Here is a 56,952-nt window from a genome sequence, read left to right on the forward strand (position 1 = left end):
GCTACACGCTTGACGTCACCGGCGACCACCTGGTGTGGAAGGCCACCGGCGACGGTACCGGCCACTTCGTGGAGGCCGCCACGCTCAATCCCGGAGACCAGCTCGAATGGCACCGGCGCGAAGCGTTCGGCGAAGGCGAGATCGACTTCACCGAGGTGGCGGAGGCGGCCCTCGCCGGCTGGCTGCAGTCCGACGGCTTCGTCGGACAGGACGAGGGCACCGACAAGTCCCTCACCATCGAGGCGACGACCGTCAACGACGCCGAGCTCGCCTGGGTGACCCGAGCACTCGACGTCGTGTTCCCCGACGTGCACCGCAAGGAGCGCACGGTGGAGACGCAGGACACCTCGCTCGACTGCCGGCGCACCCGCCTCGACGGCAAGTCGCTGGAAGGCTTCGTGGACAAGTGGGACCTGCGTCGGCGCGGCGTCGACATGTCCGTCCCCGCCGGCCTCTTCACCGCTCCGCTGCCGGTGGTGGCCGCCTATCTCCGCAGCGTCTTCCAGGCCGAGGGCATCGTCTCTGCGAGGGAGAGCTCCACCGTCGTCGAGGTCGACATGATCTCCGAGGAGCTGATCCGCGGCATGCAGCGCCTGCTGCTGCGCTTCGGCATCTACGCCCGCGTCGGCGTCAAGAAGGACGCCCGCGACGACCGCGAGGGCTGCTGGACGCTGCGCATCCAGTCCGCCGGCGACCGGCGCACCTTCGCCGACGAGATCGGCTTCATCGACGAGACCAAGTCCGGCCAGCTCGAGACGAGCTTCGACCAGCCGGGACACCCGTCGAAGGCGACCAAGCGGCTGGAGATCGACCGGGTCGAGGACCTCGGGCCGATGGAGGTCTACGACATTCAGACCGAGAGTGGCGAATACCTCTCGGGCAACCTCCGGGTGCACAACTGCTTCATCCTCGCCGTGGACGACACGATGGAGTCGATCCTGGAGTGGTACAAGGAAGAGGGCGTGATCTTCAAGGGCGGCTCCGGGTCGGGCGTCAACCTGTCCCGCATCCGTTCGTCCAAGGAGCTGCTCTCCAGCGGCGGCACCGCCAGCGGGCCGGTGTCGTTCATGCGCGGCGCCGACGCCAGCGCCGGGACGATCAAGTCCGGGGGCGCCACCCGCCGGGCCGCCAAGATGGTGGTCCTCGACGTCGACCACCCCGACATCGAGGAGTTCATCGAGACCAAGGCGCGCGAGGAGGACAAGGTCCGCGCGCTGCGTGACGCCGGGTTCGACATGGACCTCGGCGGCAAGGACATCGTCTCGGTGCAGTACCAGAACGCCAACAACTCGGTGCGGGTCTCCGACGAGTTCATGCGCGCGGTGGAGAAGGGCGAGAAGTTCGGCCTGCGGGCCCGGCTCTCCGGCGAGGTGATCGAGACCGTCGACGCCCGCGACCTGTTCCGCAAGATGGCGAAGGCGGCGTGGGAGTGCGCCGACCCCGGCGTGCAGTACGACGACACGATCAACGACTGGCACACCACTCCCGAGACCGGGCGGATCACGGCCAGCAACCCCTGCTCCGAATACGTCCACCTGGACAACTCCTCCTGCAACCTGGCCAGCATCAACCTGCTGAAGTTCCTCAAGGATGACGGCGCCTTCGACGTGGCCGGCTTCGTCAAGCTGACCGAGCTGATCATCACGGCGATGGACATCTCGATCACGTTCGCCGACTTCCCGACGGAGAAGATCGGCGAGACGACCCGCGCCTACCGGCAGCTCGGCATCGGCTACGCCAACCTGGGCGCCCTGCTCATGGCGACCGGCCACGCGTACGACTCCGACGGCGGCCGGGCCGTGGCCGGGGCGATCACGTCGCTGATGACCGGCGTGTCCTACCGCCGCAGCGCCGAACTGGCCGGGGTGGTCGGCCCGTACGACGGATACGCGCGCAACGCCGAGCCGCACAAGCGGGTGATGCGCAAGCACGCGGCGGCCAACGACAGCCTGCGCACGATCGGCTCGATGGACGCCAAGATCCACGCCGAGGCGTCCCGGCAGTGGGCGGAGTGCCTCAAGCTGGGCGAGAAGGACGGCTACCGCAACGCCCAGGCCAGCCTGCTGGCCCCGACCGGGACCATCGGCCTGATGATGGACTGCGACACCACCGGCATCGAGCCCGACCTGGCGCTGGTCAAGTTCAAGAAGCTCGTCGGCGGCGGGTCGATGCAGATCGTCAACCAGACGGTGCCGCGGGCCCTGAGGAAGCTCGGCTACCAGGAGGAGCAGGTCGAGGCGATCGTCGAGTACATCGCCGAGCACGGGCACGTGGTCGACGCCCCCGGCCTGCGGCAGGAGCACTACGAGGTGTTCGACTGCGCGATGGGCGAGCGGGCGATCGCGCCGATGGGTCACGTGCGGATGATGGCGGCGACGCAGCCGTTCCTGTCCGGGGCCATCTCCAAGACCGTCAACCTGCCCGAGTCGGCCACGATCGACGACATCGAGCAGGTCTACAAGGAGGGCTGGGAGCTCGGCCTCAAGGCGCTGGCCGTCTACCGCGACAACTGCAAGGTGGGCCAGCCGCTGTCGGCCGGCGGCAAGAAGGAGGAGCCGAAGGCGGCCGAGCCGGAGGTCAAGGTCGTCGAGGTGGCGCGGCCGACCCGGCGGCGCATGCCCAACCAGCGGCCGAGCACCACGACCCGGTTCACGGTCGGCGGCGCCAAGGGCTACATGACCGCCTCCTCCTACCCCGACGACGGGCTGGGCGAGGTCTTCCTCAAGATGTCCAAGCAGGGCTCGACGCTGGCCGGTGTCATGGACGCCTTCTCGGTGGCGATCTCGATCGGGCTCCAGTATGGGGTTCCGCTGGAGACGTACATGAGCAAGTTCGTCAACATGCGGTTCGAGCCGGCGGGCATGACCGACGACCCGGACATCCGGATGGCGACGTCGGTGATGGACTACATCTTCCGGCGGCTGGCGCTCGACCACCTGCCCTACGAGGAGCGGGCGGCGCTCGGCATCTTCTCGGCGGCCGAGCGGGCGGCGCAGCAGCGCGGGGAGGACCCGGCGGCGCTGCAGGAGACGGTGGAGGCGCTGGCCCAGTCGGCGCCGATCGAGCCCGCGCCGAAGGAGGAGCGGCGTGAGGCCGAGCCCGGCAAGGAGATGACGCTGGAGAGTCACCAGCGCTTCACCGCCGACGCGCCGCTCTGCATGACGTGCGGCACGAAGATGCGCCCGGCGGGCAGCTGCTACGTCTGCGAGGGCTGCGGCTCGACCAGCGGCTGCAGCTGATCGTGCGGCCATGGGCGGGGTGCCGGGTTCGTCCCGGCGCCCCGCCCGTGCCGTGCTCAGGCCCGGCGCGGGTCAGCCCGTCCCGAGCTGGCGCGACAGCGACGGGACGTCGGAGATGATCCAGTACTCGGCGAACCTGTCACCCTCGGCCCGCAGGAGGTCGTGGCCGCTGAAGGCGATCCGGGTGCCGGGCGCGGCGGTGGCGCCGGGCATGCCGCCCCGGTAGGCGCCGGCGAAGGTCCACCGGGCGGCCACGTGGTCGCCCTCGACGATCGGCCCGACGTCGAGGGTGACGGTGACGTTCTCGAACGGCTCGTGTCCCTGCCGCAGCGTCTCGATCAGCTGGTCGGGTCCCCGCACCTCCATGTCCGGCCAGTGGCCGACGAAGCCGGGGGTGACCAGTTCATGGGCGAGGGAGAAGTCGCCCTGCCACATGGTGAGCAGCCATCGTTCGTACAGTTTCGCCATCATGACGGTGATCTCTACCCACGGCCGCTGCTTGGATAGATTGCTTCCTCCGCGTCCCTGACGTCCCCCACGTCCCGCGCCCCCCGCGTCCGACGGCAAGCGGCCTGTAAGCGAGCGTCGATCACGGCGGGCCAAGCTGGGTGTCCATGGAAAGGAAGGGCCTGTCATGACGGTTCCCCCGCGATCCCCCGTGCTCGACCGGCGGCCCAGCAAGGCATTGATCATCGGTCTGGTGCTGTCCAGCCTGCTGGCGCTGGGGGTGCTGGCGGTGCTGCTGGCGAGCGGCGGGCCGATCGGCTTCGGCCTGTCGGCGCTGCTGGCGATCGCGCCATTGCCGGTGCTGCTGGCGGCGGTGCTCTCGCTCGACCGGCTGGAGCCGGAGCCGAAGCTGCACCTGGCGTTCTGCTTCGCCTGGGGGGCGGGGGTGGCGGTGGGCGTGGCCATCCTGCTGAGCCTGGTGGGGGTGGAGCTGTTCGCCCGCGCCGGATACGGGGAGCAGGCCGTGAGCCTCATCAGCACGGTGGTGCTCGCGCCGGTGATCGAGGAGGCGCTCAAGGGCGCGGCGCTGCTGCTGCTCCTGCGCCGGCGGCGGGAGATCGACGGTCTGACGGACGGCATCGTGTACGCGTCGATGGCCGGGCTGGGTTTCGCCGCGGTGGAGAACGTCGGCTACTACCTGATGGCCTACGGCGAGGAGGGGGCCGGCGCGGTCGTGCAGCTGTTCGTCATCCGCGGGCTGATCGACCCGCTGGGCCACCCGGTCTACACCGCGATGATCGGGGTGGGGGTGGCGTACGCGCTGACCCGCCGCAACGCCGTCCGGTTCGCGGCCGTCCCGCTGGGTTACCTGGCCGCGGTCCTCCTGCACGCCCTGTGGAACGGCGCGGCCTCCACCGGGTCGCTGGCGATGGTCGCGGGCGCGTATCTGGTGATCATGGTGGCCCTCATCGCGCTGATCGCCATCACGGTGGTGGAGCGCAGGCAGCTCGTCTCACGGATGGGCGCCTATCTGCCCGCGTACGCCTCCACCGGCCTGGTCAGTGAGCTGGACGTGCGGATGCTGACCACGATGCGGGCCCGCCGCGAGGCCCGCAAGTGGGCCAGGGGGATCGGGCTGGGCCGCCAGATGAGCGACTACCAGCAGGCCGCCACCGAGCTGACCATGCTCCATCTGCGCGCGGAGCGGGAGGGCGCGGATCCGGCCCGGTTCGAGGCCGAGCGCGATCTGCTGCTGGACGCGATGGCGCGGGCCCGCCGCTGGTGAGAGCTCACCCGCCCGGAAGCCGCATTCTTGGCATAATGTCCGGCGTCGACGAGAGGGGAGCACGGATGAGCTGGGTGGAGATCGAGTCCGAGGCCGAGCTGCGTGAGCTGCTGGGCGAGGTGATGCCCCGGGCGGCGACGAAGGAGCGGGCCCGCCTGCACGAGCGCGACCGGCAGTGGCTGGCGGCCTCGCCGTTCGTCCTGATCGCCACCGCCGACGCCGACGGCAACTGCGACGTCTCGCCCAAGGGAGACCCGGCCGGGTTCACCCACGTCATCGACGACACCACGATCGCCATCCCCGACCGGCCGGGCAACCGCAGGGCGGACGGGTTCCGCAACGTGCTGTCCAACCCGCACGTCGGCCTGATCTACCTGATCCCCGGCCGCAACGAGACGCTGCGCGTGAACGGCCGCGCCCGGCTGGTGCGGGAGGCGCCGTTCTTCGATGAGCTGATCGTCAAGGGCCACCGGCCCGCGCTCGCCCTGGTCGTGGAGATCGAGCAGATCTTCTTCCACTGCGCCAAGGCGTTCATGCGCAGCGCGCTGTGGCGGCCCGAGCGGTGGGGTCCCGACCTGCTCCCGTCGCACGCCACCCTGGTCAAGGAGGTGCAGGTGACGCCTGAGACGCTGGCGGAGCTGGAGACCTACTACTCCGAGGACAACTACGCCAAGAAGCTGTACGGGGTCTAGGCGGCCGGGGTGGGGCCGTCGGGGAACCGGATCACGTTGCGGCCCGTGTAGGCGCGCAGATCGACGACCTTGGGATCCGGGGCCGGCCGGTTGGGGTGTGCCACCGCCGATCGGATGTCGCGGATCTTGTGCCTGGCGATGCGCGGCGGCACCGTCACGAGCCGTCTCATCGTCCTCCCCCCGTGATGTTCCTGTTACCTATGTTAATAACAGAAACCCGCGTAAGGGCGCTGTAAGAGCGAAATTCAATAAGGCAATCGGCGGCCCGAGGGCGACCGCAGATCCAGGTCCCCGCCGCGGATCGGGCGTCGCCTGGTCGTCGTCCTGACGATTCGCACGCGTCTCATGGGTCTGCCCCCCATTGGTGTCGCCTGGCGAACAACGTAACCGGGCTCGCGCCGTACGCTCAACGCATTTGTACGCACAGGCAGGCGTCACGGCGGCGGCCGTGACGCCTGCCGGAGGAGTCAGGCGCCGGTGGCAGGAGGGATCCGGGTGGTGACCACGATCCGGTTCCACGCGTTGATCATCGCGATGGCCACGACGAGCGAGGCGAGCTCCTTCTCGTCGTAGTGCTCGGCCGCCTCCTGCCAGACCGCGTCGGACACCCCCCGCCCGTGGTCGGCGAGCCGGGTCGCCTCCTCCGTCAGCGCCAGCGCCGCCCGCTCGGCCGGGGTGTAGACGGTGGCCTCCCGCCAGGTGGCCACCGACCAGAGCCGCTCGTCGCTGCCGCCGTCCTTCTTGAGGTCGCGGCTGTGCATGTCCACGCAGAACGCGCAGCCGTTGATCTGGCTGGCGCGGATCTTCATGAGCAGGGCCGTGGCGTGCGGGATGCCGCAGCCGCGCAGATACGCCTCCACCGAAAGGAACGCCCGGTAGGGCTCGGGGGCGAGGTCCGCGACGTTGAGCCGCTGAGTCATGGTGAACCTCCAGGTCCGTTGAATGTCCGTCGGAACCGACACGACCTGGACGGGACACCCTCGCCCGGTGTGACAGCCCTCAGGAAACTCGCCGGAAACGGGGATGGCATAGGACGGCACCCTGGGGAAATGAGACCCCTGAACAGGACAGACAATCATCCGGGGGATTCACCATGGCCGTCTGTGAGACATGTGGCAACGACTACGACATGGCGTTCGAGGTCCGGGCCCAGGGCACGACCCACACCTTCGACTCCTTCCAGTGCGCGATCGACAAGATGGCGCCCATCTGCGAGCACTGCGGCACCAAGGTCATCGGCCATGGCGTCCAGTCGGGCGACCACTGGTACTGCTGCGCCCACTGCGCCCGCCAGGAGGGCTCCAGCGGCATCGTCGACCGCGTGACGGCGGGCGCCACGGCCTGAAACAGCCTGAAACGGCCTGAAACGGCCCGCCGCCGCGGCGTCGCGCGCTCTCTAGTCGTCGGCGGGGCGCCGGGACCGGGGAGCCGGCTTCTTGCGGCCCGCCACGAGCGTGTCGCCGGTGGCGGGGGAGGGCTCGACGGCCTGCGCCGGACGGGGGCGGGGAAGCGGCGCGGTGTCCTCGGGTCCCGGTCCCGCCTCCTGGTCCTTCTCGGTACGGGGACGCGCCGGTTTGCCGGCGGGCTCCTTCTTCTCCGGAGTCCCGGGCTTCTCCGGAGTCACGGCCTTGTCCGGAGTCCCGGGCGGTGGCGCCGGGTCGGCGGCGGGCCTGCTCTGCGCGGCCGGGCCGGTGGGCCTGTCGGGGTCGCGCAGGGCGGCGATGACCGCGTCGGCCTCGTTGTCGGCGGCGAACTCGTCGGCCGCGGCCGACTCCCGCCGTCTGATCACCACCATGTGGTCGACCGAGATCCGGCCCGCGCCCACCACGGCCAGCAGCAGCGAGGCCGCGCCCAGCAGGATCAGCTCGTTCAGCGTGATCGGGTTGAGCGGCGGCGCCACCCACAGCACCGCGACCGCCTCCGCGAACAGGACCAGCCCGATCACCGAGACCATCAGCCCGGCGATGAGCAGGGTGCCGCCGATCAGCTCGACCAGCATGGTGACCGTCGCCCAGGCGCGCGGCGCGGGGGCTCCCTGGGCCTGGAACTGCGCCCCGGTCTCGACGAGGCCTATCTCCAGCTTGCGCCAGCCGTTGGCGAAGAAGATGCCGCCCACGCCGAGGCGGGCGACGAGCGCGGCGAGATCACGGAGGGACTGTCTCACGGTTGTTGACTGCCCTAATCGGGACATGGCACACCTCAATCACGGCGAAGCAGCATGGCCACCGCGACGGCGGTCACGCTGAGCAGGACGACGCTCACGAACACGGTCGTGTGCAGGGCGTTGACGAAGGCCCAGCGGGCCGCGTGCAGCAGAGCGCCGCCGGCGTTGCCGCCGACCTCCTCGGCGACGTGGGCCGCGCCTGCGAGGGACTGCCTGGCCTGGTCCATCCCCGCGCTCGGGACGCCGCGCACGTCGGGGAGCCCCGGCGCGTACGCGATGGTGGTGATCGTGCCGAGCACGGCGACGCCGAGGCCGGCGCCGAGTTCGTACGCGGTGCCCTCGACGGCGGCGGCGCCGCCCGCGTGGGAGGCGGGCGCGGCGGACATGATCGTGTCGGAGGCGGCCAGCAGGGCCACCTGGACGCCGAAGCCGATGCCCACGAAGCAGCAGGCCAGCATCACGGGATGGCCCTCGACGCCCAAGGTCAGCGTGGGGGTGAGGGAGAAGGCGACGAGCGCCAGGCCGCCGCTCATGGTGGCGCGCATGCCGAGCCGGGGCAGGAGGTGCGCGGCGACGAGCCCGCCGGTGATGGCCGACAGCACCAGCGGGAGCATCCGGAACGCGGCGCGCACCGGGGAGTCGCCGAGCACCAGCTGCAGGTACTGGGCGAGCATGAGCTGCAGGCCCACCAGGGCGAACACGCCGAGCAGCACGCCCAGCACGCCGGTGGTGAAGTCCCGCCGCCTGAAGAGGGAGACGTCCAGCAGCGGCGTCTCCAGCCGGGTCTGCCGCCGGGCGAACCACACCAGCAGCGCCACGCCCGTCAGGAAGACCGCGGCGGCGGCCGGGAACGGCATCAGGCTGCCCGACCCGGCCTCTTTCAGCCCGAAGGCCAGGGCCAGGATGCCCAGCACGGACAGCGCGGCGCTGGTCACGTCCCACGGCCGCGGCTCGGGGTCGCGGTACTCGGGCAGCATGCGCAGGGCGGCGGGCAGCAGCACGAGCAGGATCGGCACGTTGATCAGGAAGACCGCGCCCCACCACAGGCCGACCAGCAGGCCGCCGATGAGCGGCCCCACGGCGGCGCCGGCCGCGGCGACCGCGCTCCACACGCCGAGCGCGATGGCGCGCTCGCGGCGGTCGGTGAACACCTGGCGGATCAGCGACAGCGTGGCCGGCATGATCATGGCGCCGCCGACGCCGAGCAACGCCCTGGCCGCGACCAGCGTCAGCGGCGTGGCGGCGAAGGCGGCTCCCGCCGAGGCCAGGCCGAACAGCACGAAGCCCGCGATGACCAGGCGTTTGCGCCCGTAACGGTCGCCGAGGGTGCCGAACACGATCAGCAGCGGGGCCACGATCAGCGAGTAGACGTCGATGATCCACAGCAGCTGGACCGCGGACGGCTCCAGGGCGGCGGTGAGCGCGGGGACCGCGATGTGCAGGACCGTCGCGTCGACCGTGATGAGCAGGAGGCTCACGCAGAGCAGCACCAGGATGGCCCAGCGGTTGTGCTGATGCTCTCGGCCGGCGCGGCGTGCGGGGGGCACGGCCTGGGTGACGGTCATGGGCCTCCTTGCAGGCCGATCCGTTCACAGCAGGGCCCGCACGAACTTGCGTGGCAGCTTAGGGCATGCCCCGCGGTGGGTGTAGCGGTATCAAGTGATCCAAGAACGGCCGTTCATCTCTTGACCGAAATGTCGCCGTTTAGCGGGATCGAAATCATGCTATCCGCACCCTGCCCGCCCGACTGTCCTCAGTCTAGAATCATGTTCTATGCGGATCCTGCGCACGCCGGACGACCGTTTCGCCGACCTGCCGAACTTCCCGTACGAGCCCCGCTACGCCGAGGTCGGCGACGGGCTGCGGATGGCCTACGTCGAGACCGGGCCCCCGGACGGCGAACCGGTGGTGCTCCTGCACGGCGAGCCCTCCTGGTCGTTCCTCTACCGCCACGTCATGCCCGAGCTGGGCGCGGCCGGCCTGCGCGCCGTCGCCCCCGACCTCGTCGGATTCGGCCGCTCCGACAAGCCCGCCGAGCCCGGCGACCACACCTACGCCCGCCACGTCGAGTGGACCCGCGCCCTGCTGTACGACGCGCTCGGCCTGACCGGCGTCACCCTCGTCGGCCAGGACTGGGGCGGGCTCATCGGGCTGCGTCTGGCCGCCGAGCATCCGGAACGGGTGGCCAGGATCGTCGCCGCCAACACCGGCTTGCCGACAGGTGACATTCCCATGCCCGAGGTCTGGCACCGCTTCAAGGACGCGGTGGCCACCGCGCCCACCCTGGACGTCGCCCGGTTCGTGCAGTCCGGCTGCGCCACCCGGCTCGCCCCCGAGGTGCGCGCCGCCTACGACGCCCCCTTCCCCGACGAGTCGTACAAGGCGGGCCCGCGCGCCCTGCCCGGTCTCGTCCCGCACACGCCCGGCGACCCGGCCGGACCGGCCAACCGCGCCGCCTGGCAGGCGCTCACCACGCTCGACCGGCCGTTCCTCGTCGCCTTCTCCGACGGGGACCCGATCACCGGCGGCATGGCGCCGATCCTGCGCTCCTCGATGGTGGGCGCCGCCGGGCTGGACCACCCGGTCGTCAAGGGCGCCGGACACTTCCTGCAAGAGGACGCCGGAGCCGAGCTCGGCCGCCACATAGCCGCTTTCGTGACCTCCACCTAGCGTGTCAGGTCCGCCCACACGGCGGTCCGGTGCGGTATAACCGGGGGCGGACCGGGGAGGCGTGATGCAGGAGTCCGGCAGGACCCAGGCCGCGGGACGAGCCGCGGTGCGGGATCTGTTCGAGAAGGTGCGGCTGCGCTATTTCCGGCTTCCCCCCGCCGTGCGCAGGGTCCTGTACGCGGCGATCCTCATCGGGGCGGTCGGCACGGGCGCGGCGCTGGGCTGGGACCTGCTCCAGACGTTCTTCACCACCGCGCTGATCCTCTGCTTCACCGCGCTGACCCTGCGCTTCCCGCCCGCCGCCGCCACCGTGCTCGTCGTCGCCGGCTGGGCGGCGCTGCTGCCGCTCTTCACCCTGCCGTTCCCCGCGCAGTCCATGGCGCCGACCCTGCTCATGGTGCTCGCCCTGCCCGTCGCCGTCGCCGCCCACCTGATCCGCTGGGTCACCCCGTGGGTCACCACGCTGGTGGCGCTCCTGCCCGCGGGCGCGCTGGCCGTCGTGCTCTCGCTCGTCTCGGAGAACCTCGCCGTCTGGGTCGCCTACGGCGCCGCCGCCTCCGTCCTCGGCTACCGGTTCCTGCTCGCCCGCCGGGCCAGGGCCGACGTGACCGCAGAGGAACGGATACGGGTGCGCGCCCGCGAGGGCAGGCCCGAGCCGCAGCAGGAGAAGGCCCAGGGGCTGCCGCAGATCTCGGTCGAGGAGGCGCTCGCCGAGCTCGACGCCATGATCGGCCTCACCCCGGTCAAGGAGCAGGTCCGCTCGATCGCCGCCTCCATCGAGGCCTCCCGGCTGCGCGCCGAGGCCGGCTACACCGCCGGCCGGCCGGTGCGCCACTTCGTCTTCCTCGGCCCGCCGGGCACCGGCAAGACCAGCGTCGCCCGTACGCTCGCCAAGATCTTCTACGCGTTCGGCCTGCTGGAGACCCCGTACGTGGTCGAGGCTCAGCGCGCAGACCTGGTCGGCGAGTATCTCGGCGCTACTGCCATCAAGACCAACGAGCTGGTCGACCGGGCGCTGGGCGGCGTGCTCTTCATCGACGAGGCGTACGGGCTGATCAACTCCTCCGACGGCCAGCCCGACCGGTTCGGCGCCGAGGCCGTGCAGACGCTGCTCAAACGCGCCGAGGACGACCGCGACCGGCTGATCATCATCCTGGCCGGCTACGAGCAGGAGATGACCTCGTTCCTGTCCAGCAACCCCGGGCTGGCCAGCCGGTTCGCCACCCGGGTGCGCTTCCCCACCTACTCCGCCGCCGAGCTGTCGGAGATCACCGAGCTGCTGCAGCGCCGGCGCGGCGACACCATGGGCGCCGAGGCCGGGGCCACCCTGCTCGGCCTGTACGCCGACGTCCACCGGCGCGGGCTCGTCGACGAGCTGGGCAACGCCAGGTTCGCGCGCAGCCTGGTCGAGGCCGCCGCCCAGGCCCGCGACGTGCGGGTGGTCGGCGCGGGCGGCACGCCCACCACCGAGGACCTGGTGACCACCACGACGGCCGACGTGACCAAGGCGTTCGACGAGCTGACCGCCCGCTTCCGCGGCTACGTGGCCACGCCCACGCTGGAGGAGGCGCTCGCCGACCTCGACCGGATGGCCGGGCTCGCGCCCGTCAAGCGGCAGGTGCACGCCATCGCCGCGCAGCTCCAGGTGGCCCGCATGCGGCAGGAGCGCGGGCTGCCCACGCCGCCGCAGATGCGCCACTTCGTGTTCGTCGGCCCGCCCGGCACCGGCAAGACCAGCGTGGCCAGGGTGCTGGGCCGCGTCTTCGCCGCCCTCGGCCTGCTCGCCCGGCCCGACGTGGTCGAGGCGCACCGGGCCGACCTGGTCGGCCAGCACCTCGGCGCGACCGCGATCAAGACCAACGAGCTGGTCGACCGGGCGCTGGGCGGCGTGCTCTTCATCGACGAGGCCTACAGCCTGGTCAACCCCGGTTACTCCGGCGGCGACGCGTTCGGCGCCGAGGCCGTGCAGACGCTGCTCAAGCGGGCCGAGGACGACCGCGACCGGCTGGTGGTCGTGCTGGCCGGCTACGAACGCGAGATGGACTCCTTCCTCACCACCAACCCCGGCCTGGCCAGCCGGTTCAACCAGCGGGTCGCCTTCCCGAGCTACGCGCCGCGCGAGCTGACCGAGATCGCCGTGCTCCTCGCCGAGCGGGCCGGCGACCGGTTCGACGACGACGCGCTGCACGACCTCGACGAGGTCTTCACCTGGGTGTGCGAGGAACGGCTGATCGACGGGCTGGGCAACGGCCGCTTCGCCAGGTCGCTGTTCGAGCGCGCCGCGATGCGCCGCGACGTGCGGCTGGCCGCCCGCGCCACGGCGGAGGAGCCGGCCACCGCCGCCGACCTGACCACGATCACCAGCGACGACGTGCGCACCGCCGTCGACGAGCTTTCCGGACGTTAATCAGACCCCTCTTTGGCACTCGCCTGCGCGGCGCCGGTCGCATCCTGTAGCAATATGGCTACGCAGCGTCCGGAGGAGGGGTGATGGCCGGGTTCCTGGCCCGCAAGCTGGTCAGCTCGGTCGTGCTGGTCGCCGTCGCCGCCTCCCTCGCCTACCTGCTCGCCGCCGCCTCGCTCGACCCGCGCTCCAACTACGCCGGCCGCACCCCGCAGCCGCCGGCCGCCGTCGTCGACGCGCAGCTCACCGCGCTCAACCTCAACGACCGCACGCCCCTGCTGGAGCGCTACCTCACCTGGGCGGGCGGGGTGCTGCGCGGCGACTTCGGCCGGACCGTCACCGGCGCGCCGGTCGGCGACGACCTCAAGCGGCGGGCCGGCGTGACGCTCCGGCTGGTCCTGCTCGGGCTGGTGTGCGGCAGCACGCTGGGGGTCGTGGCGGGCGCGCTCGCCGCCGCCCGGCAGTACGGCTGGTTCGACCGGCTGTCGACGGCCGCGTCCTTCCTGCTGCTCGCGGTGCCCGTGGTGGTGCTGGCCAACGTGCTGATCCTGGCCGGCACCTGGCTCAACGACCAGGTGTTCGGCGCCCGGGTGCTGCTGGTGGCGGGAGAGGCGACCGCCGGGCTGGAGGCCGGGTTCTGGGCGACCCTCCTCGACCGGGTCCAGCACCTCGTCCTGCCGACGGTCACGATCACGCTCGGCCTGGCCGCCGTGTTCAGCCGCTACCAGCGCAACATGATGCTCGACGTGCTCGGCGCCGACTATCTGCGCACCGCCATGGCCAAGGGCCTGACCAGGCGGCGGGCACTGATCCGCCACGGGCTGCGCACCGCGCTCATCCCGGTGGCGACCTACTTCGCCTTCACCTTCGGCGCCCTGCTGACCGGCGCCGTGTTCACCGAGAAGATCTTCGGCTGGCACGGGCTGGGGGAGCGGCTGATCAGCTCGGTGTTCACCAACGACGTCAACACCGTGGCCGCCATCTCCTGCCTGGCCGCCGTCGCCGTGCTGGCCGCCTCCCTGGTCGCCGGCCTGCTGCAGGCCGCGCTCGATCCCCGGGTGAGGGCCGGATGACGCTGTCGGAGGAGATCGCGGAGGAGGCGGCGGGCGACGACGCCGCACGGACGCCGCCGCCGTCCAGGGCCAGGGTGGTGGCCGGCCGGTTCCTCTCCTCCTGGCAGGGCCGGGCGGGCGCGCTGGTGCTGGGGCTGGTGTTCCTGCTGGCGTTCGCGGGGCCGCCGCTCAGCCCGTGGTCCCACACCGACAAGGATTTCGCGGCCTTCCTCAGTCCGCCGTCGGCCGCCCACTGGTTCGGCACGCTGCAGACCGGCGCCGACGTGTTCGCCGTCACGCTGCGCGGCCTGGGACGGTCGCTGGTCGTCGGGCTGCTGGCGGCCGTGGTCTGCACGGCCCTGGCCGCTCTCGCCGGGGCGTTCGCCGGCTACTTCCTCGGCTGGACCGACCGGGTCGTCACCTGGGTGACCGACCTGCTGCTGGTGCTGCCCGCGTTCCTCCTCCTGGCCGTGATGTCGCCGCTGTTCGGCTCCGGCCAGTGGCCGCTGTTCGTGCTCATGCTGGCGCTGCTGCTGTGGATGGTGACCGCCAAGATGGCCCGCGGGATGACGATCTCGCTGCGCGAGCGCGAGTTCGTACGGGCCGCCCGCTACCTGGGCGTGCGGCCGGCGCGGATCGTGTTCTCGCACATCCTGCCCAACCTGTCGTCGCTGCTGGTCGTCGACGCCACGCTGAACGTCAGCACCGCCATACTCACCGAGACCTCCCTGTCGTACTTCGGCTTCGGCATCCAGCCGCCCGACGTGTCGCTCGGCACGCTCATCGCCGACGGCTCCAGGACCGCCGTGTACGCGCCGTGGACGTTCTGGTTCGCGGCCGGGCTGCTCGTGGTCACCGTGCTCGCGGTCAACCTCGTGGGCGACGCGCTGCGCGACGCCTTCGACCCGGCGGCGAAGAGGCCGCGATGAGCCCGGTGCTGGAGGTCGACGACCTGCGGGTCGCGTTCGGCGGGACGCCCGTCGTGCGGGGGCTCGGCTACGCCGTGCGCAAGGGCGAGGTGCTCGGCCTCGTCGGCGAGTCCGGCTGCGGCAAGTCGGTGTCGGCGGCCGCGGTGATGGGACTGCTGCCGCCCGGCGCCCGGGTGACCGGCTCGATCCGGCTGCACGGCAGGGAGCTGCTCGGCCTGCGCGAGCGGGAGCTGGCCGCCGTCCGCGGCCGCGCCGTCTCGATGGTGTTCCAGGACCCGCTGTCCGCGCTCACCCCCGTCTACCGCGTCGGCGACCAGATCGCCGAAGCCGTGCGGACCCACCAGAAGGTCTCCAGGGAACGGGCCGCGGCGCGCGCCGTCGACCTGCTCGACCTGGTGGGCATCCCCGACCCGGCGCGGCGGGCGCGGGCGTTCCCGCACGAGTTCTCCGGCGGCATGCGCCAGCGGGTGCTGATCGCCATGGCCGTCGCCAACGACCCCGAGGTGATCATCTGCGACGAGCCGACCACCGCGCTCGACGTCACCGTCCAGGCCCAGGTGCTGGAGGTGCTCAAGACCGCGCAGCGGCAGACCGGCGCCGCCATCGTGATGATCACCCATGATCTCGGGGTGGTGGCCGGCTTCGCCGACCGCGTCCTGGTCATGTACGCGGGCCGCCCGGTCGAGTCGGGCGACGTGGACGACGTCTTCTACCACGCCCGCATGCCGTACACCGCCGGGCTGCTCGGCGCGGTGCCGCGCGTCGACGCGGCCGGCCGGGCCGCGCCGGCGGCGATCGGCGGCGCCCCGCCCGCGCCCGGCGACCTGCCGCCGGGCTGCCCGTTCGCGCCGCGCTGCGCGTTGCGGGTGGCGGCGTGCGACGAACGCGAGCCGCCGCTGTTCGAGGTGGGCGCCGGCCACCGGGCGGCGTGCCTGCGCTGGGACGAGGTGCGCCCGCCGCCGCCCGCGCCCGCGCCCCGGGCCGGTCCTGGTCCGCGCCGCCCGCGCACGGTCCTGGAGGTCGACGGCCTGGTCAAGCACTACCCGCTGGTCAAAGGAACGGTGTTCAGGAGGCGTGCCGGCACCGTCCACGCGGTCGCCGGCATCAGCTTCGACATCCGCGAGGGCGAGACGCTCGGCCTCGTCGGCGAGTCGGGTTCCGGCAAGACCACGGCGCTGACCGAGATCCTGGAGCTGACCCGCCCGCAGCGGGGCCGGATCACGGTGCTCGGCCGCGACACCGCCGCGCTCACCGGCGCCCAGCGGCTGGAGATCAGGCGTGACCTGCAGGTCGTCTTCCAGGACCCGCTCGCCTCCCTCGACCCCCGGATGACGGTCCACGACATCCTGGCCGAGCCGCTGCGCACCCACCGGCACGGCGCGCCCCGGCGACGGGTCGGCGAACTGCTCGCGCTCGTCGGGCTCGACCCGGCCCACGCCGCCCGCTACCCGGGAGACTTCTCCGGCGGCCAGCGGCAGCGCATCGCCATCGCCCGCGCGCTCGCGCTCGAACCGCGCCTGCTGGTGCTCGACGAGCCGGTGTCCGCGCTGGACGTGTCGGTCCAGGCCGGCGTGCTCGGCCTGCTCGGCGCGCTCAAGTCGGAGCTCGGGCTGTCCTACCTGCTGGTGGCGCACGACCTGGCCGTGGTGCGGCACATCGCCGACCGGGTGGCCGTCATGTACCTGGGCAGGATCGCCGAGATCGGCCACGCCGACGCCCTCTACACCGCGCCCGCCCACCCGTACACGCAGGCGCTGCTGTCGGCGATCCCGCTGCCCGACCCGGCGCGCGAGCGCGCCCGCGAGCGGATCCTGCTCACCGGCGAGCGGCCCGACCCGGCCGCGCCGCCGTCCGGCTGCCGGTTCCGCACCCGGTGCCCCACGTTCCGGTCGGTGCTGACCGAGGCGGAGCGCGGCCTGTGCGCCGGCGCCGAGCCGGAGATGCGCCCGCTGGGCCAGGACCAGTCGGCCGCCTGCCACTACGCCGAAAGGCTCGCCGTCGTCTGACCCCGCACCGCACGAGCAGGAGGAGAACCACCGATGAAAGCCCCGTTGACAGGCGCGCGGCTCGCCGTCGCCGCCGCCCTGGCGCTGTCCCCGGTCGGCTGCGGGGCGCGCGGCCCCGACACCGGCGCGGGCCAGGGCGACGACACCGTCAAGGTGTCCGACCTCAACCTCCAGCCGCGCGACAAGGTCGCCGAAGGCGGCACGCTGCGCTGGGGCATCAACGAGTTCCCCAGCCAGTGGAACCGCAACCACATCGACGGCAACCTCGCCGTGGCCGCCGTGGTCAGCAACGCGCTGCTGCCGTCCGTGTTCGCCTCCGACGGCCAGGCCAGGCTCTCGGTCAACCGCGACTACGTCCTCGACGCCCGGATCACCGACCGCAGGCCGCGCCAGGTCGTCACCTACGCCCTCAACCCCAAGGCCCGCTGGTCCGACGGCAAGCCCATCACCTGGGCGGACTACCGCGCCCAGTGGGAGGTCATGCGCGGGGGCGACTCCGCCTTCCGCATCGTCTCCGCCACCGGCTACCAGGACATCGCCGCGGTCGAACGGGGCGCGGGGGAGCACGAGGTGGTGGTGACGTTCGCGCGGCCGTTCGGCGACTGGCAGTCCCTGTTCAGCCCGCTGCTGCCGGCCGCCGTCAACGAGGACGCCAAGGCGTTCAACTCCGCCTGGCTGAACGCGATCCCGGTGACCGCGGGGCCGTTCAAGGTGGGCAGGCTCGACCACACCACCAAGACCATCACCCTCGTCCGCGACCCGGCCTGGTGGGGAGACCGGGCCAAGCTGGACCGGATCGTCTACCGGGCGGCCGACCAGGACTCGCTCACCGGCATGTTCGGCAACGGCGAGCTGGACGTGGCCGACATCGGGCCGTCCGCCCCCGACTACGCCAGGGCCAGGAGCGCCACGGGCGCCGAGGTGCGGCTCGCGGCCGGGCCCGACTTCCGCCACTTCACCTTCAACGGCTCCGGCGAGAAGCTGCGCGACGTACGCGTGCGGCAGGCGCTCCAGCTGGGCATCGACCGGGCGGCCATCGCCCGCTCCGACCTGCAGGGCCTCGACTGGCCCGCGGTTCCGCTCAACAACCACTTCTTCATGCCGGCCCAGGAGGGCTACCGCGACAACGCCGGCGCCTTCGGCGGGTACGACCCGCGGCGGGCCCAGCGGCTGCTGGACGAGGCCGGGTGGAAGCTCGAAGGGGACGTGCGCGTGAAGAACGGGCAGCCGCTCACCCTGCGGTTCGTGGTGCCGGCGGGATCGCAGCTCGGCAAGTCGGAGGGCGAGCTGGCGCAGAGCATGCTCGCCAAGATCGGGGTGAAGCTGGCCCTCCAGGCGGTGCCGACCGACGACTTCTTCACCAAGTACGTCATCCCCGGCAACTTCGACATCGCGCCGTTCGCGTACATCGGCACTCCGTTCCCTCTGTCGAGCAGCTATGGGGCGTACGTGAACAGTCCCGACGGCAAGACCTGGAACGCCAACCTGGGGCGGTCCGGCTCCGAGGCCGTCGACGCGGCCCTGAACCGCGCGGTGGCCGAGCTCGACCCCGTCCAGGCCCGCGCCGACCTCAACGCCGCCGACCGGCTCCTGTGGGAACAGGCCAGCGTGCTGCCCCTCTACCAGCGGCCACAGGTCGTGGCGGTCAAGGACACTCTGGCCAACGTCGGCGCACGGGGCTTCCACGACCTCCGCTACCAGGACATCGGGTTCCTGCGCTAGTTGTCGGCGGCGGCGTGTAGAAGTGGCCGGGTGAAGACTTCGGTGTCCTGGCCCCAGATCCTGGCGTGGCGGCTGCGCCGTCAGTTCGTGAGCGAGCCCGGGGGCGGGCCGGTGGAGATCGCCCGGCGGCTGTGCGGGGTGCAGGCGCAGGTGGCCTCCTCCGCCCGGCTCGCCGTCGCGCTGCGCGGCGACCGGCCCGACCCGGGCGCGATCGACCGCGCGCTGTGGGCCGAGCGCGCCCTCGCCAAGACCTGGGTCATGCGCGGCACCCTCCACCTGGTGCCCGCCGACACCCTGCCCGACCACTGTGCGGCCCTGAGCACGCTGCGCTTCTGGGAGAAGGGCGCCTGGCAGCGCGGCCACGGCGTCACCGCCGGCGAGATCGAGAAGATCGTCGACGCCGTCCCGCGCGTCCTCGGCGAGCGCCCGATGACCAGGGAGGAGCTGGTCGGCGCGGTCGTGGCCCACACCGGCGACGAGCACCTGCGCGAGGCGCTCGGCTCCGGCTGGGGAGCCCTGCTCAAGCCGCTCAGCCGGCTCGGAGAGCTCTGCTACGGCCCGCCCCGCGAGGGCCGCGCCACCTTCGTCGCCCCCAGGGCCTGGCTGCCGGGCTGGCCCCCGGCCCTGCCGCCGCAGGAGGAGGCCGGGGTGCGGGTGGTCCGCGCGTTCCTGGGCGCCCACGGCCCGGCGACGCCGGAGATGCTCGACACGTGGCTGTTCGGCGGCGTCGCCAGGAAGGCCGTGCTCAGGGGCTGGTTCCGCGACCTGGGCCCGGAGCTGGCGGAGGTCGAGACCGACGACGGCCGCGTCCTCCTGGCCCTCGCCGAGCACCTCGACGACCTGGCGGCCACCCGCCCCTCCGCGGAGGTCCATCTGCTGCCCGGCTTCGACCCGTACATCCTCGGCGCCCCGCGCTCCCTGGAGCCGCTCATCCCGGCCGCGGCCAGGCCGAAGGTGAGCCGCCAGGCGGGCTGGATCTCCCCGGTCGTGCTCCACGGCGGCCGGGTGGCCGGCGTCTGGAAGACCGAGGCGGGCCGGGTCGTGACCGACCTGTTCGAGGACGTCCCCGAGGGTCCGCTGCGCGCCGCGGTGTCCCGCGTCGAGGGTGTCGAGGCGCTGCCGGACGGCGAGTGACCACCGGGCGGCTCTGCCAGACTGATGGGCATGCTACGAGCCTTCCGCCAGGTCGACGTGTTCACCGAGGTCCCCTTCGGGGGCAACCCGCTCGCCGTCGTCCTCGACGGTGAGGGGCTGACCGACGAGGAGATGCTCCGCTTCGCCAACTGGACCAACCTGTCGGAGACCACGTTCCTGCTGCCGCCCACCACCGCCGGGGCCGACTACCTGGTGCGGATCTTCACGCCCTCCGCCGAGCTGCCGTTCGCCGGGCATCCGACGATCGGCAGCTGCCACGCCTGGCTGGAGACCGGGGGCATGCCGCGCGACCCCGGCGTGATCATCCAGGAGTGCGGCGCCGGCCTGGTGCGGATCCGCCGCGACGAGTCCGGGCTGGCCTTCGCCGCGCCGCCGCTGCTGCGTTCCGGGCCCGTCGAGGAGGACCTGCTCCGGCAGCTCGCCGCCGGGCTCGGCATCGGGCTGGACGAGATCGTCGACGCCGAGTGGGCCGACAACGGGCCCGGCTGGGTGGCGCTGCTGCTCCGCGACGCCGACGCGGTGCTCGCCCTGCGCCCCGGCCTTCTCCCGGTCGACACCGGGGTCGCCGGTCTATACCCGGACGGCTCTCCCGCCGCCTACGAGGTGCGCGCGTTCTGCCCGTACGCGGGCACCGTCACGGAGGACCCGGTGACCGGCAGCCTCAACGCCTCCGTCGCCCAGTGGCTGCTGCGCACCGGCCGGGTCAGCGCCCCGTACGTGGCGAGCCAGGGCACCGTCCTCGGCCGCACCGGCCGCGTCCGTATCTCCGCCGACGGCGCCGACGTCTGGGTGGGCGGCTCCACGATCAGCCGCGTGAGCGGCACGGTCGCCCTCTGACGGCTCGCCGGCCCGTCCCTGGACCGGCTCCCGCGTCGCGGCGGGCTCAGACGTGCGGCACGACCTTGAACCGGACCTCGTCGCCGGGGCGGAGCTGCGCGGCCACCGGCAGGTCCGCGTCCGCGACCACCGCGATCACCGGGTAGCCGCCGGTCGGCGGATGGTCGCTGAGGAACACGATCGGCTGGCCGCTCGGCGGCACCTGCACCGCCCCCGTCACCATGCCCTCGCTCGGCAGCTCGCCCTCCCGGGCCCGCGCCGGCTCCGCGCCGCGCAGCCGCACCCCCACCCGGTTGCTGTCCTGGCTCACCGCGTACGGCGCGGCGCACAGCGTCTCCAGCGCCCCGGGGGCGAACCAGTCGTCGCGCGGCCCAGGCAGCACCCGCAGCACCGCCGGCCGGGGCCCGGCGAGGGGGGCCAGGTCCACCGTGATCCCGGCCGGCCCCGCCGCCGGGCCCAGCGGCAGGATCGTGCCGGCCCGCAGCGGTGGCGGCCCCAGCCCCGACAGCGAGTCGGTCGAACGGCTGCCCAGCACCGGCTCCACCGCGATGCCGCCACGCACCGCGAGATAAGTGCGCAGCCCCCACTCCGGCGCCCCCAGCCGCACCTCGGCGCCCTTCGGCACCCAGAACGGCACCCCCATGCCGGCCCCGGTCGCGCCGCCGGACACCGGGCACGGCGCGCCCGCCAGCGCCACCCACGCCCCCTCCAGGAACCGCAGGGCGGCCAGCCCGAACGTCACCTCCACGCCCGCCAGCCGCTCCGGGTTGCCGACGAGCCGGTTGGCCAGCCGCAGGCTCCCCGCGTCGGCCGCGCCGGAGGACGGCACGCCCAGGTGCGCGTACCCGTGCCGGCCCAGGTCCTGCACGGTCGCGTACGGGCCCGGCGCCAGAACCTCGATCATGCGGCCTCGAACCGCACGCGGGTGCCGGGCCGGAACGGCGTCGGCGGCTCGGCCGACACGTCCCACACCCGCGCGTCCGTACGCCCGAGCAGCCGCCACCCGCCGGGCGACGCGGTGGGGTAGACGGCCGAGTACGGGCCCGCGATCGCCACCGACCCGGCCGGCACCGACGTGCGCGGCGTCGCCAGCCTGGGCACGTGCAGCACCGGGTCCAGGCCGATCAGGTAGGCGAAGCCGGGCGCGAACCCCAGCCAGCCGACGACCAGCTCCCGGCCGGTGTGCCTGGCCACCACCTCGTCCACCGAGATCCCGGCCGCCTCGGCCACGGACTCAAGGTCCGCACCGTCGTACGTCACGGGAATCGTCACCCTGCCCACGCCCTCGTACGACGGCGGACCCGAGCCCGCACCCGATCCGTCCGGCCCGTACGGCAGACCTGGGTCTCCACCCGACTCGCCATGCCCGCCCGGCGGGGCGTCGCGGCAGCGGGCCGCCAGCCTCTCCAGCAGCTCGCGCAACCGGCCCTGATCGGCGCCGGGAGCCACCACGAGCACCGTCTCGGGCCCAGGGACCACCTCCAGCACCTCCGGCGGCCGTTCGTCCCGCAGGGCGGCGTCCAGCCGATGGGAGACCTCCAGGGCGCCGGTCTCGACGAGCAGGCCGTGCTCCCCGGCCCGCCGGATCACGCGCCCTCCGCGACGCGCCCCGGGACCGCCGACGCCCCTCGGAGCGGTGACAGACGCATCGGCGCGCCCGCGACCGCGCGCCGCGACACGGGAGGCCGCGACCCCTGAGACGCCGGGCTGTCAGTCCGGCCCGCGTCCGGTGCCGATGCGGCAGCGTGGTGCGGGCCGATGCGGGCCATGCGGGTACGGGTCATGCGAACGCCTGGAGCACCACGCCGGCCTCCAGAAGGCCGTCACGGACGGCGCGGGCCAGGCCGACCGCGCCGGGGGTGTCGCCGTGGACGCAGATCGAGCGGGCGGTCACCGGCACGTCGGGGCCGTCGGCGGAGGTGACCAGCCCCTCGCGGGCCATCCGGACCGCGCGCTCGGACACGATGCGCTCGTCGTGGATGACCGCGCCCGGAGCCCGCCGCGACACCAGCGCGCCGGCTGCGGTGTAGGCGCGGTCGGCGAACGCCTCGCTCACGGTCGGCACCCCGGAGGCCGCCGCCACCTCGTGCACCACCGACCCCGGCAGCGTCAGCACCGGCAGCGAGGGGTCGTGGTCGGCCACCGCGTCGACCAGGGCCATGGCCTGCTCATGGTCGCGGCAGACCCGGTTGTAGAGCGCGCCGTGCGGCTTGACGTACGAGACGCGCCCGCCCATCGCCCTGGCGATGCCGTCGACGGCGGCGAGCTGGTAGAGCACCTCGGCGCAGAGCTCCTCGGGCTCCACGTCCATCTCCCTGCGGCCGAAGCCGGCCAGGTCGCGGTAGGACACCTGGGCCCCGATCGTCACGCCCCGGTCGACCGCCGCCGCGCAGGTGCGCCTGATCGTCACCGGATCGCCGGCGTGGAAGCCGCAGGCGACGTTGGCGCTCGTGACGATGTCGAGCAGGGCGAGGTCGTCGCCGAGCCGCCAGACGCCGAAGCCTTCGCCGAGATCCGCGTTGAGGTCGATCACCATGGGTCCATCGTGACCCCTCCGCACCCTCACCGGGGCGGAATCCGCCCCGCCGGGCGTGGGAGAACGCTCATCGGGGCGTCTCGCGCGGCGCGACGAACAGGGTCTGGGAGGCCGAGCCGACCTCGCCGGCGCTGTCGTACAGGGTGGAGCGTGTCAGGCCGCGCCCGGACGGGCCGACCACCGTCTCCGCGTCCATGCAGATCCACTCGCCCTCCGGCGTCCGGTACAGCGAGATGACCAGGTCGACGTTGACGAACACGTGGGTGTCGAAGTCGAGCGCGTAGCTGATGCCGTTGCCGCTGTCGGCGAACAGCGCCAGCCGTTCCAGCGGGGTCAGCTCCTCGTCGGCCACCAGCGGCACCCGCGACCGGCCCCAGGCGATGGCGGGGCCGGTCTCCGTCGCGCTGCCGCGGGTGAAACGCCACTCGGTCGCGCGTCCGTACCCGAAGCCGGTCGTCAGCCACGTCGGCTCGCTCTCCGACGCGGGCAGGGGCGGCGGCTCGACGGGGGTGGCCGGCGTGGGGGCCTCGCGGATGCGCCAGGCGGTGGCCCGGACGTACTCGCGGCCACCGGCGGAGACGGAGGCGGCCAGGCACTGCACCCGCTTGCCGTCGCGCAGCACTTCGGTGCGGACCGTCAGGTCGGCCACCGGCACCGGGCCGAACACGTCGACGGCGAGCCTGGCCGGCTCCAGCCCCGGTCTGGGGGCGGTCCTGGCCAGCTCGTGCACGATCAGGGCGGTGACCGGGCCCAGGTGTTGCGTGCCCGGGTCCCACGGGCCCTGGGTGTGCTCGGTCGCGCGGTAGCGCCCTTCACTCAACGGGACGTACATCGCCATACGGGCACCCTAGATCTCGTCGGGGATGTCCGCGATGTCGTCGAGGGCGGCGGCCAGCTCGTCCGGGTCGCCGCCGATCCGCTCGGCGATCTCGATCAGCACGTGCAGCACGTCGTGGCGGTCGTGGCCGAGGTCCAGCAGGCGCTGGGCGGCCTCCCACAGCTGCGGCGGGTCGCCCTCCCACAGCCGGGTGGCGATCTCCTCGTGCCAGGCGAGGTGCTCGCGGTCGATGCCGCCCACGTGGTCGATCTCCAGCAGCACCCGCCGGTCGGCCTCGTCGGCGGGGTTGAGCCGGTCGAGATCGACCCCGTTGTGCGAGCCCTGCAGGAACGGGAACGCGAACACCCGCCTGGCCAGCGCCGACAGGTCGCCGTCCGGCAGCAGCCGCTCCAGCAGGGGCCGGTCCAGCCCGAACGAGGCCGGGTCGCGGTAGGCCTCGGGGAACTTGCCCGTCGCCTCCCACACCGCGTCGAGCGTGGCCTTCAGCCCCTCGTCGGGCAGGCCCGTGCGGTGCGCGGCGAAACGCGCCCACGCGGCCAGCACGTGCGGCATCGCCTCCTGCTCAGCCTCCGACAGCATCACCTTGCGCGGCAGCCAGTCGAGCAGGAACGTCTCGCACTTGGTCGGGCTCACCCGCAGCGGCCTGCTGAAGTCCAGGTCGCACCCGTAGTCGATGATGTGGTCGGCGCACCGGGAGGCGGCCGACGGGTCCGACAGGTGCTCGGCGTCGTCGGACGCGAGGAACTCCGCCGCCAGCATCGCCCGGCGCTCCCGGTTGTACGGAGCCTCGATGTGCAGCGGCGCCGGCCGTTTGCGCCCCGGCGGCAGCGCCTTCAGCCGCGCCCGGGCGAAGGCGTGGTAGGCGCTGTAGCTGTCGCTGACCGGCGGCGTCTTCTTCGGCTCGCCGGTGGCCTTCATGGCCGACTCCAGCAGCGCCCTGGCCTGCTGCGGCTCGATCTCCTCGAACAGCAGCATCGGGTTGCCCGCCGCCTCGGCCTCGGCCTGCTCCAGCAGCTTGCCGACCTGCGAGGACACCCAGGCGTCGCGCGCCATGCCGGACATGTTGTAGTCGACCACCATCACCAGGGCGTGGCGGTCGCGCTGGTCGCCTGGCCCGTCGCCGCTCCACCGGTAGGCGAAGGTGCAGATCACCGTGTCCTGGTCGCCGTAGGCGTCGCGGGAGACGTAACAGCCGGTCGGCTTGACGGCGCCCACCCGGTCGGCCCAGCCGGGCCTGGCCACGCCCGACTCCATCATCGCCAGCGCCGCGCCCTCCGCCTTCGCGCCCTGACGGGCGGTGCCGAGGTAGGCCAGGCAGATGAGCAGGGTGAGCGAGGCCGGTGTGCCGGCCTTGGCGGCGTAGTCGACCAGCCCTTCACCGAGCACCTGCTCGACGTCGCCGCCCCTGACGCGCCTGCCCCACCAGGCGCCGATCATGTCGGAGACCATCAGCTCCGCGTCGAGCGGGCTCCGCACCGCGAGCAGTTCGCGTGCGGCCTGGACCATCTCCTGGAAGACGTCGTCAGGCGGAATGCTCTCCCGGGGGTCTCGTCGGTGTCGGCGCACGCCCTCACTCTCTCGCATTCCAGGCGCAAACGGTGCGTAGAACGCGGCCTGATGACTCCGATGTTATCGATGGGTTCGCGGCGGCGGTGCGGAGTTGACGATGGCGAGCAGATGCTCACGCGCGACGCGCTCGACGATCTCGGGCGTCGCCGTGATGCCGAGGTGCTGCGCGCACGCGCACACGTCGGCGACACACCGGTCGATGGTGTCCACCGGCACGGTGAGGAACTCTTCGGCCAGCCGTAGACTGACCGGCTCCCGCAGGAGGCGTGTGGCCAGAGCGAGCATAGGTGTCAGATTCCTCTGCAGGCCCAGGGGCAAACCCCCAGGAGTGGACGCAGGCGACTTGCGCTCTCATTTCATCTTTTATCGCGACACTGTCAAGGCCCCGAGGCGACTGTGTTCGCTTCTCGGCGGCGGCTTTCGTGCGAAGCTGTCTGCATGCGTATCCAGCTCACGCAGCGGGCCGAGGCCGATGAGCTCCTCGGCCGCAGCCCGCTCGCCCTGCTCGTCGGCATGCTGCTCGACCAGCAGGTGCCGATGGAGTGGGCGTTCACGGGTCCGCACACGATCTCCGAGCGGCTGGGGCACGATCTGACCGCGGAGGAGATAGCCTCCTATGACCCCGAGGCGTTCACCGCCCTGCTCGCCCAGAAGCCGGCCGTCCATCGCTATCCCAAGGCGATGGCGGCCCGGGTGCAGCAGCTCGCGGCCTACCTCGTGGCGCACTACGACGGCAAGGCCGAGCTCATCTGGGCCGACGCCGCCGACGGCAAAGAGTTGCTCGGACGCCTGCAGGCTCTGCCGGGATACGGCAAGCAGAAGGCTCAGATTTTTTTGGCATTGCTCGGCAAGCAACTGGGGGTCAGGCCGCCAGGATGGCGCGAGGCGGCCGGCGCGTACGGCGAGAAGGAGTCCTACCGATCGGTGGCGGATGTGGTCGACGCCGACAGCCTGGCGAGAGTGCGAGCTTACAAGCAGGCTGCCAAGCAGGCGGCGAAGGCCGAGTAGCCTGATCTTGCTGCGCAACGTGGAGCGATTTTGACAGGATGCGTTGACCGTATGGCGGCCGGGGCTTCCGTCCGCGCCTGCCCATCGCCGATGATGTACTGCAGAATCCGGTCGCCCGGAGCTGCGCTACGCCGATACACGATTATGGAGATGTGCCGCGTGGGAGACCCTGGCACGCGACGGAGGTACGGACCATGAGCGCCGAGACCTCCGTTCCCCGTCCCCGGGAGTCGGATGTGGACATCTCAGACTCCGCCCTCCTGAAGGGCCTGCTGTCCGAGGCAGAGTTCGCCTTTGCCTTCTTCGACGTCGACGGCCGCGTCCAGCGGGTCAACGACGTGTTCAGCGATCTCGTCGGCGTGCCCGCCGACCGGCTGATCGGCCGCGTCCCGGCGGAGGCGCTCGCCGCCGACCTCAGCCAGGCCGTCACGCAGGGCGTCCAGGCCGTCGTCGAGAGCGACGGCCCGGTCGCGGAGCGGCGCCTGCGCGTACGCTCGTCCGAAGGCTCCGACCGTCACTGGTCGATGTCGTTCTCGCCGATCCACGACGACGCCGGCGACCTGCGGGCCGTCACACTGGTCGGGCTGGAGGTGACCGAGAGCCACCAGATCGAGGAGGACCTGCGCCGCAGCGAGGAGCGCTACCGCTCGCTGGTCGAGGCCCAGTCCCAGCTGGTGTGGATCACCACGCCCACCGGCACGGTCGCCGAGGACGCGCCACAGTGGCGCGCCATCACCGGCCAGGGGCTGGAGGAGTACCTCGCCTACGGCTGGCTGGACGTCGTCCACCCCGACGAGCGCCAGGCCACCGAGGAGGCGTGGAAGGAGGCGCTGCGCGGCCGCACCATGTTCGAGTGGAACTACCGCGTGCGCACCCGCGCCAGCGGCTACCGCCACTTCGAGGTGCGCGCCGTGCCGATCATCCGGCACGGCCGGGTGGTCGAGTGGGTCGGCGCCAACACCGACGTGACCCCGCAGCGCGAGGCCGAGGAGATGCGCGGCAGGCTGACCGACCAGCTCGGCGCCGCCGCCCTGCGCACCGCGCGGCTCCAGGGCGCCACCGCCCAGCTCGCCGAGGCGCTGACGGTCGAGCAGGTCGTGCAGGTCATCATCGACGTCGGCCGCACCGCCCTGGCCGCCGACCGGTCCGCCGTCGCGCTGCTCGACACCGACCGCGCCGCGCTCAAGCTGATCAACGGCGAGGGCATCCCGGAGGCGTCCGGCTCCTCCGGCGAGGAGATCCCGCTGTCCCACTCCAGCGTGATGACCATGGCCGTCAACAGCCGCAGGCCGGTCTTCGCCGAGTCGCCGGTGATGCTCAAGATGCAGCTCCTGGAGGCCGGCGGCGACGAGAAGGTGCTGGCCCGCTATCTCGCCAACAGCGACGAGCAGGCCTGGGTGGGCCTGCCGCTGCTGGCCGCGGGCCGGGCCCTGGGCGCGCTGCGGTTCTCGTTCACCAGGCCGCAGAAGATCTCGCAGGAGGACGGCGTCTTCCTGGAGGCGCTGGCCGGCCAGTGCGCGCTGGCGGTCGAGCGGGCGACGCTGTTCGAGCGCGAGCACCGCACCGCCGAGACGCTCCAGCGCAGCCTGCTGCCCGACCACCTGCCCGTGGTCAGGGGCCTTCAGCTGGCCCAGCGGTTCCGCTCCGGCAGCCGCCACGTGCAGGTCGGCGGCGACTGGTACGACGCGTTCGTGCTGCAGGACGGCCGGGTCGCGGCGGTCGTGGGCGACGTCATGGGCAAGGGCGTCAAGGCGGCGGCCGGGATGGGCCGCATCCGCAACGCCATGCGGGCGCTGGCGCTGACCAACCCGCCGCCCGCGGCCGTGCTGACCGGCCTCGACCGGGTCTTCGACGCCACCGAGGAGGACGACCAGGTCACGACCCTCGCCTACATGGTCGTCGAGCCGGCCACCGGCGAGGGCACGCTCGCGCTCGCGGGCCACCCGCCGCCCGTGCTGGTCTCGCCGCAGGGCACCGCCATCCTGTGCGACGCCGAACCCGGCACGCCGCTGGGCTGGCCGACCAGCCGCCGTCAGTTCCGGTTCGTGGTGCCGCCGGGACACACCGCCGTGCTCTACTCAGACGGCCTGGTGGAGAACCGCAAACGCGGATTGGACGCCGGTTTGGCAGAGATTTGCAGTGTTGTGACCGAAGCCCCGCCTGAGGTGGTCACGGATCCCCACATGCTGCTGGACTTCCTGGTGGATGGGATGTTGTCAGGATATGAACAGGACGATGACGTTACGGCCCTAGCTATTCACGTCCCCGCCATCACCAAGAGTGACTGAATGAATCAGTCATAAGGGTTGCTTTCGGGTATCAGTGCCGCCCTTGCGTACGCACTACTCTCTCGGTCGGCCTAGGGTGGAGGACAACCGCCGGGAGGTGGCCGTATGGAGTGCTAGGGCGTGCCAGAATGCTGGAAGGTCCGTAGCGCTTCGCACGGCCTCACCGATCTCCGAGAGAGGCAACAGCCCCCAGCGGGCATCTGGGTCCATTGTCGCCACGCGTTCGTTCGAGAGGTGTTCGTGTCGCCTGCAAGTTCGACTCGCTCGAAGCTACAAGAGCTGAACGAGCCCGTCATTCAGCGACTGCTCGAGCGTGGGCGCTCGCAGGGTTTCCTCGAGTCTGAGGATGTCCGTCAGGCCTTCGAGGAGGCGGACATCCCCATGTCGCACGCCGCCGCGTTCTTGCGGAACCTCAGCAAAGAGGGCGTGACCGTGGTGGTGACCGCCGCGGATTCGGCTGCGCCGAAGAAGAAGTCTCGAGGTTCAGCAAAGCGCCAGACCGCCGCGCCCGTCAAGAGCAAGACGGCGGCGGCCGCCAAGGAGCAGCAGCCGGAGACCGTGACCGCGGTCGTCGGCACCACCGAAGCCGAGCCCGCGCCGAAGAAGCCGGCCCCTGCCAAGAAGGCCGCCCCGGCGGCCAAGAAGCCGGCCCCTGCCAAGAGCGTGCCCGCCAAGAAGGCCAAGCCCGAGAGCGCTGGGCCTGCCGAGACCAAGCCCAAGGCCCCCGAGGGCCCCAAGTCCGAGGTCGACGACGACGACATCGAGCTCGACGGCGACGTGGAGCTGGAGGACCTCGAAGACCTCGAGGTCGAGGACGAGGAGATCGTCGCCGAGGGCGACTCCGAGACCGAGACCGAGACCGAGACTGACGACACCGACGACGAGCCGAAGGCCGACGCGGTCGTGGTGGTCAAGGAGAAGAACGAGGACGAGGTCCTCATCCTTTCCGACGATGACGACGACGCCCCCGTGCCGCAGGTCGCCGCCGCCGGCGCGACCGCCGACCCGGTCAAGGACTATCTCAAGCAGATCGGCAAGGTCCCTCTGCTCAACGCCGAGCAGGAGGTCGAGCTCGCCAAGCGCATCGAGGCGGGCCTGTTCGCCGAGGAGCAGCTGGCCAGCGACGGCGAGGGGCTCCCGGTCGACGTGCGCGCCGAGCTCGAATGGATCGCCGAGGACGGCCGCCGGGCCAAGAACCACCTGCTGGAGGCCAACCTCCGCCTGGTGGTCTCCCTGGCCAAGCGCTACACCGGCCGCGGCATGCTCTTCCTGGACCTGATCCAGGAGGGCAACCTGGGACTGATCCGCGCGGTCGAGAAGTTCGACTACACCAAGGGCTACAAGTTCTCCACCTACGCCACCTGGTGGATCCGGCAGGCGATCACCCGGGCCATGGCCGACCAGGCGCGGACCATCCGCATCCCGGTCCACATGGTCGAGGTGATCAACAAGCTGGCCCGCGTCCAGCGGCAGATGCTGCAGGACCTCGGCCGCGAGCCGACCCCGGAGGAGCTGGCCCGCGAGCTCGACATGACCCCCGAGAAGGTGGTCGAGGTCCAGAAGTACGGTCGCGAGCCGATCTCCCTGCACACGCCGCTGGGCGAGGAGGGCGACAGCGAGTTCGGCGACCTCATCGAGGACTCCGAGGCCATCGTCCCGGCCGACGCGGTCAGCTTCACGCTGCTGCAGGAGCAACTCCACTCGGTGCTCGACACCCTGTCGGAGCGCGAGGCCGGCGTGGTGTCCATGCGCTTCGGCCTCACCGACGGGCAGCCGAAGACCCTGGACGAGATCGGCAAGGTCTACGGGGTGACGCGTGAGCGCATCCGGCAGATCGAGTCGAAGACCATGTCCAAGCTTCGCCACCCGTCCCGTTCGCAGGTTCTGCGCGACTACCTGGATTAGGTGACGCGCCCGGAAAGGGCACGGCCCCTCGCGGGCCGTGCCCTTTCCGCTTTCCCGGGCCTCCCCGGGTTTTCCGGGTCAGGGGAGGTGGACGTCGAGTCTGCCGCCGGTGAGGGTGACCCGGTAGCCGAGGTCCTCCAGGGTCTTGACCAGCTCGTCCGGGGTCTCCGGGGTGAGGCCGCTCTCCAGGAGCCGCCGGGCGACCTCGCCGCGGGTGGCCTTGGCCATGTGGCTGACGACCTTGCCGGCCTTGAGCACCCGTACGGACACGCCGCGGGGGCCCGGCCGCCAGGCGGCCGCGTACGCCGACGAGCGCAGGTCGACCACCAGCCCCGGTAGCCGATCGAGCTCCGGCGTGAGGAAAGGCCGCCAGAAGGCCGCCAGCGGCCCGACAGGCGGCAGGCTGACCCCCATGGCCAGCCGGTAGGGCGGGATGCGGTCGGAGAGCCGCACCACGCCCCAGAGGCCCGAGAAGATCAGCACGCTCTCCTCGGCCCTGGCCCGCGCCTCGGGGGAGAGCTCGCCCGGGGCGAGGTTGTCGTACAGCACCCCGGTGTAGAGCCCGGCGGCCGGGAGCGTGCCCGCCGTCCTGAGCTCCAGGTTCTTCGCGAGCTCGGACGCCTGGCCGGGGGAGAGGCCGAGCACGTCCAGGGCGTCCCGGCGGCGGGACGCCCGGAGCAGGGCTTTGAGCACCCGTTCGCGGGGCCGGTCCAGCTTCGGGAAGGACAGGCCGGCGACGGGCGGCCCGTCGCCCGCGGGGGCCTTGCCCTCCGACGGAGGCAGCACAATCAGCACAAGAGCGCAGCTTACCGGGGCATCGGCGCAGGTCAGCGATGGCCTGTCGTGGCGATGCCGCGCACGAAGTACCGCTGGCCGAGAAAGAAGATCGCGATCAGCGGCAGGGTCGTGATGACGCCGGCCGCGAGCACGATCTCCCACTTCGGGTCGCCGCCCTGGTAGAACTGGTCGACGATGGCCTTCAGCCCTCTGGGCAGCGTGTAGAGCATCGGATCCTGCAGGTAGATCAGCGGTTTCATGAGGTCGAACCAGCTCGCCTTCAGCTCGAAGACGAACGCGATGATCAGCGCCGGTCTGGCCAGCGGCAGCGCGATCCGCCAGAACAGGTCCAGGTACGACGCGCCGTCCACGCGCGCCGCCTCGAACACGTACCTCGGCACGCCGAGCAGGAACTGGCGGAGCAGGAAGATGTAGAACGCCGACCCGAACAGGTTGCCCGCCCACAGCGGCACCTGGGTGCCGGTGAGCCCGGCGGCGTTCCAGATCAGGTAGGTCGGCACGAGCGTCACCGCCGCGGGCAGCATCATCGTCCCCAGCACGCTCGCGAAGATCAGATTGCGCCCGGGGAAGCGGAAGTAGGCGAACCCGAAGGCCACGAACGCGCTCGACAACGTCACGGACGCCGCCGCCGCCAGGCCCACGACCAGGGTGTTCACCAGCCAGGCCAGCATCGGCGCGGCCTGCCACACGGCCAGGTAGCTCTCCGGCGCGAACGGGTCGGGCCAGGGGACGAACGGGTCGGCGAAGGTGTACGCGCGCGGCTTGAGCGAGGCGACGACCAGCCACACGAACGGGTACAGGAAGATCGTCGAGGCGGCGGCCAGCATGATCAGGAAGAACACCCGGCCCGCGCCGCCCCGGCTCCGGTCCGGCGCCGTCATGCCCGCTCCCCGCCCTCGTAATGGACGAGCCGGCCGCCCACCCGCCACTGCACGAACGTGATCAGCGCGATCACCAGGAACAGCACCCAGGCCAGCGCCGAGGCGTAGCCCATGTGCAGGAACTGGAACGCCTGCTGGAACAGGTAGACGACGTAGAACAGGGCCGCGTCGCCGGACGACTGCTGGGTGACCTGGTTGCCGAAGAACATGGCGTACACCTGGTCGAACATCTGCAGCGAAGAGATCGTGTTGATGATCAGCACGAAGAACAGGGCCGGGCTGATCATGGGCAGCGTGATCCGCAGGAACCGGGCCCACGACCCGGCCCCGTCGATCATCGCGGCCTCCGACAGCTCGGCCGGCACGTTGCGCAACGCCGCGAACAGGATGATCGTCGTGGAGCCCAGGTTCCACAGCGACATCAGGACGATGCCCGGCAGGATCCAGTCAGGGTCCGTGGTCCACTGCGGCCCCTCCACGCCGAACAGCGCGAGGAACTGGTTCACCATGCCCGCCTGGCCGTTCAGCAGGAACAGGAACAGCACCCCGACCGCCACGTACGGGGTCATCGACGGCAGGTAGAAGATCGTCCGGAAGACGCCGGCGCCGCGCCCGCCGAGCCGGTCGAGCATCAGCGCCAGGGCCAGGGCGAGCACGATCGCCAGCGGCACGTGCAGCACCGTGTAGAACACCGTGTTGCCGATGGCCCTGGCGACCTTCGGGTCCTGCGCCAGCCGCGCGTAGTTGTCCGTCCCGGCCCAGACAGGGCTGGAGATCAGGTCGTACCGGGTGAACGACAGCACCAGGCTGGCGATCATCGGGCCGAGCTGGAAGACCACCAGGCCGATCAGCCAGGGCAGCACGAACACATACGCCCACCGGGTCTCACCCCGCCCGAGCCCTTGCCCGGAACCGCGCCCTGAGTCACGCCCGGAGCTCCGCCCGAAAGCCCGTCGTGAACCGCGTCGTGAGTCCCGCCCGGAAGCCCGGGGTAATCCGGGCCGTGGACTCCGCCCGGACACGGGTCCCGGCGTCGTCACGACCCGGCCTCGTCGATGGCCTTCTGCGCCTCGGACTGGGCCTGCTCCAGCGCCTCGGCCGGGGCCTGCCCCTCCAGCAGCACGCGGATGCCCGCGTCCTCCCACGCCTTCTTGAACTCCGCCGCCGCGGCCGACTGCGGCACCGCGAACCCGACCGGCTGCACCTCGCGGATGACCTTGACCGCGTCGTCGAACGGCTTCCTGCCGCTCGGCCGGACGACCTCGCCGAAGATCGTCTCGTCGGCCTTGGCGTTCCCGGTGTAGGTGCCGATGTTGACCTTGCCCTCCTGGGCCCGCTTGTCCTGGCGGGCCCTGGCAGCGGCGATCCAGGTGTCGGCGGCGGTCATCGTCTTCATCCAGCGGCAGGCCGCCTCCGGGTTGCGTGCGCCCTTGGGGACGACCCAGGCGTTCCCGCCGACGTAGTTGACCGGCTCGCCCCGCCTGTCGCGGAACGGCAGCACGGTGATCCCGACGTCGGGGCTGCTCCCGGCCATCGAGCTGACCAGGAACTGCTCGCTCAGCATCATGCCGACCTGGTCCTTGACGAACGGGTTCTCGGCGCCGAAGAAGTCCCAGGTGTCCACGTACGCCTTGAGCCGCTTCCAGCCGCCCTGCCGCTCCACCAGGTCGTGGGTGTACCGCAGGGCCTCGACCACCTTGGGGTCGTCGAGCGCGGCGGTGCGGCCGTCGGCGGACAGGAGGTCGGCGCCGTTGGCCTTGGCCCACAGGGGGAGGAACTCGGGCAGCTTGGGGTTGAACCCGAACCTTTCGATCCTGCCGCCGTCGGTCCTGGACATCTTCTCGGCCAGGCGGCCGAGGGCGTCCCAGTCGGAGGTGTCGATCGAGGCCGGGTCGACCCCCGCGTCCTCGGCCGCCTTGTCGTTCACGATCAGCACGACGGAGTTGTAGAACTCGGGGATGCCGTACCACGAGCCCCCGTACTTGACCTGCGCCTGCGCGGCCGGGTAGTAGTCGCCGGCCGGGATCGACTCGCGCGACACGCACGCGTCGATCGGCTGGATGGCGCCGCGGGCGGCGTAGCTGCCGATGCGGTCGCGCGACAGGTAGACCACGTCCGGCGGGTTCCCCGCGGCGACGGCCGAAAGGAAGGCCTGCTCGTCGAACGCGCCCTCGTTGATGTTGACCGTGACCTGCGGATTCGCCTTCTTGAACAGGTCCACCCGGACGGAGGCGATCTCGTCGGGGAGGCCGAAGCCCATCGTGGTGAGCGCCTGCCCGGCCGTCCGGCCGTCGCCACCACCTCCTCCGCCCCCTCCGCCGACTCCGCCGCACGAGGAAAGGACGAGGATGCCGGCCACGACGACGGCGCCCGTTGAACGGGACATGGCTACCCCTTTCACGGCCTTTGACTGGTCGAGCGCCTTACCGGGAAAGGGGTCGGTCAAACGTGCCGGGCGGTGCAGGTCAGCTAGGCTGCCCGGATGGACGCCGATCTTCTCGTGCACGAGGCGTGGCCGGCCTGGGAGCGGCGGGCGCTCGGCGGCTGGGTGCTGCGGTACGCGGGAGGCGTGACGAAGCGGGCCAACTCGGTCCTGGCGACGGGACCGGCGGACGACCTGGACGCCGCGATCACCGCCGCCGAGGCCTTCTACGCCGAGCGCGGCGCGCCGTGCGTCTTCTCGATCGGCGCCGCCGCGTCGCCCGGCCTGGACCGCGCGCTGGACGCGCGCGGGTACGCGCTGGTGGACCCCACCGTCGTCATGGCGGGCGCGATCAGGGGCGAGCCGTCGGCGCCGGTACGCGTCGAGCCGCGGCCCTGGCGCGACTGGCTGGAGACGTGGTGGGAGGTCGACGGCGGCCGTGCCGGTGGGCTGGAGGCGGCCGAGCGGATCCTGACGGGTGTGCCGGCGCTCTACGCGGCTGTCGAGGAGGGCGGTGTCCCGGTCGCGGTCGGCCGGGGCGTGCCGCAGGGCGACACGCTCGGGATCTTCTGCGTGGCGACGGCTCCCGCGGCCCGCCGCAGGGGGCTGGCCAGGGCCGTCCTGCGCGCCCTGGCCGCCGCCGGCGGGGCGCCTGGCGCGTACCTGGCGGTCACGGAGCGCAACGCGGCCGCGCGGGCGCTCTACGAGAGCGAGGGCCTGGAGCCGAAGGGCCACTACCACTACCGGGCCGGGCCGGCGGCGGACGCGGGGGTCCTCACCGGGCCTGGGCGGCCGGCGCGACTCCGGCGCAGACCGCGATGGACGGTGAGCCGCCGCGCGGCCCGCGAGGGGACCGGGAGCCGCCGTCCGGCCGGCGAGGGGACGGTGGACGTCGCGCGGCCCCGGAGGGGACCGGAAGCCGCCGTCCGGCCCGCGAGGGACGTGCGGACGCCTCCCGGTCCGCGCGGGGACGGCGGGGTGCGGGGGGCGGGCGCGTGAGGCGGTCTGGACGCAGGACGGCGACCCCGGGAGTCCCGGGGTCGCCGTCCTGTCGAGATATATGTGGTTATGTCATCACGGCAAGCGCGTCAGCGCTCGTCGTTGGCGGCCATCTTCGGTGTTTCGCTGAGTCGAGCCGACTCATCCAGGATGTCGGCACCCTTCTCGCGCAGCGCCACGATGTGCTTACGCCCATGGTGGGCGCAGAACAACAGCTCCCCACCTACCGGCAGGGTCGCGCGAATGTACGCCTGGGCACCGCAACGGTCGCAGCGGTCGAGGGCCGTCAGCGGCTTAACGGGGGCAAGAGCTCCAGTCACGTATCGCCTTTCGGGTCACCCCCGCCGAAGCGAGGATCTGGCGTCAGTCACTTGGAACAACATCTAACCGGACGTGGACGTTCCCAACCCACAGGTCTCTACGCCCAGAGCGGAATGTGTCCGAAAGTAATGGGGATCACCCTGCTGGTAACGGCAAACATGGCGCCATGGCAAGCTTGTACGCGTGCGTGAGGGAAGAACGGTAAGCTGCGCACAGGTGTTCGAACGATAGACCCGGAGGGCTGGAGTGACGCTAGTGGAGGCGGGTTACACGGCTCGTCACCTCTCGGTGCTTGAGGGCCTCGAGGCCGTCCGCAAGCGCCCGGGGATGTACATCGGATCCACCGACAGCCGCGGGCTGATGCACTGCCTCTGGGAGATCGTCGACAACGGCGTGGACGAGGCGCTGGGCGGTCACTGCGACCGCATCGAGGTCGAGCTGCACGCGGACGGCTCCATCGAGGTGCGCGACAACGGCCGCGGTATCCCGGTCGACGTCGAGCCCAAGAGCGGCCTGGCCGGCGTCGAGCTGGTCTACACCAAGCTCCACGCGGGCGGCAAGTTCGGCGGCGGCTCCTACACCGCCTCCGGCGGCCTCCACGGCGTGGGCGCCTCCGTGGTCAACGCCCTGTCGGCGCGGCTCGACGTCGAGGTCGACCGTGACGGCAAGGTCCACGAGATCAGCTTCCGGCGCGGCGTGCCCGGCGTGTTCGACGGGCCTGGGCCGGGCGCCAAGTTCAAGAAGAAGTCCGGCCTGCGCGACGGCGACAAGCTGCCGGCGAAGGTCACCGGCACGCGCGTGCGCTTCTGGGCCGACAAGCAGATCTTCCTGCCCGACGCCGAGGTGTCGCTCGACGAGATCCACGTCCGGCTGCGCCAGACCGCCTTCCTGGTGCCCGGTCTCACCCTCGTGGTGATCGACAGCCGCCACGAGGAGCAGGTCCGCGACGAGTTCCGGTTCGAGGGCGGCATCTCCGAGTTCACCGAGTTCCTCGCCCGCGACGAGGCCGTCTGCGACGTGCTGCGCCTGCAGGGGGTGGGCCACTTCCGCGAGACCGTGCCCGTCCTCGACGACCAGGGCCACATGACCTCCACCGAGGTCCAGCGCGAGCTCACCGTCGACGTGGCCGTGCGCTGGGGCAAGGGGTACGAGTCCACGGTCCGCTCCTTCGTCAACGTGATCGCCACCCCCAAGGGCGGCACCCACGTGACCGGCTTCGAGCGCGGCCTCGTCCGCACGGTCAACGAGCAGCTCCGCGAGACCCGCCTGCTCAAGAACGGCGACGACCCCGTCACCAAGGAGGACATCCTCGAAGGGCTCACCGCGGTCGTCACCGTCCGCGTGCCGGAGCCGCAGTTCGAGGGCCAGACCAAGGAGATCCTGGGCACCTCCGCCGCCACCCGCATCGTCTCCCACGTCGTCAGCCGCGACCTCAAGGAGCTGTTCGACAACCCGCCGCGCGGCTACAAGCAGCCGCTGCGCGCGGTGCTGGAGAAGATCGTCGCCGCGGCCAAGGCCCGCATCGCCGCCCGCGAGCACCGCGAGAACCAGCGCCGCAAGAGCGCCCTGGAGAACTCCGCGCTCCCCGCCAAGCTGGTCGACTGCCGCAACGACGCCGTCGACCGCAGCGAGCTGTTCATCGTCGAGGGCGACTCGGCCCTCGGCACCGCCAAGCTGGCCCGCGACTCGGAGTTCCAGGCCCTGCTGCCGATCCGCGGCAAGATCCTCAACGTGCAGAAGGCGTCCGTCAGCGACATGCTGAAGAACGCCGAGTGCGCCGCCATCATCCAGGTCGTCGGGGCCGGCTCCGGCCGCTCCTTCGACCTCGACGCCGCCCGTTACGGCAAGGTCATCCTCATGGCCGATGCCGACGTCGACGGCGCTCATATCCGCTGCCTGCTGCTCACGCTCTTCCACCGCTACATGCGGCCCATGGTCGAGGCCGGGCGGGTCTTCGCCGCGGTCCCCCCGCTCCACCGCATCGAGCTCACCAACCCCGGCCGCGGCAAGGACAAGTACATCTACTGCTACTCCGACGGGGAGCTGCAGAAGGTCCTGCGCGACCTGGAGCGCCGGGGCAAGCGCTGGAAGGACCCGGTCCAGCGCTACAAGGGCCTCGGCGAGATGGACGCCGACCAGCTGGCCGAGACCACCATGGACCCCCGCCACCGCATCCTGCGGCGCGTCCGCATCGAGGTCGCCGAGGAGGCGGAGCAGATCTTCAGCCTGCTGATGGGCAGCGACGTGGCGCCGCGCCGCGAGTTCATCGTCAAGAGCGCGGCCGAGGTCGACCGCGACCACATCGACGCCTGACCTCCGCCGGGATCAGTCTACGGGGATCAGGCGGCCCGTCTTCACGTCGTAGATGGCGCCGGCCACTGGCATGCCCGCCGGCAGGAACGGCGACGACGTGATGCGGGTCAGGTCGTGCCGGAGCGCCTCACCCTGGTCGGGCACCATGTGGAACTCCAGGCTCCGGGTGTCCACCCCCTGGTCCTGGGTGAGCTGGTAGACCTCCGCGTCGGTGGCCTTGGTCATGCCGCAGTCGGTGTGCGGCATCACCAGGACACGCTCCACGCCGAGCAGGTAGACGGCCAGCACGAGCGTGCGCAGGACGTCGTCGGTGACCCTGGCGCCGGCGTTCCTGAGGATCTTCGCGTCGCCCGGCTGCAGGCCCAGCAGGCCCAGCGGGTCGATGCGGGAGTCCATGCACGTGACCACGGCCAGGCCGCGCGCCGCGCGTCCGGTCAGGTCGGAGCCCTCGAAGGTGCGGGCGAACTCCGCGTTGGCGGCAAACAGGTCGTCGAACGCATCCATGTCTCAGATGATCCCCCATGACCTCGATCTCAATGCGTCGGGGGGTGGTGAACTTGGGCCGGAGGTCGGCGAGTACGCGCGATCACTGCTAACTTAACGTGATGGTTCAGTAGCCCGTCGTGTGCATGATCGAAGAAGGTCGTCTTGAGCAGGTCCGAATCGCTCGCTGCGTATCTCCGCGCCCAGGCCCGGCGCTGTCTGGATCGAGTGGAGTCCGACGACGGCGGGCGCAACGCCAGGCGCGCCCTGGCCCTGCTCGACGCCGCCGCCTACGCCGGCGGGCTGCCCGAGGACGATCCGCTGATCCTCATGCTCGACCAGGCCGGCTGCTACGGGCCGCTCGGCTGCGAGGCGTTCGATCCCGGCGAGGCCGGCACCCGGCTGATCCGGGCCTGGGAGGGCGCGGAGCCGCACGAGCTCCTGCTGTCGCTCCCGGCCGCGATCACCGCCGTGCCGGAGCGGCACGACCAGGAGTACGGCACCACCCCTCACTAGGGACGGGAGCCCGGGCAGGCCGGGTGCCCGGCCCTCGGCGGGCGGCAGGTGTGTGGCGCAGACCCCGGGGTAACGGAGGCTGTCGTCGCCGGATGGCGAGATCGTCACTCATGGGGGGTGCATCCATGGAAGGCGTCGCACGATTTCGGTCGACGGTCGTCGACTGCCCCGACCCGAAGGCGCTGGGCTCGTTCTACTCGCGGCTGCTCGGCTGGCCGATCACCGTCGAAGAGGACGGCTGGGTGGTGGTGAGTGACGGCGGCTCGCCGGACCGGCTGGCGTTCCAGCTCGTGCGGGACTACCGTCCGCCGACCTGGCCGGAGGGGGAGCGGCCGCAGCAACTCCACCTCGACGTGCAGGTGGACGACCTCGACGAGGCCGAGAAGCGGGTGCTGGAGCTCGGCGCGACCAAGGCGGCCGTGCAGCCGAGCGAGGACGGCGGCGCTTCAGGGTCTTCCTCGACCCGGCCGGACACCCGTTCTGCCTGACGATCTGACGACGGCCCCCGTCCCACCACCGCGCGGGCTCCTTGACGTGGGCGGGCGGGAAGCGCATCATGAGATTATTCAACGAATGATGAAATCTGGTGGTCGTGATGGGTGGACGCTGTGTCATCATCGGGGGCGGCCCCGCCGGCATGGTCGCCGGCCTGCTCCTCGCCCGGGCCGGAGTCGAGGTCACGGTGCTGGAGAAGCACGCCGACTTCCTGCGCGACTTCAGGGGCGACACCGTCCACCCCTCGACACTCGACCTGCTCGCCGCCCTCGGCCTGGGCGAGCGCTTCGCCCGCCTGCCCCAGTACCACATCACGGAGGTCGCCTTCCCCGCCGGTGACCGCCGGGTGGTCTTCGGCGACCTGTCCCGGCTCAAGGTGCGTCATCCGTACATCGCGATGGTCCCGCAGTGGGACCTGCTCACCCTGCTCGCCGACGCCGCCCGTGAGGAGCCCGGTTTCACGCTGCGGATGCGCACCGAGGTCACCGGCCTCATCCACGAGCGCGGCCGGATCGCCGGCGTGCGCTACCGGACCGCCGACGGGCAGGACGGAGAGCTCCGCGCCGATCTGACCCTCGCCTGCGACGGCCGCTGGTCCGTGGCCCGCCGGGAGGCCGGGCTGCGGGTCAGGGAGCGGCCCGTGCCGTTCGACGTGTGGTGGTTCCGGCTGCCGCGCCGCCAGGAGGACGACCTCGGGGCGCTCATCCCGCGCGTCACCGGCGACCGGCTGCTCATCGTCCTGCCCCGCGAGACCCACTTCCAGGTCGGCTACATCGGCCCCAAGGGCTTCGACCGCGAGCTGCGGGCCCGCGGCCTCGAACCGCTCCGCCGCGAGGTCGCCGACGCCGCACCCGACCTGGCCGGCGAGGTGGCCGGCCTCACCTCGATGGACGACGTCAAGCACCTGGACGTCCGGCTCAACCGGCTCAACCGCTGGCACGTCGACGGGCTGCTGTGCATCGGCGACGCGGCTCACGCCATGTCGCCCGTCGGCGGCGTCGGCATCAACCTGGCGGTCCAGGACGCGGTCGCCGCCGCGACGCTCCTCGCCGGCCCGCTCCGCCACGGGCGTCCGACTCCGAAGGCCCTGGCCCGGGTACGCTCCCGCCGGCTGTTCGCCACGGTCGCCGTGCAGGCCCTCCAGCGGATGATGCACCGGGCGCTCGTCGTACGGGTCCTGCGCGGCACCTGGACGGGCCCGCCCGCGCCCCTGGTGCGGCTGCTGCGGCTCTTTCCCGCGCTCTCGTACGTCCCCGCCTACCTCGTCGGCGTCGGCCCCCGCCCCGAACGCGCTCCGGCCTTCGCCCGCCGCGACCCCGAGCGGATCCCCTCGACGGATGAACCGCCCCGCCGATGACCGTACGACAGGGTCGCCGGAGGGGCGGAGACCCACCCGACCCGTCGCTCGGGCGGGTGGTGCCCGGCCGGGGTCACGGGACGGGTGAGCCCGGGTCTCGGGTCAGGCTTCGGGCGGCGTGGACGGTTCGAGGGCGGGGCCGGAGCCGAGGGCGCCGCCGATCGCGCCGATGGTGTGGGTGAGGCGGACGCCTGAGCCGTCACGGCGGCCGATCTCGTCCGGCAGCGTCACCGGCTTGCCCACCGGGGAGACCGCCTTGGCCGGAGCCGGGCCCGCCCAGGCCAGCAGCAGGACGTCCTCGCCCTTCAGGAACCGCTGGGCGCGCACCCCGCCCGTGGCCCGGCCCTTGGCCGGGAAGTCGGCGTAGTCGGACACCTTGCCCCCGCCGATCTGGGTGCCGGGCAGGGCCGTGGAGGAGCCCGCCACGGTGACCACCTGGGCGGGCCTGGACGGGTCGACGGCGCCGAACCAGATCACCCGCGCGCCGTCGTCGAGGCGGACGCCCGTCATGCCGCCCGCGGGCCGCCCCTGCGGCCGGACCAGCGACGCCGGATAGCGCAGCAACTGGGCCTGCGAGGTGATGAACACCAGGTCGTGCTCCTCGGACTCCAGCTCGACCGCGCCAACGACCGTGTCGCCGTCCTTGAGCGTGATCACCTCGAAGTCGTCACGGTTGGCGGGGTATTCGGGCACCACCCGTTTGACCACCCCCTGCGCGGTGCCGAGCGCCAGGCCGGGCCCCGACGGGTCGAGCGAACCCAGCCCGACCACGGTCTCGTCAGGCTCCAGCGACACGTACTCGGCGACGGGATGGCCGCCCGACAGCGACGGCGGAGCGGCCGAGGCGGGCAGCGTCGGCAGGTCGACCACCTGGACACGGATCAGCCGGCCCCGCGACGTCACCACGCCGACCTCGCCCCGCACGGTCGTGCGTACGGCGGAGACCAGCACGTCGTGCGGCGACCGGCCGCCCTCGCCGGGCAGCGCCCCGGCGTCGGCGGTGCGGGCGAGCAGGCCCGTGGACGACAGCAGCGCCAGGCACGGGTCGTCGGCCACCTGCAGCGACACCACGGGGGTGCGGGTCTGACCGGTGGCCTCGCGCAGCTCGGTGCGGCGCGGCGTGCCGTACTTCTTCGCCACGTCGGCCAGCTCGCCGGAGACCACCTGCCGCAGCCGGGTCTCCGACGACAGGATCGCGGTCAGCTCGGCGATCTCCTCGGTGAGCGTCTCCTTCTCGCGGTCGAGCTCCAGCTTGTCGTAGCGGGTGAGCCGGCGCAGCGGCGTGTCGAGGATGTAGGCGGCCTGGACCTCGGTCAGGTCGAACACGCTCATCAGCCGCTCGCGCGCCTGCGCCGAGTCGTCGGAGGCGCGGATCACCTGGATGACCTCGTCGATGTTGAGCAGCGCGACGATGAGGCCGTCGACCAGGTGGAGCCGGTCCTCGCGCTTGCGGCGGCGGAACTCCGAGCGCCGCCGGACGACCTCCAGCCGGTGGTTCACGTACACCTGGAGCAGCTCGCGCAGGCCCAGCGTGCGCGGCTCGCCGTCGACCAGCGCCACGTTGTTGATGCCGAAGGTCTCCTCCATCGGCGTCAGCCGGTAGAGCTCCTCCAGCACCGCCTCGGGGATGAAGCCGTTCTTGATCTCGATGACCAGGCGCAGGCCCTTGTGCCGATCGGTGAGATCCTTCAGGTCGGCGATGCCCTGCAGCTTCTTGCTGGTCACCAGCTCTTTGATCTTGGTGACCACGCGCTCGGGGCCGACGTTGTAGGGCAGCTCGGTGACGATGATGCCCTTGCGGCGCGGGTTGATCTGCTCGACCGTACAGGTGGCGCGCATGCGGAAGGTGCCGCGCCCGGTCTCGTAGGCGTCGCGGACGCCCTGCAGGCCGATGATGGTGCCGCCGGTCGGCAGGTCGGGGCCGGGCACGAACGTCATCAGCTCGTCGAGCGTCGCGGCCGGCTTCTTGATCAGGTGGCGGGCGGCTGCGACGACCTCGGTCAGGTTGTGCGGCGCCATGTTGGTCGCCATGCCGACCGCGATGCCGGTGGTGCCGTTGACCAGCAGGTTGGGGAAGGCCGACGGCATCACCGTCGGCTCGGTCTCCTGCCCGTCGTAGTTGGGCTTGAAGTCGACGGTGTCCTCGTCGATCGACTCCACCATGAGCATCGCCGCCGGGGCCAGCCTGGCCTCGGTGTAGCGCATGGCGGCCGGGAGGTCGTCGAGGGAGCCGAAGTTGCCGTGGCCGTCGATCAGCGGCAGCCGCATCGAGAACGGCTGCGCCAGCCGCACCAGCGCGTCGTAGATGGCGCTGTCACCGTGCGGGTGGAGCTTGCCCATCACGTCGCCGACCACGCGGGAGGACTTGACGTGCCCCCGCTCGGGCCGCAGCCCCATCTCGCTCATCGAGTAGAGGATGCGGCGCTGCACCGGCTTCAGCCCGTCGCGGGCGTCGGGCAGCGCCCGCTGGTAGATGACGGAGTAGGCGTACTCCAGGAAGCTGGTGCGCATCTCGGACGACACGTCGATGTCGACGATGCGTTCCTCGAAATCCTCGGGAGGGGGTGCGGCGGTGCGTCGGGCCATGTCGAACATTGTGCCGAAGAAACGCAGGTGCGTGCGACACCGACCCAGGAGAGGCCCCTCTTCGGGACCCGGTGAAGAGGACGGACGCCCAGGAAGTTCCCCACGGTTCCGCCGTCCCGGCTCGGAATCGTCGGCCGGACCTGGTAACAAGGGACCCATGATTGACGCCCCCGACGCGGCGATGCTGCGCGAACAGGCCGAGGAGAGGCTGCGGGCGCTGGCGGGCGAGCACGCCCGGCTGCGTGACGACCAGTGGGCCGCCATCGAGGCGCTCGTCGTCGACCGGCGGCGGGTGCTGGTCGTGCAGCGCACCGGCTGGGGCAAGTCCGCCGTCTACTTCGTGGCCACCGCCCTGCTGCGCGCGCTGGACGAGGGGCCGACCGTCATCGTCTCGCCGCTGCTCGCCCTCATGCGCAACCAGATCGCCGCCGCCGAGCGTGCCGGCATCCGCGCCGTGACGATCAACTCCGCCAATCCCGAGGCGTGGGAGGAGATCTACGGCCAGGTCGCCGACGGCGAGGTCGACGTGCTCCTGGTCAGCCCCGAGCGGCTCAACAACCCCGACTTCCGCGACCACGTCCTGCCCGAGCTGGCCGAGAGCGCCGGCCTGGTCGTGGTCGACGAGGCCCACTGCATCTCCGACTGGGGCCACGACTTCCGCCCTGACTACCGCAGGCTGGCCACACTCTTCGCCGAGCTGCCGCCCGGGATCCCCGTGCTCGCCACGACGGCCACGGCCAACGCCCGCGTCACCCGCGACGTCGCCGAGCAGATGGGTGACGACACCCTGGTCCTGCGGGGGCCGCTGGAGCGCGAGAGCCTCCACCTGAGCGTCGTCCGGCTCCCCACCGCCGAGCAGCGGCTGGCCTGGCTGGCGCAGACGCTCCACGAGCTGCCCGGCTCCGGCATCGTCTACACCCTCACCGTCGCCGCCGCCCACGAGATCGCCGGCTACCTGCGGGAGCAGGGCCACGAGGTCGCCGCCTACACCGGCCAGACCGAGCCGGCCGAGCGGCTGGCGGCCGAGGAGGCGCTGCTCGACAACAAGATCAAGGCGCTGGTGGCGACGAGCGCGCTCGGCATGGGGTTCGACAAGCCCGACCTGGGGTTCGTCGTCCACGTCGGCGCCCCGCAGTCTCCGGTCGCCTACTACCAGCAGGTGGGCCGGGCCGGCCGCGGCGTCGAGCGGGCCGAGGTGATCCTGCTGCCAGGCGTCGAGGACCGCGAGATCTGGGCCTACTTCACCTCGCTGGCCTTCCCGCCCGAGCCGGTCGTCCGGACCGTGCTCCGGACGCTGGAGGAGCGGGGCGTCATGTCCACGCCCGCCCTGGAGAGCGCCGTCGACCTGAGCCGCACCCGCCTGGAGATGATGCTCAAGGTGCTCGACGTCGACGGCGCGGTACGCCGGGTCAAGGGCGGCTGGCAGGCCACCGGCGAGCCGTGGGCCTACGACACGGAGCGCTACGCCCGCATCGCCGCCGAGCGCGAGGCCGAGCAGCGGGCCATGCTGGGCTACCTCACCACCGACCGCTGCCGCGAGCACTACCTGCGCGAGCTGCTCGACGACGAGGCCGCCAGGCCGTGCGGGCGCTGCGACAACTGCACCGGCCGCCACCGCTCGCCCGACATCGCCGCCCCGGCCGTCGAGCGCGCCCGCGAGCGGCTGGCCAGGCCCGGCGTGGAGATCGACCCGCGCAAGCAGTGGCCGACGGGCCTGCCCGACCTGTCCGGCCGGATCAAGCCCGAGCTCGGCGCCGAGCCCGGCCGGGCTCTCGGCCGGCTGACCGACATCGGCTGGGGCAACCGGCTGCGCGAGCTGTTCGACGGCCCTGACGGGCCGATGCCCGACGACATGTTCGCGGCCGTGGTCCAGGTGCTGTCCGCGTGGGAGTGGAAGCAGCGGCCGGTGGCCGTGGTGAGCGTGCCCTCCTCGACCAGGCCACAGCTGGTGCGCGCCTTCGGCGAGCGGCTGGCGCAGGTCGGTCGCCTGACCTACCTCGGTGAGCTGGGCTACCGGTCAGGGCCGCCCGGCCGGCAGTTCAACAGCGCCAAGCGGGTCCAGGCCGTACGGGCGACGCTGGCCATGCCGAAGGAGCTGGGCGCGGCCGTGGCGGCGTGCGGCGGCCCGGTGCTGCTGGTCGACGACCGCGTCGACACCGGCTGGACGATGACCCTCGGCGCCGCCCTGGTCCGCCACGCCGGGGCCCCGGGCGTGCTTCCGCTGGCCCTGGCCGTCGCGTCCTGATCAGCGGCCCGCCGGCGCTCACAGGCGCGGGCGGGCTCCCAGGTGGACGATCGCCTTGGAGGCCAGGCCGCAGCCGGAGCTCAGCGCCTCCGCCGGGGGCTTGCCCGCCAGCCACGGCGGCAGGAAGCCGGCGCAGAACGCGTCGCCCGCGCCCGTGCCGTCGACGATGCGGTCGACCGGCTCGGCCGCCGCCCGCACCGGCTCGGGACGGCCGTTGCCGTACCACAGCGCGCCCTCGGCGTTCATCTTGATCACGACCTCGGGGAACCACGCGGTCAGCACCTTGGCCGCCGCCTCGGGGTCGTCGCGGCCGGTCAGCACCTTGGCCTGGTCGGCGTTGGCCAGCAGCAGCTTGGCGCCGCTGGTCCACTCGAGGAACGGCTCGGCGCCCGTACGCTCCAGAGGGGCCGCGGAGGCGCAGTCGACGGAGATGGACATCCCCGAGCGGCGCGCCATGTCGAGCGCGGCCAGACCCGCGTCGCGCGAGCCCTCGTTGATCAGCGTGTAGCCGGACAGGTGGAGGTGGCCGCCGCCGAACAGGTCGCGCGGCAGGTCCTCGGGCGCCAGCGCGGCGTTGGCGCCGGGGTCGGAGAGCATGGTCCGCTCGCCCTTGTGGGTCACGAGCACCACGCAGGTGCCCGTGGGCCGCTCCGGGTCCATGACGAGCCGGGCGTCGACGCCGTAGCCCATCAGCTCCATGTCGCGGTTGCGGCCGGTGATGTCGGCGCCTCTGCGGCCGATGAAGGCCACCTCGGCGCCCTCGACCGCCAGCCACGAGGCGATGTTCGCGCCCGAACCGCCTCCGTGCATGGTCACGACCGCGGGCGTGTCGCTCGCTCTGGCGAGCGCATAACGGGCGCGCGCCACCGCGTCGGTCATGAGATCGCCCACCACGACGACCCGCGTCATGATGCCACCACCTTGCCTGCTGCCTACCGATCGACCCTGGCCACGGCAAAACTAACAGCTTCGGGGCTGCTCGTGGGGCGGACCTCGGAGACCCGGCCTGAGTCGATGCACATCCGTTGCCCAACGGCACCGGAGATTCTTGGCATGTGGGATGGGGGTTTAGTCTCGGGGCTGTGGAGGCACAATATCCTGCTCACTGGGAAGCGGACGTCGTCCTGGCCGACGGCGGCACCGCGCACGTGCGCCCCATCAGGCCCGCCGACGCCGACCGGCTGCGCGCGTTCTACTCGCGGCTGTCCGAGGAGTCCATCTACTTCCGGTTCTTCGGCCCGCGGCCACGGCTGTCCGACCGCGAGGTGCGGTGGTTCACCAACGTCGACTACGTCGAACGGGTCGCCCTGATCGCCACGATCGGGGCCGAGATGGTGGCGGTGATCCGCTACGACCGCACCGGACCGGGCGAGGCCGAGGTGGCGTTCCTGGTCGAGGACGCCCACCAGGGCAGGGGAGTGGCCTCGGTGCTGCTCGAACACCTCGCGGCCACCGCCCGCGAGCGCGGCATCGAGCGCTTCGTCGCCGACGTGCTGCCCGCCAACATGAAGATGATGGGCGTGCTGCGCCAGGCCGGCTACACCGCCGAGAGCCGGTTCGCCGACGGCGTGGTCCGCATGACGCTAGACCTGACCCCCACCGAGACCTCCACCGAGGTCACCCTCGCCCGCGAGCACCGCGCCGAGGCCCGGTCCATCGCCCGGCTGCTGGCCCCCGGCTCCGTCGCGGTCATCGGCGTCTCCCGCGAGCCCGGCGGCGTCGGCCAGACCGTGCTGCGCAACCTGCTCGCCGCCGACTTCGCCGGCCCCGTCTATCCCGTGCACCGCGAGGCCCGCGCCGTGGCGGGCGTGCGCGCGTACCCGAGCGTCGGCGCCATCGACGACGACGTCGACCTGGCCGTCGTGGCGGTGCCCGCCGGGAGCGTGCTGGACGTGGTGGAGGAGTGCGCCCAGAAGGGCGTGCACGGCCTGGTCGTGGTCTCCTCCGGGTTCGGCGAGACGGGCGAGGAGGGGCGCGCCCGTCAGGACGAGCTGGCCCGCATCGCCCGCGCCCACGGCCTGCGCGTCGTCGGCCCCAACTGCCTCGGCATCGCCAACACCGCCCCCTCCGTCAAGCTCAACGCCACCCTCGCCGCCACCGTCCCCTGCCGGGGCGCCGTCGGCTTCTTCAGCCAGTCGGGCGCGCTCGGCACCGCGCTGCTGCAGCGGGTGGCGCAGCGGGGCATGGGCATCTCGTCGTTCGTCTCCGCGGGCAACCGGGCCGACGTGTCGGGCAACGACCTGCTGCAGTACTGGGAGGAGGACGGCGCGACCGAGGTGATCCTGCTCTACCTGGAGTCGCTGGGGAACCCGCGCAAGTTCACCCGGCTGGCCAGGCGGATCTCCCGCAGCAAGCCGATCGTGGTGGTCAAGAGCGGCGGCACCCCGTCCGGCCACTCCGCCCGGGAGCTGGGGCTGCCCGACTCGGCGATCAGCTCGCTGTTCGAGCAGGCGGGGCTGATCCGGGTCGACGACCTCATCCAGCTCTTCGACGTCGGCCAGCTGCTGGCCTACCAGCCGCTGCCCGCCGGGCCGCGGGTCGCCGTGGTGACCAACTCCGACGCGCTCGGCCTGCTCGCCGCCGACGCCTGCGTGGCCGCCGGCCTGTCGCCGCGCGCGCCGGTCAACCTCGGCGCGGGCGCCGGGCCGTCCGCGTTCGGCAAGGGGCTCGCCGGCGAGCTGGCCTCACCCGAGGTCGACGCGGCGGTCGTGATCTACATGCCGCCCATCCCCGGCGACGCGGCCGGGGTTGCGGCCGAGCTGCTGCGGGTGTCCCAGAGCGTCCTGAAACCGGTGCTGGCCACGTTCCAGGGGCATCTCGGCATGCACCCGCACCTCCAGACCGGCCCGGTGCCCGAGCGCGGCTCGATCCCCTCGTACGCGGCCCCCGAGGAAGCGGTCCGCGCCCTGGCCCAGGCGGTCCGCTACGCCCGATGGCGCGCCGAGCCCACCGCGCCGCCTCCCGAGCTGGAGGACGCCGACACCGCCCGCGCCCGAAACCTGGCGTCCGAGACGCTCGCCGCCGCCCTCGTCGACGAATCCCGCGAACCCGCGGGCGTCCCGCTCGCCGGCGGCACCCCGGAGACGGCCGGCTCCAGCGGACAGGCGACTGCGCCGGCCGGTGCGTCGACGGGCTCCTCGGACCCGGGCGAACCCGGCGACGACGGGAGCCCGGCGCGGGAGGGCGCGGGACGCGGCAGAGCCCCGTACTTCGCGGCGGCGGGCCCGCCGGTGGAGGCCGACGCCACCGAACTGCTCGCCTGCTACGGGATCGCCGTCTGGCCCGCCCACGTGGTCGGCTCGGCGGACGAGGCCGCCAGGGCCGCCGAACGGCTCGGCTGGCCGGTCGTCCTCAAGGTGGCCGGCCCTGACGCCTCCAGGCGGGCGGGCACCGTGCGCCTCGGGCTGCCGACCGCCGACGCCGTCCGGCACGCGTACGGGGAGTTCTCCCAGCAGTTCGGCGAGGGGACCGAGCTGGCCGTGCAGCGGATGGCGCCGCAACCCGCCGTGCCGACGGTGGTGAGCGTCGTGGAGGATCCCGCGTTCGGTCCCGTCGTGTCGTTCGGGCTGGGCGAGGTGACCGCCCGGCTGCTGGAGGACCGCGGCTTCCGGCTGGCGCCGCTCACCCGGGAGGACGCGGCCGGGCTGGTGCGCTCGGTGCGGGCCGCGCCGCTTCTGTTCGGCGAGTACGGCTACCCGCCGGTGGCGGTTGACGCCCTGGAGGATCTGCTGGTCAGGGTGAGCCGCCTGGCCCACGACCTGCCGGAGCTGGCCCGGCTCGACCTCGACCAGGTGCTCGTCGGCGAGGACGGCGTGACGGTGCTCGGCGCCAGGGCCGTGCTGCGCACCCCGGCGGGCCCCCGCCTCGACGGCGGCCCCCGCAGGCTGAGCTGACCGTCCCGGCTCCCAGGCGGTACGGAACGCGAGACGTTATACAGCGTTACGCCGCGCGGGTGGTTGCACTGCGTGGCCCTGGCAAACTGGATCCATGAGGGAAACCCGAGTCTCAGCCGCGGGCCTGCGTGAAGCGATCGAGCGCAGCGGCTACTATCCCGACCTCGTCACCGATGCGGTCGAATCCGCGCTGGGCAAGGAGGCCGTCACGGCCTTCGTGGTGCACCACGAGGCCACCTTCGACCCCGCGATGGAGGTGCGCAGGCACGTCACCGTGCTGGTGCTGACGGCCGCGAGACTCCTGGTCTGCCACACCGACGAGCATCCGGCGGTGGAGGGCGTCTCGACCGCGCACGCCTCGACCACCACCGAGGCCGTCCAGCTCGGCCGCATCCAGTCGGTGGCGGTCACCCGGGTGGTTCCCGAGCCCGCCTCGTACGTTCCCGGCGTCCCCCCGACGGAGGTCACGCTGACGATCGGCTGGGGCGCCATCTCCCACGTCGACCTGGAGCCGGCCACCTGCGGCGACGAGAACTGCGAGGCCGACCACGGCTACACCGGCGCCATCACCGCCGACGACCTGTCGCTGCGGGTCAGCGAGGCCGCCGACGGCCCGGAGGCGGTCACCCACGTCCTGGCCTTCGCCAAGGCCCTGTCCGAGGCCACCGCCCGCACCGCCGCCTGACCAGGGCTGCGTCCGCCGGCGTCTCCCCGGAGGGCGGCGACCTTCATCCGCCTCCCGCGGCTCGGCGCTCTCGCGGGTCTTCCAACGGGTGAGAGGGTCCGGCCGTCCCCGGTTCCGCGCGTCCGCCGGTTCACCCGGCAGGTGCGAGATCTTCGCCTGGGCCGGCGAGGAACGGGGCCGATAGGATTCGGGGCATGACGAACGGGCCCCTGGTTCCGGCGTACGGCGCCGGCTCGCTGCCCGACCTGTCCCAGTCGCTGCTGGCGGCCCTGGGCCTGGACGTGCCCAACCCCCTCGGCCTCCCGCCCGCCGAGCGCACGTGCGTGTTCCTGGTCGACGGCCTCGGCGCCGAGCTGCTCGCCGCGCACGCCCCGGCGGCGCCGTTCCTGGCGAGCCTGCTGGGCGGCTCCCGTACGCTGAACGCGGGATTCCCCGCCACCACCGTGACGAGCCTGTGCTCGCTCGGCACCGGCGCCCCGCCCGGCGAGCACGGGATGCTCGGCATGAACCTGGCCGTCCCCGGCACCGGCCGCCTGCTCAACTGCCTGAGATGGTCCGGCGTTCCCATGGACCCGCTCGAATGGCAGCCCGGCGAGACCGTCTACCAGCGGGCGGCGGCGGCCGGCGTCGAGGCCGTCTACGTGGCGCCCGCCGCGTTCGAGGGCACGGGGCTGACCGGCGCCGTCTTCCGCGGCGTCCGCTACGCGGCGGCCGAGACCGTCGATGACCGCGTCGCCCGGGTGCTGGCCGAGCTGCGCCGCCCGCGCGCCCACGTCACCGTCTACTACGGCGACCTCGACGCGATGGGCCACATGACCGGCTGGGGCAGCGCGGAGTGGCTGGAGCAGCTGGCCGTCGTCGACGCCATGGCCGAGCGCATCGCCGCGGGGCTGCCTCCCGGCTCGGCCCTCTACGTGACGGCCGACCACGGCATGGTCAACGCCTCGGAGAAGCTCGACGCCGAGGCCACCCCCGAGCTGGCCCACGGGGTCGAGCTGCTCGGCGGCGAGGCCCGCGCCCGCCACGTCTACGCCCGGGAGGGAGCCGCCGGCGAGGTGCTCGCCGCCTGGCGCGAGGTGCTGCGCGGCCGGGCCTGGGTGGTGTCGCGGCAGGAGGCCGTCGAGTCCGGCTGGTTCGGCCCGCGGGTGCGGACCGCGTGGCTGGGCCGCATCGGCGACGTGATCGCCGTCCCGTACACCGACCTGGCCATCACCGCCCCGTCCGTCAACCGGATCGAAGCCCTCTTCACCGGCTACCACGGCTCGATGACCACATTCGAGCAGAACATCCCGCTCCTGGAGGTGAGCACCCGGTGACCGGCCCGCTGATCACCCCGTCCGCCCTCGCCGCGCTCGGCGAGGTCACCCTGCTGGACGTGCGCTGGCGGCTCGGCGGCCCGCCCGGCCTGGACCTCTACCGCGAGGGCCACCTGCCGGGCGCCGTCTTCTGCGACCTCGACGCCGTCCTGGCCGGGCCGCCCGGGGAGGGCGGACGCCACCCGCTGCCCGCGGCCGACGCGTTCGAACGGGCGATGCGGCGGCTCGGCGTCTCCGGCGCGCGGCCGGTCGTGGTGTACGACGACACCGCCTCGACGGCGGCGGCCCGCGCCTGGTGGACGCTGCGCTACTTCGGGCATCGCGACGTCCGGGTCCTCGACGGCGGGCTGCCGGCCTGGAGTGCGTCCGGGCTGCCGATCGTCAAAGAGGAACCCGTGCCCGCGCCCGGCGACTTCACGGCCCGGCCGGGCGGGATGCCCGTGCTCGACGCCGAACAGGCCGCCGCCCTGGCCTCGTCCGGCGTGCTGCTCGACGCCAGGGCCGCCGAACGCCACCGCGGCGAGGTCGAGCCGATCGACCCGGTGGCCGGCCACATCCCGGGCGCGGTCAGCGCTCCGACCACGGAGAACGTCACCCCCGACGGCGCCTTCCTGCCCCCCGGCGAGCTGCGGCGGCGCTTCGCCGAGCTGGGCGTCCGCGAGGGGCGCCCGGCGGGCGTCTACTGCGGCTCCGGCGTGACGGCCGCCCACCAGGTGCTCGCCATGGAGGTGGCCGAACTGACCGCCGCCCTCTACGTCGGCTCCTGGTCCCACTGGGTGACCGATCCATCCAGACCGGTCGCCACCGGCTGACACCACGCGATCCGCCCGGCAGCGGGCAAAGAGCCTGTCTGCGTGTACGTACGGTCATCCCGGCGGGTGAAGGGACCGTGCGGGCGTCGTACGAACACTTCGGCGGGTGGATGGACGCCCGAAAGCCGATACGGTCACGCGGGTGGCCGGACGGGCCGTTCGCCCGTGCGTGGCGGAGGCCGGAGGTCTCCTTCGGCGGGACGCCCGGCCGGCGCGGACCCGGGAGCCGGGCCGCCGGCGGCGGGCGGGTTCGGCTCGCGCGGCACCAGCGGCTGGTCGCCCGCTCCGAAGCAGGTGAACGCGGCGATGCCGGTCTGGGCGGAGGCGAGGGCGAGAGCTGACGCCGGGGTGTGGCCGGCGGCGAGCAGCTCGTGGAACCGGCTCATCACCGCCAGCGCGTCCTCGTCTCCCACCGGCACCATCCCGGCCACCACGCATGTCGCGCCCTGAGCCAGGAACGCGCCCGCCAGCCCCAGCGGCGCGCCGTCCGCCGGCGTGCGGGCCATGCCCGAGTCGCACGCCGACAGCACCACCAGCCGGGCCGTGCGCGCGCCGCCGAGCAGGTCGTAGGCCATGAGCGGGCCGTCGTCCAGCGTGATGCTCGACAGCAGCGGGCTGCGGGCGTGGAACACCCCGTGCGCCGCCAGGTGGACGACGTCGCAGGAGGCCAGGGCGGCCAGCACCGCGTCGCGCCGGGCCGCCACCGGCCGTGCGCCGGGATGGGCGGCGACCACCCGGTCCACCTCCTCCCGTGCGTACGCCAGGCCCGGTCCGGCGGCCGCGGCCACCGCGAGCGATCCCGCCGCGCCCGTCCGCGCCCCGGCGGACCGTTCGGCGGGCCCGCCGTACGGGACCGGAGCCGGGCCGGGCCGTGCGGCGCCGGGGGAACCCGCAGACGAGGAGACGGCCGAGGAGACGGCGCAGCCGGGCTGTGCGGCGCCCGGGGGCCTCGCGGACGAGGAGACGGCGTGGCCGGATCGCGCGTCCGCGGCTCCGCGGGCGGCGGTGAGCCAGGAACGGGCGCTGGCCGCCACCGTCACCGGGCGTTCGCGCAGGCAGGGGAGCGCCGACCAGGGGAGGGTGTGCAGGACGCCGGTCGGCACCAGCACCAGCGGACGATCGCCCAGCTCGGCGGCGAGCGGAGCCAGCAGGAACCGCTCCAGCTCGGCGCCGGCCGCCGCGATCGGCTCCGCCCCGGCGGCGCCGTCGTGCAGGGCGGCCCGGCGCAGCGAGTAGCGCAGCCGGATCAGCGACTCCCCGGCCTCACGCAGCGGCCCGAGCGACCGCAGCGCCATCCGCTCAGCCGTCACCACCACGGCGAACAGCGAGCCGTCGTCCGTGACGTACTCGACCAGCGCCGCCCGTCCGAGCGCGGCCCGCACCTCGGCCTCTCCCGCGCCGTGCGGGGAGCGGGCGTGGACCGGCGCCGCGACGGCCCGCCAGCGTTCCGCCCACGCGAACACCTCCTCGGCGCACCCGTCGCGCACCGCCAGCCGCAGCCCGAACGCCGCCAGCCGTTCGCCCGCCCGCGCCGCGTGCGCCCGCACCGACGGGTCGTCCAGGCTGTCCATGCGGCCGCCCATCCCGGCGAGCCCTTCCTCCGCGGCGCGGAACGCGGCCGGGATGTCCTCCCGCAGCGCCGCCGCCAGTGCCAGGGCGTGCTGGCGCACCAGCGGCGGCACCTGCCCGGCCGGGACGCACCCCTCTTGCGCCGGCGGGGTGCGCCGCGCGCCGGGCGGGATCGCCGGCCCTTCCTCGGTGAGGCGGGCGAGCTGGGCCGAGGCCGCGGCGGGGTCGCCGAGCGCCAGCGCGGTCTCGGCCGCCGTCAGCCGCAGCGAGGCGGCCTCGGCCAGGTGGGCGGAGTCCCGTTCCAGATCGTCGGCGCACGCGACCAGCTCCGCCAGCAACGCGGGCGTCGGCGGCTCCAGCGCCAGGCGGGAGCGGAGCACGACCTCCCTGGCCAGAGGCAGCCACGCCCGGCGGTCCTGATCGGACAGCTCCCGCATGGCCCGTTCGGCGACCGCCACGGCCTCGCGCGCGTCGCCTGTCAGCAGCTCCACCTGGGCGAGCTTGAGCCGCGCCTCGGCCAGCGCCACCCGCGCGCCGGACTCCTCCAGGTCGGGCACGGCCAGGCTGAGCAGCGCCCGCGCCTCGCCGGGCAGGTGGGCGGCCAGCAGCGCGCCCGCGAAGTCGGCCCGCATCGTCGCCAGCCGCTCCGGGTACCCGAACAGGGTGTCCTCGGCCTCCCGGTAGTGGGTGAACGCCCCGCCGATGTCGCCCCGCCGTACGGCCAGGAACGGCAGGTTGGCGGCGGCCAGCCGCACCAGGTGGGACAGCCCGGCGTGACGGGAGATCTGCAGGCAGGCGCTGATGTCGCGCATGGCCTGATCCCAGCCGCCCCGGTAGGCGTGCACCAGCCCCCGGTTGAGCAGCCCGCCCGCCAGGAACCGGCGGTCGTCGACGGTGCCGGGAGCCGCCACGAGAGCCCGCAGCGCCCGGTCGCAGGAGGCGACCGCCTCCTGGTAGCGCCCCAGGTGGGCGAGGGCCACGGCGCGCTGCGTGTCGAGCTTGGCCCGGTCGAGCGGCGACAGGTAGGCCCACGCGAGCGCGGCCATCCTGAGCGCCTGCAGCGGATGGCCCCGCTCGGTCCGCACGGTGACGAGGGAGAGCCTCGCCTGCGCCACCCGCTCGGCGGGCGCGCCCGGTGTCCGGACGGCCTGCCGCAGCCGCTGCTCGGCGGCCTGTAGATCGCCCAGCTCACGTGAGGCCAGCGCCATCGCGCGCAGCGCCACGGACGCGGCCTCGCCGTCGCCGGCCTTCTCGGCCGCCTCCAGCACCGTGCGCCCGGCGCGCAGCGCCTGCCGCGGGTCGATCACCGAGCGCAGCACCGCCATCTCGGCCGCGCGCACGAGCAGCGCGCCGCCGGAGGAACGGCCCGGTGTACGGGTGAGCCGCGGTGTCGCCATGCGCCGCCTCGTGGGGGGAAGCGGGCCGGGACCGGAGGGGTGCGGGCCCTCCGCCCCGGGCCGGGGGGTCAGGGTCGGACGCGCACCCATCTCGTCTGGACGGGCGCGTGGCCGGGCCGGTGGCAGACGACGCTGAGCCAGCCCGGAGGCAGGCCCGTGGCCGCGAACTGGCCCGTGCTGGCGAGACGCCTGGTGAGCGTCAGGTGGGGGGTGCGGATGTCGACGTGGCACCCTTCACCGGGCGGCGGGCACACCTGCCCCGCCACGTCGAGCAGGCCGTCGCCGACGGTCACCTCCAGGTCGAAGGTGAGATCGTCCGTCACGAAACGGACCGTCTGCGGGCTCTCGGCGCCGCGCACGCCCCGCGCGGCGTTGTAGCCGGCGGGGCGGGCGGTCACCGCGTGTGGGACCCGCAGGGCGAAGGCCTGGCGGGCGGCGGCGGACACGTGAGCGGGGATCGGGTCGTGCCCTGAGGCCAGCCGGAGGGCCGCCAGGAAGTACTCGTCGTCGATCATTGCACCGTCTCCTGCAGTGAGATCAAGGTGCGCAGTTTCTCCAGGCAGCGGGCCCGGGTCGGGCCGACGCTGCCGATGGGGAGCCCCAGCCGCACGGCCACCTGCCGGCTCCCGAGATCGGACGCGACCAGCGTGAGCAGGCTGCGGCAGGGCTCCTTCAGCGCGGAGACCGTCTTCCAGAGCAGGCGGTTGCCGTCGGCCTCCAGGACGGCCGACTCGGGGTCGGGGTCGTGGGCGACCTCGAACGGCGCGGGCGCGGGCCTGCTCTTCCTGATCAGCAGGAGCGCCTCACGGCGCGTGGTCGTCGCCAGCCACGCGCCCACCCCGGCGGGCTCCCTGATGTCGTGGAGGTGCTCGAGCAGGCGGAGCCAGGCGCCCTGGACCGCGTCGGCGGCGTCCGGCTCGTTGAGCCCGCAGGCGCGGGCGACGGCCCACATGCGGGGGCCGAACCGGGCCTCCAGCTCGTCCCAGGCGCTCTGGTCACCGGAGCCGGCCGCGAGCAGCAGCTCCGCGGGCTGGCGCGGATCGGGCATGCGGCCTCCTTCCGTAGCGGCGCAGGAGCGAGGGCTGGCTCCTCGTGATCGCCTGGGAACTGAGAGTGAA

47 protein-coding genes (1 of these 47 running past the window's edge) are annotated in these 56,952 nt (G+C 72.7%); 25 read left to right on the plus strand and 22 right to left on the minus strand.

All coding sequences use genetic code 11. The features are described 5' to 3' along the window. A protein-coding gene (locus ACQEUU_RS36045) for a vitamin B12-dependent ribonucleotide reductase (protein ID WP_433074998.1) crosses the window boundary here: on the plus strand, positions 1-3,239 show its 3' portion. It extends 640 nt beyond the left edge of the window; only the last 3,239 of its 3,879 coding nucleotides appear in the window; the start codon falls outside the window, past its left edge; its stop codon occupies positions 3,237-3,239. A 72-nt stretch (positions 3,240-3,311) separates the two neighbouring features. Here the strand turns inward: ACQEUU_RS36045 and ACQEUU_RS36050 are convergent, their stop codons facing one another. Then, the gene (locus tag ACQEUU_RS36050) at positions 3,312-3,710 is read right to left on the minus strand and encodes an ester cyclase (protein WP_433075001.1); all 399 of its coding nucleotides are present in this window, start codon (positions 3,708-3,710) and stop codon (positions 3,312-3,314) included. A gap of 163 nt (positions 3,711-3,873) precedes the next feature. Here ACQEUU_RS36050 and ACQEUU_RS36055 point away from each other — a divergent pair, with 163 nt between their 5' ends. Both ACQEUU_RS36055 and ACQEUU_RS36060 read left to right on the plus strand, forming a co-directional pair. After that, positions 3,874-4,971, plus strand: a complete 1,098-nt coding sequence (locus tag ACQEUU_RS36055; RefSeq protein WP_433075004.1) for a PrsW family intramembrane metalloprotease — start codon at positions 3,874-3,876, stop codon at positions 4,969-4,971. 65 nt (positions 4,972-5,036) lie between these two features. Beyond that, complete coding sequence (locus ACQEUU_RS36060; RefSeq protein WP_433075007.1) at positions 5,037-5,663, plus strand: pyridoxamine 5'-phosphate oxidase family protein; 627 nt, start codon at positions 5,037-5,039, stop codon at positions 5,661-5,663. Here the strand turns inward: ACQEUU_RS36060 and ACQEUU_RS36065 are convergent. Continuing rightward, positions 5,660-5,833 carry a hypothetical protein gene (locus tag ACQEUU_RS36065; RefSeq protein WP_270157051.1) on the minus strand — a complete coding sequence of 58 codons (174 nt, stop codon included), beginning with the start codon at positions 5,831-5,833 and terminating at the stop codon, positions 5,660-5,662. The two genes, ACQEUU_RS36060 and ACQEUU_RS36065, sit on opposite strands and share 4 nt — an antisense overlap. A gap of 297 nt (positions 5,834-6,130) precedes the next feature. Beyond that, the gene (locus tag ACQEUU_RS36070; RefSeq protein ID WP_433075010.1) at positions 6,131-6,583 is read right to left on the minus strand and encodes a carboxymuconolactone decarboxylase family protein; all 453 of its coding nucleotides are present in this window, start codon (positions 6,581-6,583) and stop codon (positions 6,131-6,133) included. A gap of 173 nt (positions 6,584-6,756) precedes the next feature. Between ACQEUU_RS36070 and ACQEUU_RS36075 the strand changes: the two genes are divergently transcribed. Beyond that, positions 6,757-7,008, plus strand: a complete 252-nt coding sequence (locus ACQEUU_RS36075; RefSeq protein WP_433075013.1) for a hypothetical protein — start codon at positions 6,757-6,759, stop codon at positions 7,006-7,008. A gap of 51 nt (positions 7,009-7,059) precedes the next feature. Here ACQEUU_RS36075 and ACQEUU_RS36080 read toward each other — a convergent pair whose 3' ends face one another. Together ACQEUU_RS36080 and ACQEUU_RS36085 are read right to left on the minus strand one after the other, a co-directional pair. Continuing rightward, positions 7,060-7,827: a DoxX family membrane protein gene (locus tag ACQEUU_RS36080; RefSeq protein WP_433075016.1), complete on the minus strand. Its 768-nt coding sequence runs from the start codon at positions 7,825-7,827 to the stop codon at positions 7,060-7,062. A 35-nt stretch (positions 7,828-7,862) separates the two neighbouring features. Beyond that, positions 7,863-9,392 (minus strand): MFS transporter, encoded by a 1,530-nt coding sequence (locus ACQEUU_RS36085; RefSeq protein WP_433075019.1) that lies wholly within the window; start codon positions 9,390-9,392, stop codon positions 7,863-7,865. A gap of 208 nt (positions 9,393-9,600) precedes the next feature. Between ACQEUU_RS36085 and ACQEUU_RS36090 the strand changes: the two genes are divergently transcribed. From ACQEUU_RS36090 to ACQEUU_RS36125, 8 genes are all read left to right on the plus strand, one after another. Further along, positions 9,601-10,497, plus strand: coding sequence for a haloalkane dehalogenase (locus ACQEUU_RS36090; protein WP_433075022.1), 897 nt, complete (start codon positions 9,601-9,603; stop codon positions 10,495-10,497). 64 nt (positions 10,498-10,561) lie between these two features. Further along, positions 10,562-12,904: an AAA family ATPase gene (locus tag ACQEUU_RS36095; RefSeq protein ID WP_433075025.1), complete on the plus strand. Its 2,343-nt coding sequence runs from the start codon at positions 10,562-10,564 to the stop codon at positions 12,902-12,904. 83 nt (positions 12,905-12,987) lie between these two features. Then, on the plus strand, positions 12,988-13,974 hold the full coding sequence (locus ACQEUU_RS36100) for an ABC transporter permease (protein WP_433075028.1): 987 nt from the start codon (positions 12,988-12,990) through the stop codon (positions 13,972-13,974). Beyond that, positions 13,971-14,882, plus strand: a complete 912-nt coding sequence (locus tag ACQEUU_RS36105; protein WP_433075031.1) for an ABC transporter permease — start codon at positions 13,971-13,973, stop codon at positions 14,880-14,882. The genes ACQEUU_RS36100 and ACQEUU_RS36105 overlap by 4 nt, the downstream gene beginning before the upstream one ends. Further along, positions 14,879-16,888 (plus strand): dipeptide ABC transporter ATP-binding protein, encoded by a 2,010-nt coding sequence (locus ACQEUU_RS36110; RefSeq protein ID WP_433075033.1) that lies wholly within the window; start codon positions 14,879-14,881, stop codon positions 16,886-16,888. The genes ACQEUU_RS36105 and ACQEUU_RS36110 overlap by 4 nt, the downstream gene beginning before the upstream one ends. Before the next feature lie 33 nt (positions 16,889-16,921). Beyond that, positions 16,922-18,610, plus strand: coding sequence for an ABC transporter family substrate-binding protein (locus ACQEUU_RS36115; RefSeq protein ID WP_433075036.1), 1,689 nt, complete (start codon positions 16,922-16,924; stop codon positions 18,608-18,610). A 30-nt stretch (positions 18,611-18,640) separates the two neighbouring features. Further along, complete coding sequence (locus ACQEUU_RS36120) at positions 18,641-19,744, plus strand: winged helix DNA-binding domain-containing protein (RefSeq protein ID WP_433075039.1); 1,104 nt, start codon at positions 18,641-18,643, stop codon at positions 19,742-19,744. A 30-nt stretch (positions 19,745-19,774) separates the two neighbouring features. Next, the gene (locus ACQEUU_RS36125; RefSeq protein WP_433075042.1) at positions 19,775-20,602 is read left to right on the plus strand and encodes a PhzF family phenazine biosynthesis protein; all 828 of its coding nucleotides are present in this window, start codon (positions 19,775-19,777) and stop codon (positions 20,600-20,602) included. A gap of 46 nt (positions 20,603-20,648) precedes the next feature. Here ACQEUU_RS36125 and ACQEUU_RS36130 read toward each other — a convergent pair whose 3' ends face one another. The 6 genes from ACQEUU_RS36130 to ACQEUU_RS36155 form a co-directional block, all read right to left on the minus strand. Continuing rightward, positions 20,649-21,506 (minus strand): biotin-dependent carboxyltransferase family protein, encoded by an 858-nt coding sequence (locus ACQEUU_RS36130; protein WP_433075045.1) that lies wholly within the window; start codon positions 21,504-21,506, stop codon positions 20,649-20,651. Next, positions 21,503-22,192 (minus strand): 5-oxoprolinase subunit B family protein, encoded by a 690-nt coding sequence (locus ACQEUU_RS36135; RefSeq protein ID WP_433075048.1) that lies wholly within the window; start codon positions 22,190-22,192, stop codon positions 21,503-21,505. The genes ACQEUU_RS36130 and ACQEUU_RS36135 overlap by 4 nt, the downstream gene beginning before the upstream one ends. Before the next feature lie 190 nt (positions 22,193-22,382). Continuing rightward, positions 22,383-23,138: a LamB/YcsF family protein gene (locus ACQEUU_RS36140; RefSeq protein ID WP_433075051.1), complete on the minus strand. Its 756-nt coding sequence runs from the start codon at positions 23,136-23,138 to the stop codon at positions 22,383-22,385. Positions 23,139-23,205: 67 nt separating this feature from the next. Further along, complete coding sequence (locus tag ACQEUU_RS36145) at positions 23,206-23,976, minus strand: thioesterase family protein (protein ID WP_433075054.1); 771 nt, start codon at positions 23,974-23,976, stop codon at positions 23,206-23,208. 9 nt (positions 23,977-23,985) lie between these two features. Continuing rightward, positions 23,986-25,482, minus strand: coding sequence for a hypothetical protein (locus ACQEUU_RS36150; protein ID WP_433075464.1), 1,497 nt, complete (start codon positions 25,480-25,482; stop codon positions 23,986-23,988). A gap of 123 nt (positions 25,483-25,605) precedes the next feature. Further along, positions 25,606-25,830 carry a hypothetical protein gene (locus tag ACQEUU_RS36155; protein ID WP_270153234.1) on the minus strand — a complete coding sequence of 75 codons (225 nt, stop codon included), beginning with the start codon at positions 25,828-25,830 and terminating at the stop codon, positions 25,606-25,608. Positions 25,831-25,983: 153 nt separating this feature from the next. Between ACQEUU_RS36155 and ACQEUU_RS36160 the strand changes: the two genes are divergently transcribed. The 3 genes from ACQEUU_RS36160 to ACQEUU_RS36170 all read left to right on the plus strand — a co-directional run bounded on the left by ACQEUU_RS36160 (position 25,984) and on the right by ACQEUU_RS36170 (position 30,746). Further along, positions 25,984-26,553 (plus strand): HhH-GPD-type base excision DNA repair protein, encoded by a 570-nt coding sequence (locus ACQEUU_RS36160; protein WP_433075057.1) that lies wholly within the window; start codon positions 25,984-25,986, stop codon positions 26,551-26,553. Positions 26,554-26,747: 194 nt separating this feature from the next. Next, positions 26,748-28,841: a SpoIIE family protein phosphatase gene (locus tag ACQEUU_RS36165; protein ID WP_433075060.1), complete on the plus strand. Its 2,094-nt coding sequence runs from the start codon at positions 26,748-26,750 to the stop codon at positions 28,839-28,841. 240 nt (positions 28,842-29,081) lie between these two features. Next, entirely contained in the window at positions 29,082-30,746 is a 1,665-nt protein-coding gene (locus ACQEUU_RS36170; RefSeq protein ID WP_433075063.1) for an RNA polymerase sigma factor, read from the plus strand. A 78-nt stretch (positions 30,747-30,824) separates the two neighbouring features. Here ACQEUU_RS36170 and ACQEUU_RS36175 read toward each other — a convergent pair whose 3' ends face one another. The 4 genes from ACQEUU_RS36175 to ACQEUU_RS36190 all read right to left on the minus strand — a co-directional run bounded on the left by ACQEUU_RS36175 (position 30,825) and on the right by ACQEUU_RS36190 (position 34,811). Next, positions 30,825-31,541 (minus strand): YaaA family protein, encoded by a 717-nt coding sequence (locus ACQEUU_RS36175; RefSeq protein WP_433075066.1) that lies wholly within the window; start codon positions 31,539-31,541, stop codon positions 30,825-30,827. Positions 31,542-31,573: 32 nt separating this feature from the next. Further along, complete coding sequence (locus ACQEUU_RS36180; protein WP_433075069.1) at positions 31,574-32,425, minus strand: carbohydrate ABC transporter permease; 852 nt, start codon at positions 32,423-32,425, stop codon at positions 31,574-31,576. After that, positions 32,422-33,294, minus strand: coding sequence for a carbohydrate ABC transporter permease (locus ACQEUU_RS36185; protein ID WP_433075072.1), 873 nt, complete (start codon positions 33,292-33,294; stop codon positions 32,422-32,424). Before ACQEUU_RS36185 ends, ACQEUU_RS36180 begins: the two co-directional genes overlap by 4 nt. A gap of 167 nt (positions 33,295-33,461) precedes the next feature. Beyond that, positions 33,462-34,811: an extracellular solute-binding protein gene (locus ACQEUU_RS36190; RefSeq protein WP_433075075.1), complete on the minus strand. Its 1,350-nt coding sequence runs from the start codon at positions 34,809-34,811 to the stop codon at positions 33,462-33,464. A 96-nt stretch (positions 34,812-34,907) separates the two neighbouring features. Here ACQEUU_RS36190 and ACQEUU_RS36195 point away from each other — a divergent pair, with 96 nt between their 5' ends. Beyond that, entirely contained in the window at positions 34,908-35,846 is a 939-nt protein-coding gene (locus ACQEUU_RS36195; RefSeq protein WP_433075078.1) for a GNAT family N-acetyltransferase, read from the plus strand. Between the two features lie 89 nt (positions 35,847-35,935). On the opposite strand, the gene ACQEUU_RS36200 is transcribed toward ACQEUU_RS36195, so the two are convergent. Then, the gene (locus ACQEUU_RS36200; protein ID WP_433075080.1) at positions 35,936-36,166 is read right to left on the minus strand and encodes a DUF7455 domain-containing protein; all 231 of its coding nucleotides are present in this window, start codon (positions 36,164-36,166) and stop codon (positions 35,936-35,938) included. 247 nt (positions 36,167-36,413) lie between these two features. On the opposite strand from ACQEUU_RS36200, the gene ACQEUU_RS36205 reads away from it, so the two are divergent. Beyond that, positions 36,414-38,480, plus strand: a complete 2,067-nt coding sequence (locus tag ACQEUU_RS36205; protein WP_433075083.1) for a DNA gyrase/topoisomerase IV subunit B — start codon at positions 36,414-36,416, stop codon at positions 38,478-38,480. Positions 38,481-38,492: 12 nt separating this feature from the next. On the opposite strand, the gene ACQEUU_RS36210 is transcribed toward ACQEUU_RS36205, so the two are convergent. Next, complete coding sequence (locus ACQEUU_RS36210) at positions 38,493-38,984, minus strand: beta-class carbonic anhydrase (RefSeq protein ID WP_433075085.1); 492 nt, start codon at positions 38,982-38,984, stop codon at positions 38,493-38,495. A 144-nt stretch (positions 38,985-39,128) separates the two neighbouring features. On the opposite strand from ACQEUU_RS36210, the gene ACQEUU_RS36215 reads away from it, so the two are divergent. The 3 genes from ACQEUU_RS36215 to ACQEUU_RS36225 all read left to right on the plus strand — a co-directional run bounded on the left by ACQEUU_RS36215 (position 39,129) and on the right by ACQEUU_RS36225 (position 41,331). Further along, positions 39,129-39,479 (plus strand): hypothetical protein, encoded by a 351-nt coding sequence (locus ACQEUU_RS36215; protein WP_433075088.1) that lies wholly within the window; start codon positions 39,129-39,131, stop codon positions 39,477-39,479. 125 nt (positions 39,480-39,604) lie between these two features. Further along, on the plus strand, positions 39,605-39,967 hold the full coding sequence (locus ACQEUU_RS36220) for a VOC family protein (RefSeq protein WP_433075091.1): 363 nt from the start codon (positions 39,605-39,607) through the stop codon (positions 39,965-39,967). Positions 39,968-40,074: 107 nt separating this feature from the next. Next, positions 40,075-41,331 (plus strand): FAD-dependent oxidoreductase, encoded by a 1,257-nt coding sequence (locus ACQEUU_RS36225; protein WP_433075094.1) that lies wholly within the window; start codon positions 40,075-40,077, stop codon positions 41,329-41,331. 102 nt (positions 41,332-41,433) lie between these two features. On the opposite strand, the gene ACQEUU_RS36230 is transcribed toward ACQEUU_RS36225, so the two are convergent. Then, positions 41,434-43,926, minus strand: a complete 2,493-nt coding sequence (locus ACQEUU_RS36230) for a DNA gyrase/topoisomerase IV subunit A (protein ID WP_433075097.1) — start codon at positions 43,924-43,926, stop codon at positions 41,434-41,436. A 148-nt stretch (positions 43,927-44,074) separates the two neighbouring features. Between ACQEUU_RS36230 and ACQEUU_RS36235 the strand changes: the two genes are divergently transcribed. After that, entirely contained in the window at positions 44,075-46,162 is a 2,088-nt protein-coding gene (locus ACQEUU_RS36235) for a RecQ family ATP-dependent DNA helicase (RefSeq protein WP_433075100.1), read from the plus strand. A gap of 18 nt (positions 46,163-46,180) precedes the next feature. Here the strand turns inward: ACQEUU_RS36235 and ACQEUU_RS36240 are convergent, their stop codons facing one another. Then, complete coding sequence (locus ACQEUU_RS36240; RefSeq protein WP_433075103.1) at positions 46,181-47,071, minus strand: carbohydrate kinase family protein; 891 nt, start codon at positions 47,069-47,071, stop codon at positions 46,181-46,183. A gap of 173 nt (positions 47,072-47,244) precedes the next feature. Here ACQEUU_RS36240 and ACQEUU_RS36245 point away from each other — a divergent pair, with 173 nt between their 5' ends. The 4 genes from ACQEUU_RS36245 (at position 47,245) to ACQEUU_RS36260 (ending at position 52,868) form a co-directional block, all read left to right on the plus strand. After that, positions 47,245-50,055: a GNAT family N-acetyltransferase gene (locus tag ACQEUU_RS36245; protein WP_433075106.1), complete on the plus strand. Its 2,811-nt coding sequence runs from the start codon at positions 47,245-47,247 to the stop codon at positions 50,053-50,055. Positions 50,056-50,149: 94 nt separating this feature from the next. Beyond that, complete coding sequence (locus ACQEUU_RS36250; RefSeq protein WP_433075108.1) at positions 50,150-50,740, plus strand: DUF5998 family protein; 591 nt, start codon at positions 50,150-50,152, stop codon at positions 50,738-50,740. A 194-nt stretch (positions 50,741-50,934) separates the two neighbouring features. Beyond that, positions 50,935-52,056 (plus strand): alkaline phosphatase family protein, encoded by a 1,122-nt coding sequence (locus tag ACQEUU_RS36255; RefSeq protein ID WP_433075111.1) that lies wholly within the window; start codon positions 50,935-50,937, stop codon positions 52,054-52,056. Next, on the plus strand, positions 52,053-52,868 hold the full coding sequence (locus ACQEUU_RS36260) for a sulfurtransferase (RefSeq protein ID WP_433075114.1): 816 nt from the start codon (positions 52,053-52,055) through the stop codon (positions 52,866-52,868). The genes ACQEUU_RS36255 and ACQEUU_RS36260 overlap by 4 nt, the downstream gene beginning before the upstream one ends. A 134-nt stretch (positions 52,869-53,002) precedes the next feature. Here the strand turns inward: ACQEUU_RS36260 and ACQEUU_RS36265 are convergent, their stop codons facing one another. From ACQEUU_RS36265 to ACQEUU_RS36275, 3 genes are all read right to left on the minus strand, one after another. Beyond that, positions 53,003-55,834: a CHAT domain-containing protein gene (locus ACQEUU_RS36265; RefSeq protein ID WP_433075117.1), complete on the minus strand. Its 2,832-nt coding sequence runs from the start codon at positions 55,832-55,834 to the stop codon at positions 53,003-53,005. 68 nt (positions 55,835-55,902) lie between these two features. Beyond that, a complete protein-coding gene (locus ACQEUU_RS36270; protein ID WP_433075120.1) occupies positions 55,903-56,349 on the minus strand; it encodes a hypothetical protein in 447 nt (148 codons plus the stop codon). Continuing rightward, positions 56,346-56,882 carry an RNA polymerase sigma factor gene (locus ACQEUU_RS36275; RefSeq protein WP_433075123.1) on the minus strand — a complete coding sequence of 179 codons (537 nt, stop codon included), beginning with the start codon at positions 56,880-56,882 and terminating at the stop codon, positions 56,346-56,348. Before ACQEUU_RS36275 ends, ACQEUU_RS36270 begins: the two co-directional genes overlap by 4 nt. Between the last annotated feature and the right edge of the window lie 70 nt (positions 56,883-56,952).

The organism is Nonomuraea sp. CA-218870, assembly GCF_050936535.1.
GTDB classification, from domain to species: Bacteria; Actinomycetota; Actinomycetes; order Streptosporangiales; family Streptosporangiaceae; genus Nonomuraea; species Nonomuraea corallina.

Bases quoted from the DNA above. Each gene is read 5' to 3' on its own strand.
- ACQEUU_RS36050 (WP_433075001.1), bottom strand. From the start codon at position 3,710: ATGATGGCGAAACTGTACGAACGATGGCTGCTCACCATGTGGCAGGGC.
- ACQEUU_RS36055 (WP_433075004.1), top strand. From the start codon at position 3,874: ATGACGGTTCCCCCGCGATCCCCCGTGCTCGACCGGCGGCCCAGCAAG.
- ACQEUU_RS36060 (WP_433075007.1), top strand. From the start codon at position 5,037: ATGAGCTGGGTGGAGATCGAGTCCGAGGCCGAGCTGCGTGAGCTGCTG.
- ACQEUU_RS36065 (WP_270157051.1), bottom strand. From the start codon at position 5,833: ATGAGACGGCTCGTGACGGTGCCGCCGCGCATCGCCAGGCACAAGATC.
- ACQEUU_RS36070 (WP_433075010.1), bottom strand. From the start codon at position 6,583: ATGACTCAGCGGCTCAACGTCGCGGACCTCGCCCCCGAGCCCTACCGG.
- ACQEUU_RS36075 (WP_433075013.1), top strand. From the start codon at position 6,757: ATGGCCGTCTGTGAGACATGTGGCAACGACTACGACATGGCGTTCGAG.
- ACQEUU_RS36085 (WP_433075019.1), bottom strand. From the start codon at position 9,392: ATGACCGTCACCCAGGCCGTGCCCCCCGCACGCCGCGCCGGCCGAGAG.
- ACQEUU_RS36090 (WP_433075022.1), top strand. From the start codon at position 9,601: ATGCGGATCCTGCGCACGCCGGACGACCGTTTCGCCGACCTGCCGAAC.
- ACQEUU_RS36095 (WP_433075025.1), top strand. From the start codon at position 10,562: ATGCAGGAGTCCGGCAGGACCCAGGCCGCGGGACGAGCCGCGGTGCGG.
- ACQEUU_RS36100 (WP_433075028.1), top strand. From the start codon at position 12,988: ATGGCCGGGTTCCTGGCCCGCAAGCTGGTCAGCTCGGTCGTGCTGGTC.
- ACQEUU_RS36105 (WP_433075031.1), top strand. From the start codon at position 13,971: ATGACGCTGTCGGAGGAGATCGCGGAGGAGGCGGCGGGCGACGACGCC.
- ACQEUU_RS36110 (WP_433075033.1), top strand. From the start codon at position 14,879: ATGAGCCCGGTGCTGGAGGTCGACGACCTGCGGGTCGCGTTCGGCGGG.
- ACQEUU_RS36115 (WP_433075036.1), top strand. From the start codon at position 16,922: ATGAAAGCCCCGTTGACAGGCGCGCGGCTCGCCGTCGCCGCCGCCCTG.
- ACQEUU_RS36125 (WP_433075042.1), top strand. From the start codon at position 19,775: ATGCTACGAGCCTTCCGCCAGGTCGACGTGTTCACCGAGGTCCCCTTC.
- ACQEUU_RS36130 (WP_433075045.1), bottom strand. From the start codon at position 21,506: ATGATCGAGGTTCTGGCGCCGGGCCCGTACGCGACCGTGCAGGACCTG.
- ACQEUU_RS36140 (WP_433075051.1), bottom strand. From the start codon at position 23,138: ATGGTGATCGACCTCAACGCGGATCTCGGCGAAGGCTTCGGCGTCTGG.
- ACQEUU_RS36145 (WP_433075054.1), bottom strand. From the start codon at position 23,976: ATGGCGATGTACGTCCCGTTGAGTGAAGGGCGCTACCGCGCGACCGAG.
- ACQEUU_RS36150 (WP_433075464.1), bottom strand. From the start codon at position 25,482: ATGGTCCAGGCCGCACGCGAACTGCTCGCGGTGCGGAGCCCGCTCGAC.
- ACQEUU_RS36155 (WP_270153234.1), bottom strand. From the start codon at position 25,830: ATGCTCGCTCTGGCCACACGCCTCCTGCGGGAGCCGGTCAGTCTACGG.
- ACQEUU_RS36160 (WP_433075057.1), top strand. From the start codon at position 25,984: ATGCGTATCCAGCTCACGCAGCGGGCCGAGGCCGATGAGCTCCTCGGC.
- ACQEUU_RS36165 (WP_433075060.1), top strand. From the start codon at position 26,748: ATGAGCGCCGAGACCTCCGTTCCCCGTCCCCGGGAGTCGGATGTGGAC.
- ACQEUU_RS36180 (WP_433075069.1), bottom strand. From the start codon at position 32,425: ATGACGGCGCCGGACCGGAGCCGGGGCGGCGCGGGCCGGGTGTTCTTC.
- ACQEUU_RS36190 (WP_433075075.1), bottom strand. From the start codon at position 34,811: ATGTCCCGTTCAACGGGCGCCGTCGTCGTGGCCGGCATCCTCGTCCTT.
- ACQEUU_RS36195 (WP_433075078.1), top strand. From the start codon at position 34,908: ATGGACGCCGATCTTCTCGTGCACGAGGCGTGGCCGGCCTGGGAGCGG.
- ACQEUU_RS36210 (WP_433075085.1), bottom strand. From the start codon at position 38,984: ATGGATGCGTTCGACGACCTGTTTGCCGCCAACGCGGAGTTCGCCCGC.
- ACQEUU_RS36220 (WP_433075091.1), top strand. From the start codon at position 39,605: ATGGAAGGCGTCGCACGATTTCGGTCGACGGTCGTCGACTGCCCCGAC.
- ACQEUU_RS36225 (WP_433075094.1), top strand. From the start codon at position 40,075: ATGGGTGGACGCTGTGTCATCATCGGGGGCGGCCCCGCCGGCATGGTC.
- ACQEUU_RS36230 (WP_433075097.1), bottom strand. From the start codon at position 43,926: ATGTTCGACATGGCCCGACGCACCGCCGCACCCCCTCCCGAGGATTTC.
- ACQEUU_RS36235 (WP_433075100.1), top strand. From the start codon at position 44,075: ATGATTGACGCCCCCGACGCGGCGATGCTGCGCGAACAGGCCGAGGAG.
- ACQEUU_RS36240 (WP_433075103.1), bottom strand. From the start codon at position 47,071: ATGACGCGGGTCGTCGTGGTGGGCGATCTCATGACCGACGCGGTGGCG.
- ACQEUU_RS36250 (WP_433075108.1), top strand. From the start codon at position 50,150: ATGAGGGAAACCCGAGTCTCAGCCGCGGGCCTGCGTGAAGCGATCGAG.
- ACQEUU_RS36255 (WP_433075111.1), top strand. From the start codon at position 50,935: ATGACGAACGGGCCCCTGGTTCCGGCGTACGGCGCCGGCTCGCTGCCC.
- ACQEUU_RS36265 (WP_433075117.1), bottom strand. From the start codon at position 55,834: ATGGCGACACCGCGGCTCACCCGTACACCGGGCCGTTCCTCCGGCGGC.
- ACQEUU_RS36270 (WP_433075120.1), bottom strand. From the start codon at position 56,349: ATGATCGACGACGAGTACTTCCTGGCGGCCCTCCGGCTGGCCTCAGGG.
- ACQEUU_RS36275 (WP_433075123.1), bottom strand. From the start codon at position 56,882: ATGCCCGATCCGCGCCAGCCCGCGGAGCTGCTGCTCGCGGCCGGCTCC.